Genomic DNA, 57,179 nt, shown 5'->3' with positions numbered 1-57,179 from the left:
TAAAGGCGTAAAGCAGGGGGCAGTCATGAGTACGACCGACGACACCAGCAAGCCCAGCAAGGCGGCCCGCGTCGCCGCCGCGCTCGAGGCCCAGGCTGCCCTGCTCGGCGCCAGCGACGATACCGACTACCGCGCGCCGTTCTGGCTGCCCGGCGCGCACATCCAGACCATCGTGCCGGCGCTTTTCTCGCGCCTGCCCGCGCCCGCCTACCGGCGCGAGCGATGGGACACGCCAGATGGCGACTTCATCGAAGTGGACTGGCTGGACGGCAGGAGCACGGGCGCGGATTCACACGGCGCGCCGCTATTCGTGTTGTTCCACGGCCTGGAAGGCGGCTCGAGCTCGCACTACGCGCGCGCGCTCGCCGCGGCGGCGCACGCGCGCGGCTGGCACGCGGCGATCCCCCACTTTCGCAGTTGCAGCGGCCCGTTGAACCTGCTGCCGCGCTTCTACCATCTCGCCGATTCCGCCGAAGTCGACTGGGTCCTGCGCCGCTTCGCCGCCCGCCACGCCGGGCCGCTCGTCGTCGCGGGCGTGTCGCTCGGCGGCAACGTGCTGCTGCACTGGCTCGCGCAGCGCCGCCAGGACGCCGCGATCGTCTCGGCCGCCGCCGCGATCTCCACGCCGCTCGACGTGCATGCGGGCAGCGAGATGCTGACGCAGGGCTTCGGCATGATCTACACGCGCAGCTTCCTGAAGACGTTGAAGGTCAAGGCGCTCCAGAAACTCGAGCAGTACCCCGGTCTCTTCGACGCACAAGCCGTGCTCGCGAGCCGCACGATGTACGAATTCGACAATGTCGTGACCGCGCCGCTGCACGGTTTTCGCGACACCCACGACTATTACACCCAGGCGACGATCCGCCCGAAGCTCGGCGAGATCGTCGTCCCCACGCTCGTGCTGAACGCGCGCAACGATCCCTTCCTGCCGGGCCGGGTGCTGCCCGCGCGCCACGAGGTGAGCGCCGCCGTAGAGCTCGATCAGCCCGCGCACGGCGGCCACGTCGGCTTCATGACGGGACCGTTCCCGGGCCGCAGCGACTGGCTCGCGCAGCGCGTGTTCTCTTATCTCTCGCCTTTCGTTTCTCATGGATGACATCGTCAAACAGGCGCTCGCGCGCTGGCCCAACGTCCCGCATTGCACGGGCTGGCTGCTGCTCGACGCACGCGGCAACTGGCGCATGCGCGACGAGGCCGCCCAGGCGCAGCATGCCCCCGGCACGGCGATCCGCCACGAAGCGCTGCTCGGCTTCATCAACCGCAATTACGAGCGCGATGAACAGGGCCAGTGGTACTTCCAGAACGGGCCGCAGCGCGTGTATGTCGAACTCGAATACACGCCGTGGATCGTGCGCCTTGCCGCGGGTCACGACGGCAGTGCCGACGCGCTGACGCTCACGGATCAGGGCGGTCAAGCGTTCGAGCCCGTGGCCGCCTACCTAGACGAAGCGGGCAGCGTGATCTTTGCCGATGCGAGCACGCCGCCGCGCGCGGCGCTGCTGCACGATCACGACCTCGACCTCTTCACCGACCACGCCACGCTCGCGGACGACGCCCACAGCGGCACCTTCCACTGGCGCGCCGGCGCCGCGCTGCCGCTGCAGCCGATCAGGCGTGCCGACGTGAGCGCGCGCTTTGCCTTCGTAACGAGCCCGGCACGCGCGGAGCGCGAAGCGCAGGCCACGGAGCGCAGCGGCACGCGGCCTGCATCCAAAGACTGAGCGCCGGCTCAGCCGCGGCCCTCATCCTTCTCGTCCTGGCGCTCCTGCTTGTAGCGCGCCTCGAAGTCGTGCAGGCGCGCTTCGATGGTCGACAGATCGTAGTAGCCGACCGATTTCATGTCGCGCGCCTCCTTGAGCTGACGGATGGCTGAGGGCCAGGCGCCGTCTAGCGCGAGCTTCTCCGCCATCGCGCGATGCTGCGTGAGCGCGTCGCCGAGTCCTGCGCTCGCTTGCGCCAGATACAGCCACCATGCGTCTTGCTGCGGTTCGGCCTCGGTCTGGCTGCGCGCGAGCGCTTGCGCCTCCTTGAAGCGGCGCGCCGCGATCTGCGCCTGCAGTAGCGCGTCGGTGGCCGCGTGGGAATCCGGCCACGCCTTGTGGGCGGCCTCGCCTAGCCGCACGGCGTCGTCGGCGTGGCCCGAGCGCCGCGCGATATCGACGGCGAGCACGTCGAGACTCGGCGAGTTGCGTGTTTTACTGCCGTCCGCGGCCTCGAACTGCGCGAACGCCGCGCGCGAGTTCGCGAGCGACGCCGTGGCATCGTCGTAGCGCTCGAGCAGCATTTGCGCGTAGGCAATGCCGTACCAGTTCGCAGCGACGTTGAGCGCCGTGCGGTCCTCGATTTCCGAGCGCAGACGCGAAACCTCGTCGATGTACTCGTTGCGCGTACGGTCCTGCAGCACGCGCACGCGCGCGCGCACGAAACCGTACTCGGGCGCCTGGCGCGGCTGGCGGTAAGCGGCTCGGCGCGCGCGGTCCTGCATGTCGGCGATGCGCTCGCCAGTGAGCGGGTGCGTGCGCGCGTAGGCGGGCACGCCGGTGTCTTCCATCGAATCGCGTTCGAGCCGCTCGAAAAACGCCACCATGCCCCACGGGTCGTAGCCCGCGCCCGTGAGCAGCTGGAAGCCCACGCGGTCGGCCTCGTGCTCCGCGGCGCGCGAGAAACGCAACTGGCTGTCCACGGCATAGGCCTGGCTGCCGAGGGCGATCCCGGCGCCCAGGTCGCCGCTATGCGCGAGCACGCCGGCGAGAATGCCGAACAGCACGCCCGCCAGCGCCGCGAGCCCGGAGCGCTCGCTCTGCGAAAGCATGCGTGCGATGTGCCGCTGCAAGACGTGACCCATCTCGTGACCGAGCACCGAAGCCAGCTCGGATTCAGTTTGCGTCACGACGATGAGCCCCGAGTTCACACCGATGAAGCCGCCCGGCAGCGAGAACGCATTGATCTGGCCGTCGCGGATCGCGAACAGATCGAAGTCGGGCCGGTAACCGCCGATGAACTGCGCGCTCGCGGCCGCCTCGAGGCGCGCGGCGACCGCATTGAGGTAGTCGCGCACGAGCCAGTCGCCAATGTAGTCGGGGTCGCGGCGAATCTCACGCATGACGCGCTCGCCGATGCGGCGCTCGGCCTGCGGCGTGAGCGCGCCGCCCGAGCCGTCGCCGAGGTCGGGCAGTTGCGGCACCCAGGCGGGAGCGCGCACGCTGGCGTTGCCGCTCGCGGAAGATGCGGCGGATTGGCCCGGTGCCGCCAAGCGGCTCTGCGCCCCGCCATAGGTGCCGAACACGCCTTGCGCGATCGAGGCGGGAATGACGGCGTCTGCCGTGTCGTCGAATGGGCCGCTGACGAGTGCGGGCGCCGTACTGGGCGCATTCAGCGCGGGGCCGGAGGAGGCCGGTGCGGGCTTCGCGGCAGGCTTCGTGGCCGCTGGCGAAGCCGCGCCGAGATTGAGCACGGCGGCATTCGACGCCTGCGCGTACGCTTGCGGGGAAGCCGCGAGCGACGCGCACAACCATGCAGCAAGCAGCCGTTTCAGACGCATTGATGACAGGATCGGGGAAGGCGGAACACCGGCACGGCGGCGCGCCCGGTGCGGACCGCCCCTGCGCTCGCGTGTGCTAACCGGCCAATTGTAGCCCTGCTTACAACCCTTGCGACCAGGTAAGACGCGCAGAAAGCGCTGCTTACCGCACTGTTAAGATAGGTACCCCTCAAGGAAGAACCCACCATGCCTGAACTCACGCATTTTGACGCAGCCGGCGACGCCCACATGGTCGACGTTGGCGGCAAGGCAGAGACGAAGCGCATTGCGCTCGCGAGCGGCACGATCCGCATGTTGCCGGCAACCTTCGCGCTGATCCGCGACGGCCACGCGAAAAAAGGCGACGTGATCGGCGTTGCGCGCATCGCCGCGATCCAGGGGGCAAAGCGCACCTCGGATCTGATTCCGCTGTGCCACCCGCTCGCGATCACGCGCGTGAAGGTGGACTTCGTGCTCGACGAAGCGCTGCCCGGCGTCCACTGCACGGCGCAGGTGGAAACGCTCGGCCGCACGGGCGTGGAGATGGAAGCGCTGACTGCCGTGCAGGTCGGCCTGCTGACCGTCTACGACATGTGCAAGGCGGTGGACCGCGGCATGACGATCACCGATGTGCGCGTGCTGGAGAAGCACGGCGGGAAGTCGGGGGACTGGGTGGCGGAGCGCTGAAACCATGACTCTCGACGAACTGCGCGCGCAGGTTCTGGCGTTCCGCGACGAGCGCGACTGGCAACAGTTTCACACGTTGCGCAACCTGATCGTCTCCACGAGCATCGAGGCGGGCGAGCTGCTAGAGACGGTGCAGTGGAAGACCGACGCGCAGATCGACGCCCTGCTCGCCGATCCCGCGCAACTCACGCACCTCAAGCACGAATGCGCGGATGTGTTCATCTACCTTCTGCTGGTCGCGCATACCGCGGGGATCGATCTGGTCGATGCGGCAGCCGAAAAGCTCACGCTGAACGCGCAGCGCTACCCCGTGGAGAAGGCGAAAGGCAGCGCCGCGAAATACTCCGAGCTTTGATTGCCAAAGGCGCGGCGCAGAACGCGGCGACAAGCCGCCGCTTCATGCGCGCGCCTTGAGGCTTAGTCGTCCGAATCGTCCTCGTCGTCTTCTTCGACCGACTTCGCTGGCGTGCCATATTTCTTCACGAGTTGCGCCTTGAAGTCCGCAAGCGTGGGCTGCTCGTCGAGCAAGCCATAGAGCGAAGCGAGCTGGGTCGGCCAGTCGTGCAGTTCCATCGCGAAAATGCGCAGGCGCTCCACCGTATCGAATGCGCCCGCCGTATCGCCATCCAGCGCCTGCAAAACGGCGTAGCGGCGCAGCACCGTTTCTCCGGGCAGCAGCGCGATGGCGCGCTGGTGCGCGTAAAGCTTGCTCGAAAGGCTCGCGGCATTCATCGGCAACAGCGTCGCCATGCCGTAGTCGCCCCAGGCGCCGAACAGGCGCGAAGGGTCGTCGCCGTAGTCGCGTGCCGGATGCTGCCCGTAATAGAGCACCTCGGCGCGGTTGTAGTCGCGCAGCACCGGGTACAGCGCCGCGACGCCGCCGAACACGATCACCGCATACACGCCGAGCGAGACGCGCGACGGCAGAATACGCAGCGGCTTGGTCTCCAACAGGCCGAAAACGAACATCGCCGGCAGCAGGAAGAACATGTACTGCTGCGGATACTCGACGAGCGCATGCATAACGAGCACGCCGATCAGCATGAAGCCGAATACGCGCTCGGCGGTGTGCGGCGCGCGCAGCCCACGCACGAACCACGCGACGAGCCCGATCACGACGATGGCAAGGCCGACGATGCCGGTCTTCGCGAGCAGGTCGAGGAAAATATCGTGCGCGTTATTGGCGATCTCGACGCCGCCAAGCGAGCGGACCAGCTCGAACTGATGCATCGGAAAATCGCCCCAGCCGACGCCCAGCACCGGATGCGACTTGAACATCGTCCAGCCGTAGCGCCACAGCGCGAGGCGCGGCGCGATCTGGCTCGCGTCCTTCATGCGCTCGGCGGCCGACTGAGCAAGGTCCAGGCCGTAGTGGACGTTGGCCCAGCGCACGAACGCATTCATGCCGAAAAAGATCAGCACGAGCACGACCGGAATGATCCAGGCGCGCACGCCACCGGGCTTGTGGCCCGAACCCGCCGACGCCTGGCCTTGCGCACCGAAGCTGCGCCCCTCGCCTGCTTCGGTACGGCAGCCCGCGAACGCGATCCACAGGCCCGCGACGAAAATCACGCCCATCTGCAGCCACGGCCCGCGCGACACCGTGAGCGCGAGGCCACCGGAATAGATCGCGGTCAGCACGCCCCAGAGCAGAATGTTCAGACGCCGCGTGAGCGCAAGGTACATCGCACCGGCCATCGCAAAGGCGATATACGTGGCCAGGTGATTGGCCTGTGCCATGTTGCCGAACGGCCGGCGATCCACCGTTATGTTGTACGCAACCACGAGCGGCGTGACCTTCGTTTCCAGGTGAAAGAGCTGGATCACCTGGGTGAATACGGCGAAAAGGCCGCCGATCTGCAGCGCGAACGCCCCCCACACGAGCGCCGACTGCATGAGGCGCGCGCGCGTGATGGTGTAGCCCGCGTGCGTCGCCAGCACGGCGGCGAGCAGGTAGCCCGCGCCGAGCCAGTTCATCGAGGGCTCGGCGAGCGGCAACGCGAACGTCTGCACGACCAGCAGCAGGCCGAATAAAAGCGGCACGAGCGCGACCGTGGGCGACGCGAAGCCCTCGCCCGAGCGCGCCGGGCGAACGAGCAACAACGTGGCAGCACCCATCAGCACATAAAGTGTCAGTGCAACGAATTCCGCATAGAACGTGGGAATCGGATAGGTGTGGTTGACGACCGCATAAGGCAGCGTCAACGCGAGGGCCAGCAAGACGAACGTAAGGTAACGCGCAAAATTGGAAGGCATGGTTGGGCGGGGCCGTTCAGCAACCGGGCACTATACAAAACTTTTCCCCCGCTGTGCGGGTGCAGCCGGTTCGACCGCACCCGCACCCACGCGCAACCCCTACGCGCGGCACTCCGGCGGTGCAAGATTGCCCGCCAGCGTTGCGGCGTCCGCCGGCGACGGGCCCGCTCCGGGCGCGCCGAGCGAGGAAGCCGTCTTGCCCGCTGCGAAGCACTCCCACGTGAGCGTGCCGCCCTGCACGCTGCCCTGCGCGAGCGCGACGCGCGCGGTGGGCGCATCGGCGTTGTCCGGCACCGAAGGCACGAGCACGATCGTATTGCTGCCCTCGGGCGCCACGCGCGAGGTGAAGGCGACGGTGATCTGACCGGTCGTATCGTCGACATGCAGCGACTCGATGTTGCGTGTGGCGGGCGGCACCGTGTAGCCCGCGCCGAACGCGTTGCCGCTCGCGGCGTTCTCCGCCACGGCAAGCCGCGCGGAAGCCGCGAGCGAGAGACCCTCCCCTACGCGGCTGCGGGCGAGGTAGTCCTGGTAGGCGGGAATGGCGTAAGCGGCGATCACGCCGACGATCGCGAGCACGATCATCAGTTCGATCAGCGTGAAGCCACGTGCGGTCCAGCGGGAGGCAAGGCTTGCGAGGCGCGAGAGACGGGCGAAACACGCGCAGTGGTTGCCCGGCGGCGGGCTCAAGGGAAATGCAGATACGGTCATCGTCAGGGCTCCTGAAACAAGAAACGCCTGCTCACAGTCGTGAACAGGCGTCTTGATCGTATCGGCGGCCCGGTTTGCCCATCAGTCGGCCAGATGGCCTAGGCGCAATGGCACAGCCATGCGCGCTCAGTGCTCAGTGGGATTGCGGCCCTTGCGCCGCGGCCCGCCGCGCGTTGCGGCGCCTGAGCCAGGTCCCGAGCGCAACGACGAACACCGCCCCGGCCACGCACATGCCGTACTCGGCCGCGGGCGTATCGAGCAGCGGCCAGCGGTCGCCGGCGGGATCGTTGATGATGAGTCCGCCCGCGATCCAGCCGAGCAGCGCCGCGCCGAGCGTGATGATCACCGGGTAGCGGTCGAGCAGCTTGAGCACAAGCTGGCTGCCCCACACGATGAGCGGAATGCTCACCATCAGCCCGAAGATCACGAGCGCAATGCGGTGTTGCGGATCGGCGGATTCGGCGGCGCCCGCAATCGCGACCACGTTGTCGAGGCTCATCACCGCGTCGGCGACGATGATCGTCTTGATCGCGCCCACCAGCTTGTCGGCGGGCTTCACGTTGGCGTGCTCGAGATGACTGGGCGCGAGCAGCCGCACACCAATCCACAGCAGCAGCAGGCCGCCCGTGAACTTGAGGAACGGCACGTTGAGCAGCACGACAGCGAAGGCGATCAGCACCACGCGCAGCGCGATCGCGCCGGCGGTGCCCCACAGAATGCCGCGCATGCGCTGCTGCGCAGGCAGGTCGCGGCAGGCGAGCGCGATCACCACGGCGTTGTCACCACCGAGCAGGATGTCGATGACGATGATCTGGATGACCGCGCCCCAGTGGAGCGTCGCGAAAAACTCGAGCATGGAAACGAAAACTCAGCCGGAATTCAGGATGGGCTCAGATATCGAGCCAAATAAAAAAGCGAGGAGGCCATGACTGGCTCCCTCGCTTTTTGTTCGGAAACCTCGTGAAAGGATTCCGCAAGCATATCAAAAAACGCTGGCCGCCCGCGCATGCATGATGCACAAGCGCCAGTGTATTTCGAATTTACAGCATCGCCTTCAGCAGACGACCCATTTCCGACGGATTGCGCGTGACCTTGATGCCGCACGCGTCCATGATTTCCAGCTTCGCGTCGGCCGTGTCCGCACCGCCCGAGATCAGCGCGCCGGCGTGGCCCATGCGCTTGCCCGGAGGCGCCGTGACGCCCGCGATGAAGCCAACCACCGGCTTCTTCATGTTGTCCTTGATCCACTCGGCGGCATTGGCTTCGTCCGGACCGCCGATTTCGCCGATCATGATCACGGCGTCCGTATCCGGATCGTCGTTGAACATCTTCATGACGTCGATGTGCTTCAGACCGTTGATCGGGTCGCCGCCGATACCGACTGCCGACGATTGGCCGAGGCCGATCGCGGTCAGCTGGGCAACCGCTTCATACGTCAGCGTGCCCGAACGCGACACGACGCCGATGCGGCCCTTGCGGTGGATGTGACCCGGCATGATGCCGATCTTCAGCTCGTCCGGCGTGATCGTGCCGGGGCAGTTCGGGCCGAGGAGCAGCGTCTTGCGGCCTTCGCGGCGCATACGGTCCTTCACTTCGATCATGTCGCGAACCGGAATGCCTTCCGTGATACAGATCGCGAGATCGAGGTCGGCCTCGACGGCTTCCCAGATCGCAGCGGCAGCGCCTGCCGGCGGCACATAAATGACCGAAACGGTCGCGCCGGTAGCATCCTTCGCTTCACGCACGTTCGCGTAGATAGGAATGCCTTCGAAATCTTCGCCGGCCTTCTTCGGGTTCACGCCAGCGACGAACGCTTCGCGGCCGTTCGCGTACTCACGGCAAGCGCGGGTGTGGAACTGACCGGTCTTGCCGGTGATGCCCTGCGTGATGACCTTGGTGTCTTTGTTGATCAGAATCGACATGTATTGACCTCTGTTCGTTTGGCGTTATGCGTCGCGCCAGACCGCTTCTTGCGTTGCGGTGTTCGCGCCGGCATCACGCCATTCGTGTCCGGTGAAAATTACTTGCCTTCGGCAGCTGCGACAACCTTCTGCGCAGCCTCTTCCATGCTGTCTGCCGAGATGATCGGTAGGCCCGAATCGGCCAGCATCTTCTTGCCGAGGTCCTCGTTCGTGCCCTTCATGCGCACGACGAGCGGCACATTCAGGTTCACGGCCTTCGAACCCGCGATCACGCCTTCTGCGATCACGTCGCAGCGCATGATGCCGCCGAAGATGTTCACGAGGATCGCCTTCAGGTCCGGGTTCTTGAGCATGAGCTTGAACGCTTCGGTGACCTTCTCGGTCGTGGCGCCACCGCCCACGTCCAGGAAGTTCGCCGGCTCGCCGCCGAACAGCTTGATGGTGTCCATCGTGGCCATGGCGAGGCCCGCGCCGTTCACGAGACAGCCGATGTTGCCGTCGAGCGAGATGTACGCGAGGTCGAACTTCGACGCTTCGATTTCAGCCGGATCTTCTTCGTCCAGATCGCGGTACGCGACGATTTCCGGGTGACGTGCCAGCGCGTTCGAGTCGAAGTTGAACTTCGCGTCGAGTGCGGTCACGGTGCCGTTGCTCGAGACGTTCAGCGGGTTGATTTCGGCCAGCGACGCGTCGGTTTCCCAGAATGCCTTGTACAGGCCCTTCAGGACTTCACGCGCTTGCGGAATCGAAGCAGCCGGCACGCCGATCTTCGCGGCGAGGTCGTCAGCCTGGGCGTCCAGCAGACCCGTCGACGGCTCGACGATGACCTTGTGGATCAGCTCCGGGTGCTTTTCGGCGACTTCTTCGATGTCCATGCCGCCTTCGCTCGAACCCATCAGCACGATCTTCTGCGACACGCGATCGACGACGAGGCTGACATACAGTTCTTGCTTGATGTCAGCGCCTTCTTCGATCAGCAGACGCTTGACCTTCTGGCCTTCCGGACCGGTCTGGTGCGTAACGAGCTGCATGCCGAGGATCTGGTTCGCGTATTCGCGGACCTGTTCCAGCGACTTCGCAACCTTCACGCCGCCGCCCTTGCCGCGGCCACCTGCGTGGATCTGTGCCTTGACGACCCAAACCGGACCGCCCAGCTCTTCAGCGGCCTTGACCGCGTCATCCACCGAAAACACCGGGATGCCGCGCGGGACGGCGACTCCGAATTTCCGCAGGATTTCCTTACCCTGGTACTCGTGAATCTTCATGCGTGATTCCTTCAGTCTGAGAGTTGGAGTGAACTTCGATTCCGCTGTTGTTATTCATGCGAGACGGCGTCGGCCCTGCCCTCTTGGCCCGGGCTCCGGCTGTCGCGCACGCTGGGGGTTTCAGCGCCGCGCTCTATTGAACGCGGCACATGGCCATACCAGCGCGGATAAAACTGCTTCACCGCCTCCCCGTCGAACCGCAGCGCATGGCAGCGGCCAAGCTGGAAGGGCGGCTTTTCACCGTCGGCCTCAATGCCTCCGGCGGTCTTGCCGTGTTCCGGTCCGGGCGCTTCACCCGGCGAGCCATTCGATGTGTCCCACACTTCTCCAACGAACGCCTGGATCGCTGCGGTCGGCAATACGCCCAACATTTCTGTGAGGTGCGTGCAGCCAACCGTGCCGGCGAGGAGCCGGCCCGCTTCGCGGCGGAAGTTCTGGAGGAGATTGAGCCCGATAAGGGCCCGATAGGCGGGATGAGCGTTCTGGCACTGACCGTCGTAAGGCACCCAGTCGGACGACGCTTCTGCGTCGACGACGTTGAGCTTGCGATCGATCGTAATGCGCAGCCAGAGTTCATGGATCGGCAGACCATTGGGCCGGACACCGGCGGCGAGCGGCACGTCGCGTGGCTTGTGGTCGGTCAGGCACGCGTCGATGTCCCACAGGCCGTCTTCGCGCTCATAGGCAACCGCCCGAATGGCGCGCTGGTGGCGCAACTGGCGGGGCACGGGCGGAGAAAGCGGCATGCTAAAGGTAAGACCGGATTGGAAAACCTCGCGATTTTAACATACCGGGTATTTGAGACAGCCGCGAACACACAGGCCTGGCGTGGACATGTCTGTACGGATTTTTCGAGACGGCCGGCTCAATTGTCGGACCAGTCTTCCTCGATTCCCTTGAGGATCTTCCCGATGATCGACATCGAGAAGCCCCGTGCCGCGAGAAAGCGCGCCTGGCGCGCGCGTTCGGCGGGCGTTTCGGGCAACTGCCCGTACTTCTTCTGCCAGACCGTGCGGGCGCGCGCGAGTTCGGTCTCACGCAGTTGCGTGCTCACCTCTTCGATGAGCGCGTCGCCCACGGCGTGGCGCTTGAGTTCGCTCACGATACGCCCTGCCCCCACGCGCGCCGCGCGCCGGTGCACGACGCTTTCGGCAAAGCGCGCGTCGGAGAGCCAGCCTTCGCGCTCGAGCGAATCGAGCAGCGCTTCGAGTGCGTCGGCGTCTTCGGTGTACGGCACGAGCTTGCGCGAAAGTTCGGCGCGGCTGTATTCGCGGCGCGAAAGATAGCCGAGCGCGCGACCCTTGAGGGAGCGCTCGGGCCGCTGCTTTGCCGTGGATGCTTTTTCGCGCTCGCTCGCGCGTGCGGCACGGGTGACCGAGCTGCGCTCGTATTGATCGGCTTGCGGTGCGCTGGATTCGCGAGCGGTTTCGCCAGGCCCACGGCGCGAGCGCTTGAATGATGTTTCGAACGGCGGCGGCTCTGATGACGCGTTTTCCGCCGATTCATTGGTCCCGCCGAAGAAAGCCTCGAACGGCACTTCGAAGACCGCGCCGCCATCGTCGCTGAGATCGGCGGGCGCGGAATATGGCGCGCCAGAATGCGCAAAGCCGCGATCGCCCGCCTGGGCGTCGCGGCTTGAACGGCTCATGCGTGCGTCGGCAGGCTTCACGGCGGGGCGCCGCTCGGCACCCCGGTCAGCAGGCGAACCCGCACGCGAGTTAGCCTGATCGCCGGACGGCGAGGACGTAGGTGACCCGCCCTTGCGCATCAGCTTGCCTTATCTACGAGAGCCTGAAGAATTTACTCTTCGTCGGCGACTTCGACTTCGCCGGAATTGTCGACGCCGGCCGGCATCGTGCTCACGCCCAGCGATTCGCGGATGCGGTTTTCGATCTCACGAGCGATGTCCGAGTTCTCGCGCAGGAATTCGCGTGCGTTGTCCTTGCCCTGGCCAATGCGCTCGCCGTTATAGCTGTACCACGCACCCGCCTTGTCGACGATCTTGGCCTGCACGCCGAGGTCGACGATTTCGCCCTGACGCGAGATGCCTTCGCCGTACAGAATGTCGAACACGGCTTCGCGGAACGGCGGCGAGACCTTGTTCTTCACAACCTTCACGCGCGTTTCGCTGCCGATGACTTCGTCGTTCTTCTTGATCGAGCCAATGCGGCGAATGTCCAGACGCACCGACGAGTAGAACTTGAGTGCGTTGCCGCCCGTGGTGGTTTCCGGGTTGCCGAACATCACGCCGATCTTCATGCGGATCTGGTTAATGAAGATCACCATGCAGTTCGTCTTCTTGATCGTGCCGGTGAGCTTGCGCAGCGCCTGCGACATCAGACGCGCCTGCAGACCCGGCAGCGAGTCGCCCATTTCACCTTCGATTTCGGCCTTCGGCACGAGCGCCGCGACCGAGTCGATCACGATCATGTCGATCGAGCCCGAGCGCACCAGCGCGTCGGTGATTTCGAGCGCCTGCTCGCCCGTGTCCGGCTGCGAGATGAGCAGTTCAGGCACGTTCACGCCGAGCTTGGCGGCGTATTGCACGTCGAGCGCGTGTTCCGCGTCGATGAACGCCGCCGTGCCGCCGAGCTTCTGCATTTCGGCGATCACCTGCAGCGTGAGCGTGGTCTTGCCCGACGATTCCGGACCGTAGATCTCGACCACGCGGCCGCGCGGCAAACCGCCCACGCCAAGCGCGATGTCGAGGCCGAGCGAACCGGTGGAGACTACCTGGATGTCCTCGACCGCTTCGCCGTCGCCGAGTCGCATGATCGACCCCTTGCCGAACTGCTTTTCGATCTGCGCGAGCGCGGCGGCCAGCGCCTTGCTCTTTTCAGCAGTCAGCCCAGCCGAGCCTTTCTTGCTATCTTCCATGAATCGTCCTTTGCTATGATGAACGGCGTCTCGTGACCATGCGCACGCCTCATTCGGGCTAATGCACACGAACGCAGACACTGTATAAAAAAACAGTGGTTTTGGCAAGCCTTTCTGGCGATCCAGAACCGCGAATTTCGGGAGACCGCCGCGCGTCGCCTGGCCGCGCCTTCAAAGACGCGGCGCGGCGCCGGTGCTACGAGGTCAAAGGGCCTCGAAAGCGACGTTGGCGCAACATGCGAATCCTCATTGCCGAAGACGACAGCATACTCGCGGACGGGCTCGTGAGATCACTCCGCCAATCGGGCTATGCCGTTGATCACGTGCGTAGCGGCGTGGATGCCGATACTGCCTTGTCGATGCAGTCGTTCGACCTCTTGATCCTCGATCTGGGCCTGCCGAAAATGCCGGGCCTCGAAGTGCTGCGCCGTTTGCGCGCGCGCAATTCCAACCTGCCCGTGCTGATCCTCACCGCCGCCGACAGTGTGGACGAGCGCGTGAAAGGCCTCGACCTCGGCGCCGACGACTACATGGCCAAGCCCTTCGCGCTCAACGAGCTCGAAGCGCGCGTGCGTGCGCTCACGCGGCGCGGCGCGGGCGGCGGCCCGACCGTGGTGCGGCATGGCGCACTCTCGTATGACCAGGTGGGGCGCATCGCGCGCATCAATGACCAGGTGCTCGATCTTTCGGCGCGCGAACTGGGCGTACTCGAAGTGCTGCTGCAGCGGCTCGGGCGGCTCGTGTCGAAGGAGCAACTCGTCGATCACCTGTGCGAGTGGGGCGAGGAAGTCAGCAACAACGCCATCGAAGTCTACGTGCACCGGCTGCGCAAGAAGCTGGAAACCGGCGGCGTGCGCATCGTGACGGTGCGCGGACTGGGCTACTGCCTCGAAAAGGAGGCGAAGGAAACGCACGCCGGCGCGAGCCAGCCAGGCACACGCGCCGAGACCGGCACACCCGACGCCACGCCGGCGATGCCCGCCAGCCACTATTTCAAATAGGCGGAGTCGAAGATGGCCGGGCGTCCTCCCATCGCGCGCGCCGTGCCGCCCAAGGGCGCCGCGAGCACAGCCGGCGAAAACACATCGGGCGCGTCCGCATTCACGGCCGACGCCCTCGACGACGACGCGCGCGACGCCCGCTACGCCAACCCGTTCGCCCCGCCCGACGAAGCCGAAGCCGCCGCCGAGGCGCGCCCGCGCTCGCTTTTCGGCGAGATTCTCGACTGGATGCTCGCGCCCTTGCTGCTGCTCTGGCCGATGAGCATCGCGGTCACGTATCTCGTGGCGAAGTCGATCGCCAACGGCCCCTTCGACCGCGCGCTCGAAACCGACGCCTATGTGCTCGCGCGCCAGATCCAGCCCGTCAACGGCGTGGCCGAACTCACACTGCCCGCCTCCACGCGCGACTTCCTGCGCGCCGACAACGTAGACAGCGTGTTCTACCAGGTGCTCGGCAGCCGCGGCGAGCTGATTGGCGGCGATCGCGACATGCCGCTGCCGCACGACGACGACCGCCCGCCGCCCGGTCTCGTCGAGTTCCGCGACGACACGCTGCGTGGCATCGACATCCGCGTCGCCTATACAACAGTGGAGCCGACGCACCTGAGCGCCGGCGACCGGCCGGGTCAACCGGTGCTCGTGCAGGTCGCAGAAACGCTCGACAAGCGCCGCCAACTGGCCAACGACATCATCAAAGGCGTGATCCTGCCTCAGTTCGTGATCCTGCCGCTCGCGATCCTGCTCGTGTGGTTCGGTCTCTCGCGGGGCCTCGCGCCGTTGCACGCGCTGCAGTCGAACATCCGCATGCGCCGCCCCGACGATCTTTCGCCGCTCGAAGCGCGCCGCGCGCCGCCCGAAATCGAGCCGCTCGTCACCTCGTTCAACGACCTGCTCACGCGGCTCGAACAGAACATGGAGCTGCAAAAGCGCTTTATCGCCGACGCCGCCCATCAGATGAAGACGCCGCTCGCGGGTCTGCGCACCCAGGCCGAACTCGCGCTGCGCCAGGACGCGCCTGCCGAAGTGCACCGCTCGCTCGAGCAGATCGCGACAAGCTCCGAGCACGCCGCGCGGCTCGTCACGCAGCTGCTCGCACTCGCGCGCGCGGAAAACCGCATGTCCGGGCAGATCTTCACGCCGGTCGACGTGGCGGACGTGGCGCGCCACGCCGTGCGCGACTGGGTGCAGCCGGCGCTCGCCAAACAGATGGACCTCGGCTACGAAGGCCCCGAAACGGCGTACGGGAGCGAGCAGGACGAGGACGGAGCGGTGGCGCGCGTCGAAGTGGACGGCAACCCGGTGATGCTGCGCGAGATGCTCTCGAACCTCATCGACAACGCGATCCGCTATACGCCTGCGGGCGGGCGCATTACCGTGCGCGTGCGGCCGGAACCCGCGGCGGGCGTGGTCCATCTCGAAGTGGAAGACACGGGTATGGGCATTCCTGCCGCCGAGCGCGAGCGCGTGTTCGAGCGCTTCTACCGCATTCTCGGGCGCGACGGCGAAGGCAGCGGTCTCGGGCTCGCGATCGTGCGCGAGATCGCCACGATGCACGGCGGCACGCTCGCCATCGACGATCACGTCTATCAAGACACGCCGCGACTCGCCGGGACGCTCGTGCGCGTGACGCTGCGGCTGCGCGCGAAAGCTTGAGCGGCATCGCCGCCGCTTGGGCGGCAAAACCACCCGGAAACTGACGGATCACGTCAGAAAAGCGGGATGGGACTTACCCTTATCCGATACGCAATACGCAAACTCAATTTCGCGCGTTAAAAGACATTTGACCATCAATGCGCGAACTTATCGAATAGTTTGCCGAACATAACTGATTAGACCCCACTCCGACACCTCCCTCAGAAACCCACACGCGCGTCAGAAGCCCGTAAGTTTCCATTCCAATAATGCTCCGCAGGACCGCGGGTCTTTAGCGTCGCCTGCCCGACGGACCACACGCATATCAATACTGGAGACATCTATGGCAACCGTTGGCGGACAAGTCTCGCACGCGCCGATGACCCGCGACGAAAAACGCGTGATCTTCGCGTCGTCGCTCGGCACCGTGTTCGAGTGGTACGACTTCTACCTGGCCGGCTCGCTCGCGGCCTTCATCAGCAAGAGCTTCTTTTCCGGCGTCAATCCCACGGCCGGCTTCATCTTCACACTGCTCGGCTTCGCAGCCGGCTTTGCCGTGCGCCCGTTCGGCGCGATCGTGTTCGGGCGCCTCGGCGACCTCGTGGGCCGCAAACACACGTTCCTCGTCACGATCGTCATCATGGGTCTCTCGACCTTCGTGGTCGGTTTCCTGCCCGGCTACGCCGCAATCGGCATTGCGTCGCCGGTGATCTTCATCGCCATGCGTCTGCTGCAGGGTCTCGCGCTCGGCGGCGAGTACGGCGGCGCCGCGACGTATGTCGCTGAACATTCGCCGCCCGGACGTCGCGGTTTCTACACCGCGTGGATCCAGACGACCGCCACGCTTGGCCTCTTCCTCTCGCTGCTCGTGATCCTCGGCGTGCGCACGTTCGTCGGCGAAGAGCAGTTCGCCGCATGGGCCTGGCGCATTCCGTTCGTCGCCTCGATCCTGCTGCTCGCCGTTTCGGTGTGGATCCGTCTGCAACTCGACGAATCGCCGGCGTTCAAGCGCATCAAGGCGGAAGGCAAGGTCTCGAAGGCGCCGATCAAAGAAGCGTTCGGCCAGTGGAAGAACCTCAAGGTCGTGCTGCTCGCCCTCTTCGGCCTCACGGCTGGCCAGGCCGTGGTCTGGTACACGGGCCAGTTCTACGCGCTCTTCTTCCTCACGCAAACGCTGAAGGTGGACGGCGCCAGCGCCAACATCCTGATCGCGCTGGCGCTGCTGATCGGCACGCCGTGCTTCCTGTTCTTCGGCGCGCTTTCGGACAAGATCGGCCGCAAGCCCATCATCATGGCTGGCTGCCTGATCGCGGCGCTCACCTACTTCCCGATCTTCAAGGCAATCACGCACTACGCGAACCCGGCGCTCGAAGCCGCGACGCAGCGCGCGCCGATCGTCGTGATCGCGAATCCGGCCGAATGCTCGTTCCAGTTCAACCCGGTTGGCACCTCGAAGTTCACGAGCTCGTGCGACATCGCCAAGAGCGCGCTCTCGAAGGCTGGCCTGAACTACGAGAACGTGGCCGCTCCGGCTGGCACGCTCGCGCAGATCAAGGTGGGCGACACGACCATCGACACGTTTGACGGCCGGGCGCCGGGCGCCAAGGAAGCCGGTGCGCTGTTCGAGAAGACGCTCGCGGCCACGCTGAAAGCGGCGGGCTATCCGCTCAAGGCCGACCCGGCGCAGCTCAACTGGCCGATGACCGTGGTGATGCTGACGATCCTCGTGATCTTCGTGACCATGGTGTACGGGCCGATCGCGGCGATGCTGGTGGAGATGTTCCCGACACGCATCCGCTACACCTCGATGTCGCTGCCCTATCACATCGGCAATGGCTGGTTCGGCGGCTTCCTGCCGGCGACCGCCTTCGCGATCGTGGCGGCGCGCGGCGATATCTACTCGGGCCTCTGGTATCCGATCATCATCGCGCTGGGCACCTTCGTGATCGGCATGCTGTTCGTGAAGGAAACCAAGGACTCGGATATCTACGCGCAGGATTGAGGCTGTGAACGCCGCCGGGCGGGGCTTCTCGCCCGGCGACTGCCTTCTCTGCAAAAAAGATGACGAAGGGGGTTGACAGCTTCGGGCCGAGTAGCGATAATTCTTTTCTTCGGCGAATTAGCTCAGCCGGTTAGAGCGACGGAATCATAATCCGCAGGTCCGGGGTTCGAATCCCTGATTCGCCACCAGTTGCAAAAGAAAGCCGCTGTCCCACAAGGACAGCGGCTTTTTTCTTTTCTCCGCCCAATCCCCCACCAATCCCCCCATCAAACCGCCGCCACGAGCTGTTGCGCGATCAACGCCGTGATGTGCTGCTTCTCGTGCTCCGCGCGCTCGAGCATCCCCACGCTGCGAAATTCCGTCTCGCCCGGCAAGGACAGCACGCGCAGGGCCTCATCGTGCGCCCAGTTGGCGTTGCGCAAGAGCGGCACGACAGTCACGCCCACACCTTGCCTCACCAGCGCCGCTACGCCTTCCAGTGAACTGAGTTCGAGAAACACGTTGACCTTGTAACGCCGCTTGCGCAAGGCACGGTCGATCAGGATGCCTGTTCGCTGCGTGCTGTCGAAGCGCAGGAACCGTTCGTTGCTCAGCAGTTGCGCTACCGAACCCGATTTCAGGCTCGCAGGCACCAGCGCGACAACAGGCTCGGTGTACAGCGGCGTCCAGCGCACACGCGCCAAGCGCCGCCCCGGCGTATCGACGAGCACGGCGCAATCGATCTCGCCCGCGTCGAGTTGCGCGGCGAGTTCGATCGACCTCGCCGTCACGATGCGGATCTCGAGACTCGGCCGCGCCGTCTTCAGTTTCGCCACGGCCTGAGCGAGCGCGCTCACGGCCGACTCCACCGCGCCGATCGTGACCGGCCCCGTCTGCGCTTCGACTCCCGCCGCCAGCATGCGCATCGCCTCGTACTGCGCGAGCATCGCCTGGGCATGCGGCAGCAGCGCCTTGCCCATGGCGTTGAGCACGACCGTGCGCCCTGCCCGGTCGAACAGCTGCTGGCCGAAGGTTTCCTCGAGCGAGCGCATCTGCATGCTGATCGCCGACTGGGTCAGCGACAGGTGCTCGGCGGCGAGCGCAAACGAGCCGTATCGGGCGATGGCGTCGAACGTGCGCAGCATTCGCAACGTACTCACGGGTTCATGTCCCCCAATTCATCAAAATTTCTGAAGTCGCATTTCAGAAAATATCACTTTTTTTTGATTGTCTGCGCAACCAGAATGATTCCACACGAAAGCCAGTCAGACCAACAACTGGAGGAGACGTCCGGATGGGGTTCTCAATTGAAACGGCCGGTGCAGCCACGCCGGCACACACCCAAAGCGCGGCGCGCCGTATCGACCTGCGTGTGATTGCGGTCGCAACCATCGGCAATGCGCTCGAGTGGTTCGACTTCACTGTGTTCACCTTCTTCGCAGCGGTGATCGCGAAGCAGTTCTTCCCGAGCGAGAATCCCACGGCCGCGCTGCTCGCAACGTGGACCACGTTCGGCGTCGGCTTCCTCACGCGCCCGCTCGGCGGCATCGTGCTCGGCAACTATGCGGACCGGCACGGCCGCAAGGCCGCCCTGCTCATCACGATCTTCGTGATGGCGCTCGGCGTGGCCGTCATCACGCTCGCGCCCACCTACGCGCAGATCGGCCTCGCGGCGCCGATTCTCATGCTCGTCGGGCGCTTTCTGCAGGGCTTTTCGGCGGGCGGCGAAGTGGGCAGCGCGACGGCGTTTCTGGTCGAGCACGCGCCTGTGGAACGCCGTGGCGTGTACGGCAGCTTCCAGATGATCGCGCAGGCCTGCGCCATGCTGCTTGGCGCGGCGGTGAGCGTCGCCATCACGCAGACGCTCACGGCCGAGCAGATCAGCGCGTTTGGCTGGCGCATCCCGTTCGCGATTGGCCTCCTCATCGTGCCCGTAGGGCTGTACGTGCGCTCACGCCTCGACGAGTCGCCGGTGTTCAGCGACGCGCGCCACGCGACGCGCCCGAAACGCTCGCCTTTTCTCGAATCGCTGGTTTCGCACTGGCGTCAGGTGCTCGCGGGCTTCGGCCTGACGATATACGGCACGATCGGCACGTACCTCTTCTACTACTACATGCCGAGCTATGCCACGCGCTCGCTCGGCGTGTCGTTCCAAAGCTCGGTGATCGCTTCGCTGTGCGCCGCGGTTGCGTATATCGTCGGCACGCTCGCTTCGGGCCGCATCTCGGACGCCGTTGGCCGCAAGAAGCCGATGGTGGCCTCGGCGGTGATCAGCCTGATCGTCGCGTATCCGCTCTTCCGGCTCGTGAGCGCCGTGCCCACGCTGCCTGTGCTGATCTTCGTGCAGTGCTGCCTGATGCTTTCGCTCGGCCTCTTTCAGGGCGCGTACTGCGCCTTCGTCTGCGAACTGTTTCCGGCGCGCGTGCGCGCCACGTCGCTCGCCATTGGCTACAACTTTGCGGTGATGATCTTCGGCGGCTTCGCCGGCGCGATCGCCACGCTGCTGATCGGCTGGACCGGCGACAAGCTCTCGGTCGTCTACTACGGCCTCTTCGGCGCAGCCGTTGGCCTCATCACCCTGCTCTTGCTGAAAGACCGCTCGCGCCAGCCTTTGCTATAGGCAGCGCATTCACCATCCATCGCGCAGCCGTCCCGCGTACGGCTCGCACGCATCATCACCGAAACGAAGGGAGTCTCATGACCATCATCGCCGAAATCGCCGCAGCCGAAGCCGAACTGCAGGCCATTCGCCGCGACATCCACGCCCACCCCGAATTGCGCTACGAAGAAGATCGCACGTCCGCGCTCGTCGCCGAACGGCTCGAATCGTGGGGCATCGAGGTCACGCGCGGTCTCGGCAAGACCGGCGTCGTCGGCGTGCTGCGCAACGGCACCGGCACGAAAACCATTGGCCTGCGCGCGGACATGGACGCGCTGCCGATCCAGGAGCTCAACACGTTCGCGCACGCATCGAAGCACGCGGGCAAGATGCACGCGTGCGGGCACGACGGCCACACCGCGATGCTGCTCGGCGCGGCACAGCATCTGTCGCAGCATCGCCATTTCGACGGCACCGTGGTGTTCATTTTCCAGCCCGCCGAGGAAGGCGGCGGCGGCGCGAAGGCCATGCTCGAAGACGGCCTCTTCGAGAAGTTTCCCGTCGATGCGGTGTTCGCCCTGCACAACTGGCCGGGCCTCGCTGCAGGCAGCTTCGGCGCACGCGTGGGCGCGACCCAGGCGTCGAGCAACGAGTTTCGCATCGTCGTGAAGGGAACGGGCGCGCACGCCGCCATTCCGCAAGACGGCATCGACCCTGTACTGACCGCCATGCAGATCGGCACGGGCCTGCAAAGCATCATGACGCGCAACAAGCGCCCGATCGACGCCGCCGTGCTCTCGATCACGCAGATGCAGGCTGGCGAGGCCGTCAACGTGATTCCCGACACGGCGACGCTGGCCGGCACGGTGCGCACGTTCTCGCTCGAGGTACTCGATCTGATCGAGAAGCGCATGCGCGAGTTCTCGGAGGCGACGGCGGCCGCTTACGGTTGCACGGTGGAGTTTTCGTTCCACCGCAACTATCCGCCGACGGTCAACACCGAGGCCGAGACGCACTTCGCGCTCGACGTCATGAAGGAAGTCGTCGGGGCGAACCATGTGGTGCGCAATATCGACCCGACCATGGGCGCGGAGGACTTTTCGTTCTTCCTGCTCGAGCGCCCGGGCTGCTACGCGTATATCGGCAATGGCACCGGCGACCATCGCGCGCATGGCCACGGCCTCGGCCCGTGCATGCTGCACAACACGAGCTACGATTTCAACGACGACGTGCTCACGCTGGGATCGACGTACTGGGTGCGCCTCGTCGAGGCCTTCCTCACGAAATAAGCGCTCATGCCTTCCCTGTTCTCCACCACCTACAGCGAGGCGCGCGCCCGGTTCATGGGCGCCGCCGCCTCACGCGGCCTGGCGCTCGCGAGCCACGTCATCCCTGAAATGGAGGGACGCGAAGGCGAGGCGCTCGCAACCGACGTCGTCCGGCTCGGCCCCGCGAACGCGAAGCGCCTGCTCGTGCTGACGTCCGGCACGCATGGCGTCGAAGGGTTTTGCGGGAGCGCGGCGCAAACGGCCTTGCTCGGCGATGCCGCGCTGCAGGCGCGCCTCACCGCGCTCGGCGTGGCGGTGTTCGTCGTGCATGCGATCAACCCGTATGGCTTCTCGTGGCTCTCGCGCACGAACGAGGACAACGTCGACCTCAATCGCAACAGCATCGATTTCACGCGTGCGGTGCCGTACAACGAGGATTATGAGGCGCTGCACACGCTGCTGGTGCCTGCGCAATGGCCGCCTTCGGACAGCAACGCCGAGGCAATCGCGAGCTACATTGCGAGCCACGGCGAACCGGCCTATCAACGCGCGCTGACAACCGGCCAGTACCATCATGCCGACGGCCTTTTCTATGGCGGCGAGCGGCACGTATGGAGCACCCGCCTGCTGCAGACGCTGCTCGCGCAACACGCGGGCCAGTGCGAGCAGATCGGCTGGATCGACTTTCATACCGGCCTCGGTCCGGCCGGACATGGCGAGAAGATCTGCGTGGGCCGCATCGATGTGGCGGAACTGCAGCGTGCGCGTGCCTGGTGGGGCGCCGACGTGGCAAGCCCGCTCGACGGCTCGACGATCGCGTCGAACGTGGGAGGCCCGATTCTCGACACGCTGCGCACGACCTGCCCGCGCGCGCAGACAACGGCGATCGCGATCGAGTTCGGCACCGTGCCGCTAGTGCCGATGTTGAATATGTTGCGCGCCGATGTGTGGGTGCGCCGCCATCCGGACGCGCCGGAAGCCGCAGGCATTCGCGAGCAGATCCGCGCGGCGTTCTGCTTCGATGACCCGCTCTGGCAAGGGCAGATTCTCGGGCAGTCGCGCGCGGCCATCCTGCAAGGGGTGCTCGGCCTTTCGCGGATGCCTGTCGGCGGGCGTTAACTGCCGCTAACGGCCGCTATATCGTCTTAGCGAGTTTCGAGCGCCACTGCGGCGCTCATCGCACGCGCTTGCGCTCGCGCTTCGTTTCGTACATCGAACGATCGGCGTATTCGATCAGCGCCGTCATCTCGGTGCCGTCTTCGGGCAGGATGGCCACGCCTACGCTCACACCGAGATCGATGCGGTTCCCTTCGAACTCGAATGGCTCGCCCACCGTGTCCACAAGCCGGCGGCTGTATGCCTCCGCATCCCCGCGCCCCGCGATGCCGGGCAAGATCACTGCGAATTCGTCGCCGCCCACGCGCGCGGCCGTGTCCACGCGGCGGCTGTGGCGAGCGATGCGCGTCGCGGTCTCCCGGATCGCCGCGTCGCCGGCGCGATGGCCGTAGCAGTCGTTGATCGGCTTGAGGCCATCCATGTCGAGATTGAGCACGCCGAGTCCGCCCGACGAACGCACGGCGAGATCCACCGACTGACGCAAGCGATCGTAGAAGAGCGCGCGATTAGGCAGCCCTGTGAGCGCGTCGTGCGTTGCACGCAAATAAAGCTCGCTCGTCTCGTGCCGCGCGGCATGGAACATGGCCGCGGCGATGAGCTCGGACATCAGCGAGAGCGTGCGGATGTCCTCGTCGTTGAAAGCATTCACTTCCGCATGCGTGACTTTCAAAACGCCAACGGTCGTCTCGAGGTGCTTGAGCGGCGTGACGATCATCGAGCGCAGGCCGGCGCGGCGGCAGGCTTCGCGATCCACGCGCGGGTCGGTTTCGGCGTCGTCGCAGCGCAGGATCTCGCCCTCGCGCACGCACATGCCCGACAGGCTCGTCTCGCGTGCAAGGCGCAAACCGAGCAGGTTCGCGACGCTGCCCGAAGCCGCGCGGTACACCATGTCCTCGCCTTCGGCGAGTTCGACGACGGCACCGTGCGCACCTGTGAGCTGCTCGGTGCGCTCGGCCACGTAGGCCATCACGCCGCCGAGATCGAGCCCGAGCTTCGCGATGTCCGACTGCGCCTTGATGATTTCCAGCAGGGTTGCGTTGTCCAGTTGCGTGTCTTTCGCTTCGTTGTTCTTCATCGCTTGACCGTTAGCCGTGCCTTTGACTTGCTGACGGCGCTGAAAGCCGAAGCGCCGTTGGATCGTGCTAAAGCATAGCAAACGTTGTTAATTGCGCCAGCGCAAACGTTTCACATCTTCGATTCGCGGCGCCTTGCTGCAATTCGTTGCGGGCGCATCCACTCAGCCTTCGATACGCTCGCGCGTCACGCGCAACAGCGCCGCCATCGCGCGGCTCGCCGCAAGCGCGTCGCGCTGCGCGATCGCGTCGTATACGAGCGTGTGGTCGGGCAGCGCCGCGTTGAACACGTCGGCGCGCTTCGCATTCACGCGCAACTGGCCTTCGAGCGTGCGCTCGATCAGCGTGCCGAGCGGCACCAGCAATTCGTTGCGGCACGCCCCCAGCACCGCAAGGTGAAAGCGCAGGTCCGCGCGCACCCATTCGTCCACATTGCGCGCCTCGGCCATGGCTTCGTGCGCGGCGGCGATCGACGCCAGCGCATCGGCATCGTGCGCGCTCGCGGCCAGCCCGGCCGCGAATGGCTCGATCATTTCGCGCATTTCCTGGAGCTTGAGCGCGAACGCGAGCGGCGGCGCCACGCGCGCGTACCAGTCGAGCACGTCGGCATCGAGCAGGTTCCATGCGGCGCGCTCGCGCACGCGCGTGCCCACTTTCGGCCGCGACTCCACGAGCCCTTTGGACGTGAGCGTGCGCAACGCCTCGCGCAGCACCGTGCGGCTCACGTCGAAGCGCGCCATGAGCTCAGCCTCGCGCGGCAGGACCGCGCCGGGCGCGTGGTCGCCGCGCAGGATCGCGCTGCCGAGTTCGAAGGCCACCGTGCCGTGCAGATCGCGCTGAATGGCTGTTCTCCTGGATATTGGGAATCGACACGAAATAATACTATTAATAGCACTTTAAGGCGAATTTTGCAGTAGCATGTGCTCCGAGACGCGCCGGGCATCCGTCCGTGCCGTGCGCCCTATCTGGAGACACCGCATGAAAATCACCAAGCTCGAAACCTTCGTCGTCCCGCCGCGCTGGCTCTTTCTGAAGATCGAAACGGACGAGGGGATCGTCGGCTGGGGTGAGCCGATCGTCGAAGGCCGCGCGCACACGGTCGCTGCCGCTGTCGATGAACTCGCCGACTATCTGATCGGCAAAGACCCGCTGTTGATCGAGGACCACTGGCAGGTGATGTATCGCGCGGGCTTCTATCGCGGTGGCCCGATCTCGATGAGCGCCATCGCGGGTGTCGATCAGGCGCTCTGGGACATCAAGGGCAAGCATCATGGCGTGCCCGTTCACGCGCTGCTCGGCGGCCAGGTGCGCGACAAGATCAAGGTGTATTCGTGGATTGGCGGCGACCGTCCGAGCGACGTCGCCAACAACGCGCGCGCCGTGGTCGAGCGCGGCTTCAAGGCCGTGAAGATGAACGGCTCTGAAGAGCTGCAGATCATCGACACGTTCGACAAGGTGCAAGGCGTCATCAACAACGTCGCGGCCGTGCGCGAGGCCGTGGGCCCGAACGTCGGCATTGGCGTGGACTTCCATGGCCGCGTGCACAAGCCCATGGCCAAGGTGCTCGCCAAGGAACTCGATCCGTTCAAGCTCATGTTCATCGAAGAGCCGGTGCTCTCCGAAAACGTCGAGGCGCTGCGCGACATCGTCAACCAGACCAGCACGCCGATCGCGCTGGGCGAGCGTCTCTATTCGCGCTGGGATTTCAAGCACATTCTCGCGGGCGGTTACGTCGACATCATCCAGCCCGACGCTTCGCACGCGGGCGGCATTACCGAATGCCGCAAGATCGCCGCCATGGCCGAAGCCTATGACGTCGCGCTCGCGCTGCACTGCCCGCTCGGCCCGATCGCGCTCGCCACCTGTCTGCAGATCGACGCGGTGAGCTACAACGCGTTCATCCAGGAGCAAAGCCTCGGCATTCACTACAACAAGGGCAACGACCTGCTCGACTACATCAGGAATCCCGAAGTCTTCAAGTACGAAGACGGCTTCGTTTCGATTCCGCAAGGCCCGGGTCTTGGCATCGACGTGAACGAGGAGAAGGTGCGCGAGATGGCGAAGACCGGTCACCGCTGGCGCAATCCGGTGTGGCGTCACGAGGATGGCAGCGTCGCCGAATGGTGATGCGAGGATGAACGTCAAATGCGCGGCACGCAACGTAACGTGATGCGCTTAACGCCGCACGTTTCGGCGGCGTAACATTTCGCGCGGCTTTGCGCGCTTGGGCGCGCAGGCTAGTGAATCGCGCGAGCGGCTTATGTCGTTTGCGCACACAGCCAGTTCATGGAAAGCCGCGCCGCTCAAGGCGCGGCCATCATCGCGTGCTTACGCCGCCAGCGAACGCCACTCGCTGGCCTGCTCCTTGCAGATTCCTTTGCAACCCAAACTTGGTATTGCAAAGGTTTCCATGGACGCGTCACTACCCGACTATCTCATTCGCGAACAGGCCGCCGTCGGCGCACTCGTCGCCTTCGGCTTCATGCGCGTGCTCGCTGGCGCCATTGCCTTCATGCGCGGCTGGCGCATAGGCTGGGTGGAGTACGCCGCGATCGGCGCAGCAGCGCTGTGGTGCGCGCCGCAACTGTTCGCGCTGATCGCGAACCCAACGTCTGCGGCCGCGCTCGCGGACCTCGAAGGCAACGCCATAGGCTGCGCCATCGCCCTCTTCTTCGCACCGATCCTCAGTCACCGGCTCGGCTACGAGTAAGTTCCAGCGCAGCCCAATGCGCGACGTTTCAGCCCTGCAACACGTAGCCCGGCACGGTGTGCGCAAGTGCGGCGGCAGTCACCAGTACGCCGATCATCACGATCGCTTCGAGATGGATCACGTTGACGAAGCGTCGCGCCGCCGCTGTCGACGCTGCGCGCCGCAGCTCCGGCATCGCGACGAGCCGGTTGAAGCCGCCCATCGCGAGCGCGAGCACGACGAGCGCAGTCTTGAGCAGCAGCACTCGGCCCCACTCGCTGTTCATGATGGCGTCGAGCGAGCCGCCGCTGCCGCGCAGGGTGTTGAATACGCCAGTCGCGATCACGAAGCCCACCGCGAAGAACGCCACGTTCGAGACCTGGCCCGCCGTGCGGATCAACACGCCGCGCGCCGTCGACGCGCCGAGTGCCGGCAGGACAGCCAGGCCGCCCGCCATGACAATGCCGCTCCACGCGCTGGCGCTCAGCACATGCAACGTATGAAGGCCGAGCGCCGCGGAGGCGAAGCCCGCATCGGCGGCATGCCCAAGCCCCGCGCGCCCCGCGGCGATGGCGACGAGCGCGAGCCACAGCACGCCGTCACGCGCCACGCTCGAGGCCGCGAACGCGCAGCCGAGCAGCACGAGCGCGCCCGCGAAAGCCACGGACCACGCGTGGCCGACATGCGTTTGCGAAAGCACCGTGCCGACCACGCCGAACGCGCTCGGCAACGGCTCGCCGCTGACCGACGCGCTTTCGTAAAGCATCCACATGATGAGCGCCGCGACGAGCACGACCGCCGATGCGCGCAGCGAGCGTTGCGCACGCAGCCATGCAAGGCGCGCGGGCGCGACGGCCGTGCGGCCGTCCTTGTCGAGCCACGCGCCATAGAACGCCGAGCCGAGCGCGAAGGCGTAAGCAATGTTGACAATGGCCGCCATAGCGACCTGCCCGATCCAGAGCCAGTCAGCTTTCATCGGACCTCGCCCTCCCGCGTGTTGCGGGTCGCGCGGACTTCGCGCGAAGTGGATCGGTCGGCTTGATGCAACGCTTGATGCAACGATAGGGAAAGTGCAATTGGAGTCATCGAGACAAGTGGCAAGGAAACAACATGAAAACAGCAACGGCAGGACACCGACGCAGCACATCGCAACGCTACGCACGCCCGCAAGCGTGCCTCGTTCGATAGCCGCCGCACCAATCCGTTCAATGCGGCTTTAGCACCGGTTCGAAGCCGGTTCAACGCGGATTCCATGCGCGAGCATCGAGTCCGCGCTCGCGACGGAATGCGGCTGCCGCATGCGCCCGGCATGAACTCGTACACGAACCCAGCAGCGAGCGGCTCGGCGAGTGTGGCGCGGGTGCGGGACAACCCCGTGTCACCGATCGGCGAACAGGTGCAGAATCATAACCGGCGCCGCCGCGACGATCGGCCGCAAGCAGGTCGCGATGTCGCCACGAAGGTGTCGGAGGGCTCTTGTGGCGCATGCGGCAAATGGTCACTATAAGTTCCCGATGCTAGAATCTGCTGCGTCGCCGCAGCGCGCCCGGTCTTCTGCTTTCATCGCGCGCAGCCTGGAAGCCGGGCCGTTCGAAGCCTGGTCAGGTCCACGATAAAGATGGAGTTACGCGTGTCCCCAAGACGTATCTTCCGACCGCTCATTCCGCTCGTCGCGCCTCTGGCAGCAGCACTTTTGCTCGGGTCGACCAGCGTTCTCAGCGCTGCCTATGCCCAGACGGCGGCCTCGGCCCCGCAGCCCAGCGCCCCCGACACGATTGCCTCGCGCGTGCAAGGCTGCACCGCGTGCCACGGCTCGCACGGGCAGGGTACCGACAACGACTACTTCCCGCGTCTCGCGGGCAAACCGGCCGAGTACCTGTTCAACCAGCTAATGAACTTTCGCGAGGGTCGCCGCAAGTACCCTCCGATGAATTATCTGGTCACCTATCTCTCCGACGACTACCTGCACGAGATCGCGACGTTCTTCTCGCAGCAGCGGCCGCCCTACCCGGCGCCCGCGAAGCCTTCGGTCGGCAGCGACACGCTCGCGCGCGGCCAGCAGATCGTGCTGCACGGCGACCCGGCCAAGCAGGTGCCCGCCTGCGCGGCCTGCCACGGCGCAAAGCTCACCGGCATGGAGCCGGCCATTCCGGGTCTGGTCGGTCTGCATATGGACTACATCAGCGCGCAGATCGGCGCCTGGCGCTCGGGCTCGCGGCATGCGAAGGCGCCCGACTGCATGCATACGATCGCCACACGCCTCACCGACGAGGACGTGAACGCGGTCGCGGCCTGGCTCTCGACGCAGAGCGCGCCGCAGAACCCCGTGCCGGCGCCGGCTGGCTCACTCAAGACGCCGCTTGCCTGCGGCAGCGAACCGCAATAAGGCGCCGGGGGAGACAGCCAATATGAACCGCAAGTCCCTGTTCGCACTTTCCGCCGTCGTCGTGGCCGCTGCGGCGGCCCTCGTGCCCGTGCTCTGGTCGGGCACCCACTATCTGCAAAATGGCGCAGCGCTTGCCGCGACGCCCGTCGATCAGGCCGATCTCATCAAGAAGGGCGAGTATCTCGCGCGCGCCGGCGACTGTATCGCCTGCCACACCGTGCGCGGCGGCCAGATGTTCGCGGGCGGCCTGCCGATGGCTACGCCCTTCGGCACGCTCTACACGCCCAACATCACGCCCGACGACCAGTACGGCATCGGCAAGTGGAGCGCCGACGACTTCTATCGCGCCATGCACACGGGCCGCTCGAAAGACGGCAGCCTGCTCTACCCGGCGTTCCCGTTCGCGAGCTACACCAAAGTCACGCGCGCCGACGCCGACGCGATCTTCGCGTATCTGCGCTCGGTCCCGCCGGTCAACGTGCCTAGCCGTCCGCACGAGCTCAAGTTCCCGTTCAACAACCGCAACCTGCTGATCGGCTGGCGCACGCTGTTCTTCCGCGAAGGCGAATACAAGCCCGACCCGACCAAGTCGGTCGAATGGAACCGTGGCGCGTATCTCGTCGAAGGCCTCGGCCACTGCGGCATGTGCCACACGTCCATCAACGCGGTGGGCGGCCCGGTCAATTCGGCGGCCTTCGCGGGCGGCCTGATCCCGCTGCAGAACTGGTACGCGCCGTCGCTCACGGGCAGTGAAGGCGGCCTCGGCGACTGGGACATCAAGGACATCGCGAGCCTGCTGAAGACCGGCGTTTCCCAGCGCGGCGCCGTGTTCGGCCCGATGGCGGACGTGATCCACAACAGCCTGCAATACCTCTCGGACGACGATATCCATGCGATGGCCTCGTATCTGAAGACCATCCCGCAGAAGAAGGAAGCGCCCGAAACGATGCAGATGGAGACTTCGGAAGCGTTCGGTGGCGAACTCTTGCAGCAAGGTCAGAAGATCTACCATGACCAGTGTGCAAAGTGCCACGCGGAGAATGGTCTCGGCATGCCGCCGAACTTCCCGCCGCTGGCGAACAATCAGTCGATCCAGATGCATTCGGCCGTGAATCCGATCCGCATGGTGCTCAACGGCGGCTATCCGCCGAGCACGGGGGGCAACCCGCGCCCGTACGGCATGCCGCCGTTCGCGCAGTCGCTCTCGAACCAGGAGGTGGCGGCCGTGGTGACCTTCATCCGCATGTCCTGGGGCAACAAGGGCACGCCGGTCTCCCCGCAGCAGGTTGCCGACCTGCGGTCGTCTCCGCTCGACTGACGCACTGTCGATCAGAGTTAGCGCTTCAGCGCTTACTCTGGTCCCATGCAGAGCAGCCCACCGCCGTAAGGGCTTCAGCCCTTACGGCGGTCCCACGCAAGTGGTTACTGTTATAGTGGCGGTTGCCTGATAAGGGCGCAGTCCGCGAAAGCGCGGGCTGCGCCCTTCGCTATTTGGCGCCGGGCCGTGTGGTGAAAACGGTTCCGTGGCCCGTCAGGCCGGGTTTTGAACGCTGCGCTCGAGCACGGCGCCGTACGGGGTGGAACCCTGTTCCAACGGTGCGCGTTGCGCTCAAGAAGAACAAGGAGTGGTCGTCATGCACGCCGGTGAGCGCCTGAACAGCATTACTCACCTCGTGGGCGCGATGTTGTCGGTAGCGGGGCTCGTCTCGCTCGTGACGCTCGCGGCGCTGGATCACGACGCGTATAAGGTCGTGAGCTTTGCGGTATACGGGGCGATGTTGTGCGCGCTGTACACGATCTCGACGCTGTATCACGGCGTGCGCGGCATTCGTCTGAAGGCGGTGCTGCAAAAGTGCGACCACGCGGCGATCTATCTGCTCATCGCGGGAAGCTATACTCCGTTCACGCTTGTGACGCTGCGCGGGCCTTGGGGCTGGTCGCTCTTCGGCGTGAGCTGGGGGCTCGCGGCGCTTGGCATCGTGCAGGAACTCACGCTCGGGCGGCGCACGAGAGTGCTTTCGATGGTGCTCTACGTGGTGATGGGCTGGCTCGCGGTGGTGGCGGTTCGGCCGCTCGTCGAGGCTTTGCCGGCCGCGGGCACGGCGTGGTTGCTGGCCGGCGGCGTCATATACAGCGTCGGCATTTATTTTTTCGTCAATGACGAGCGCATCCGGCACGGACATGGAATCTGGCATCTGTTCGTGCTCGCCGGGAGCGTCTGTCAATTCGTGAGCGTCGCGCGCTACGTCGCGTGACGCGTCAATGCGAAGGCATCGCACGGCCGCCGCAGTGTCCGCGGCCGCACGATGCAACTTAACGCCAGACGACGTGTCTTCTTAGACCCGTCCGTTCCATGAAGAAAAAACGCGGCGCGCGCACTGGCGCGCCGTCCGAACAACGCGAAGAAGCGGCAACGCCTGGCGCATGTGAACCCGGCAACACCGCTTTGGCTGCGCAGCGCGCCCTCGGGCCGCGAAGCGACGCCCGCGCTACTGCAATACAACAGGTGTTTATGTCTTTCGATTCTCTCGGCTTGTCCGAACCGCTGGTCCGCGCAGTCAACGAACTTGGGTACAGCACGCCCACGCCGATCCAGGCGCAAGCGATTCCCGCCGTGCTCGGCGGCGGCGATCTGCTCGCCGGCGCGCAAACCGGCACCGGCAAGACCGCCGGCTTCACGCTGCCGATCCTGCAACGCTTGACGGACATGCCGCCGGCTGCGAACGGAAAGCGCGTGGTGCGCGCGCTGATCCTTACGCCCACGCGTGAGCTGGCTGCGCAGGTCGAAGAGAGCGTGCGCGCCTACGGCAAGTATCTGAAGCTCAAGTCCACGGTGATGTTCGGCGGCGTGGGCATCAATCCGCAAATCGACGCCCTGAAGCGCGGCGTGGATATCGTGGTCGCGACGCCGGGGCGTCTGCTCGATCACATGCAGCAAAAGACGATCGACCTTTCGCAGCTCGAGATTCTTGTGCTCGACGAAGCCGACCGCATGCTCGACATGGGCTTCATCCACGACATCAAGCGCGTGCTCGCGAAGCTCCCGCCCAAGCGCCAGAACCTGCTCTTCTCGGCCACCTTCGCCGACGAGATCAAGGCGCTCGCCGACAGCCTGCTCGACTCGCCCGCGCTCATCGAAGTCGCGCGCCGCAACACCACGGCCGAAACCGTGGCGCAGAAGATCTATCCCGTCGACCGCGACCGCAAGCGCGACCTGCTCACCCACCTGATCCGCCAGCACAACTGGTTTCAGGTGCTCGTGTTCACGCGCACCAAGCACGGCGCGAACCGCCTCGCCGAGCAGCTCACGAAGGACGGCATCAGCGCGCTCGCGATTCACGGCAACAAGAGCCAGTCGGCACGCACGCGCGCTTTGAGCGAGTTCAAGGACGGCACGCTCCAGGTGCTCGTCGCCACGGACATCGCCGCGCGCGGCATCGATATCGACCAGCTTCCGCACGTCGTCAACTACGATCTGCCGAACGTGCCCGAGGACTACGTGCACCGCATCGGCCGCACGGGCCGCGCGGGCGCGACGGGCGAAGCCGTGTCGCTCGTGTGCGTGGACGAGCATCAGTTGCTCAAGGACATCGAAAAGCTGATCAAGCGTGCAGTGCCCCAAGAGGTCATTCCGGGCTTCGAGCCGGACCCGAACGCAAAGCCTGAGCCGATCCAGCGCCGCAGCCAGCCGCAAGGCCGCTCGCCGCGCCAGGGGCAAGGCCAGGGCCGCGGTGCGTCGAATGGCGCAAATGCCGCGAACGGCGGACGGCCCGCGCAGGCGCGCGAATCGCGTGAGCCGCGCGGTGGTAATCGCGAAGGCGGCCGCGAAGGCAACCGTGAAGGCAACCGTGACGGTGGCCGTGAAAACAACCGCGCGCATGCAGCCAACGGCGGCGGCAACAACGGCCAGCGCCCAGCCAAGCCGGCATCGAATGGCGGCGGCGTGCGCACCGCCAAGCCCGTGAAACAGCAAGGCGCGAATCACGGCGCACAAGGCGCGCGCGGCGAGCATACGCGTCGCGAAAGCCAGCGCGGCGTTTCGCACGAAAGCGCGCTGGGCCGCCCGCAACAACGCAAGCCGCAGGGCAACCCGGGCGCGCTGCTCGGTGGCCGCCCCGGCGGCAATTCGCGCCGCGACGGCAACGGCCAGCGCGATCGCTGATCTTCGCGTCCAGCAACGAAAAAGCCCGCTCTAGCAGCGGGCTTTTTGCTTTCACGCGCGAACGTCTTAGCGGAAGAAGACGTGTTCCGTGATCTTCGCGAGCGGATAGTGCACGCCCGGCCGGATCTTCGCGGGCAGATTGAGCGGCTTGAGCAGCATCTTCACGCACATGTCGGCGGAAAGATTGTGGCGCACCAGCTTGTTCACGCGCGCGGTGAGTTCGCGGCTATAGGCTTCGTCGCGCACGCGGTCGGGGTAGCGGCCCGCGTACACGTGGCGCAGCGCGATCGCGGAATCCTCGTTCCTGATTTCCATCACGCGGCGCATGAGCGCGCCGAGCACGGCGAGACGCCCGTGCCCGTCTATCTGGTTGTACTTCTTGAAATACCTGAAAAAGTGCTTGTAGTGGCGCACTTCGTCGCTGCGAATGTTGTCGGTGATTTCCTTGAGCACGGGCTCGTCCGAATACTCGCCAATCGCACGGTAGAGCGTGGCGGTGCCGGTTTCGACCACGCAGCGCGCGACCATTTCGAGCGCGCGCGTTTTCTCGAACTCCTCGAACGAACAGGTCTTCGAATACTCTTCGATGAAGGTTGCATACGCCGCGTCCCAATCGAACTCGGGCCACACGTACTGGATGTACGTCTTGAGCGCACGCCCATGTTGAAGCTCCTCGGGCTCCCATTCGCGGTTGAGCCACTCGGAGACTTCCGGGTCGCCTTTGAAGAACACGTTCAGGTTACTGGTGTAAAGGTCGGAACCGCTTTCGATGAAAGACGAGGCGGCGAGGAGCAGCATCAGGTCTTCGTTGGCGGCGGCACGTTGACGGTCGATACGTGTGAGATCGATGTCTTCGATGCGCCAGGGCATCTCATGGCGAGGCTCGTTTTCGTTACGCATTGTGTCCTACTCCCGAAGCGGTATCTTCGCTCACGACGCGCAGCGCGAAGCCGGAAGCCCCGAGGCCCGGCGGGCGGCGCCAGTCACGCGCGGCGAACATTACCGGCCATCCCTAATTCAATCTTAGCCGTAGTTTCGCGTAGCTGCAGTCACACAGCACAGACCGGGCCCGACCCTCACAGTTCCGGGAATGGACGACTTCTCCTCATTACGTCATGTGACGCGCATTGGCCGCGACTGACCGGGACTGGCCGCGGCGCAAACGGAATACCCACTGGAAATACCGGCCCGCGATGCATGGCGGATCGAGGCGGATTCGCCCGCGGCGTGCCGCGGTGCAGTACGAACTTCAAGTGATTTCGCGAATCAGGACGGCTCGTGCCACCGCTGCAAGCGGGTTCGAATGTCAAAGGGAATATTTTTGGGGCGTGGTTTGTACAACGCAGCGGCGTTGACTACACTCCAGTTCCCCGAGGTAGATCCCGGGCTGGATGCCGTTTGGGCCGCGCACAGGCTGCCCGGGCGGCCGGTCCCTCCGGCCAGACGATTCTCCCCGGTCGCAGGCTTTCGCTCACACCACCGCATTCCTGTCGCTGCGCCGCCCTGCGGGCTGCAACCGGCGACCTCTGATGCGGCAACACGGAGAGAACGATGCTGAGTCCGCATGAATTCGCCACCCTGCTGCTAGTACAGGACGCCCCCAACCAGCTCGACATGGAACGAGAAGAACTGGACGCCTTGCTCGAACGACAGCTCGTCCAACTGGAGCGCCTTGCATCCGGCCTTCAGCAATGGCGACTAACCGAAATCGGCGACTCTGCGTTGCGCGCCATCAAACGGTGTTCGTAGCCTGATCCGGCGGGCCCGGTGCCCGCCCAGCCACAGGCTCCATTGCCCTCTATCGATTTGCGCGGACGTATGGATCGTCCGCCAGCCCGGCTTGTCGGGCACGTCCCCGATGCAGGCGCACGGCAGTAGACGTACGCGCCTGCAGTGCATGGTCACGCGGACCCGCGCGCTTCATGCCCGCGTGACCATTTTTTTGCGCCTTGGCACGCCCTCCCGCACGGCGCGCGTTGTTTCGCGCGACGCGTGCTTCCATGCACGCGCGAACGCACACGCCCTGCCACGCCTCTATCCGCCTACCCCGCTCGCAGCGTGGGGTCTACCGCCGAGCGCCAGCTCAGCGCCTGCGCGCGCTGCGTATTGAGGAAGTTCACCCACTCGCCCCGCGCCTGAGCGTCGCCGCTCTTGCCGAGCGTGGTGTATTGCTGCGCGAGTTGAGCCTGGAAGCCGCAAAACTGCTCTTGGGGCAGCCTGCCGCGCCGATTGGCGACCCAGGCGTCGAACATGGCCGCGTAGACGCCCGGCGCATACGCGCCGAAATCGACCGCCTGGCCGCCGCACATCTGCTGCAAGGCGGCCAGCGACGGCGCGCGCCCGCCGCCTTCCGGGCCCGGCGGCGCGCCCACGCACCCCGCGAGCAGCACGGCCGCACCGATCATTGCAATTGCACGCATGATTGCCTCGTTATCGTTTTCGACGGGTTGGAACGACTGCATTCCGACTCGGCTATTCTCGCACCGCGCCGTGCACCGCGAGTGCGCTGCGTCCAAAAAGCAAAAGCACGTATGATTGGGGGTTTCCACCTTCCCGCCTGCCTGGCTCGGGCGCGCGCATCGGCCCTGGCCGCGCGTTACCCGGCCTCTCGTTTCACGCATGATCGACCATCTCATCTGCGACTGTGACGGCGTGCTCGTCGACAGCGAAGTCATTGCCGACCGCGTTCTCTTCGACACGCTCAGCAGCACCTTTCCCGGCATCGATTTTCACGCCGCCGTGAACGCGGCTTTCGGCCAGCAGACCTCGCGCTTTCTCGCCGATGTGGCCGCCCGCTTCGACCTCACGATGCCCGAGGACTTTCTCGAGACGATCGAACATCGCTGCGAAGCGGCCATTGCCGAGTCGGTGTGCCCGATCAACGGCGTGCGCGACGCCTTGCGCCAGGTGACGCTACCCGCCGCCGTCGTGTCGAACAGCCGGCTCACGCGCGTGCACGCTTCGGTGCGGCGCGCCGGGCTCGACACGATCTTCGGCGAGCGCATCTTCAGCGCCGAGCAGGTCGCGCGGCCCAAGCCTTATCCGGATGTGTACCTGCACGCGGCGAAGCAGCTCGGCGTGGAGCCGGCGCGCTGCGTCGTCGTCGAGGACAGCATTTCGGGTTTGAACGCCGCGCGCGCGGCGGGCATGAAGACGATCGCGTTCGTCGGCGCGAGCCACATTCCTTCGGGCTACACCGACGTGCTGCGCGAGATGGGCATCACGCGCATCATGGCGCACATGGAAGAATTGCCGGCGCTCGTCGAGGCGGGCGTGCGCGGCGAATTCGGCGACGTGCAGTCTTGAGGCGGCGCGTGCGCAGACCGCACGAGCCTTAAAGAAAGCGAGACTCGGCGCCTGTCGGCGCCGCGTTTCTCATCTCGCTACTTCAGCGACCCTTAGGCCGGTTCGGCGCAGCGCTCGCGCGCCACAGCGATCGATTCACGGAACGCCACCAGCTCGGCAATCGTGAGCATCGGCAGGTTGTGCAGCTTCGCGAAGTCGTCGACCTGCTTGCCGCGCGCCATCGTGCCGTCGGGGTTCATCAGCTCACACAGCACGCCGGCTGGCGCGAGGCCCGCGAGCACCGCCAGATCGACGGTGCCTTCGGTATGGCCGCGACGCGCCAGCACGCCGCCGCGCTGCGCGCGCAGCGGGAAGACGTGGCCGGGACGCACGATATCGTCAGGCTTCGCGTTTGGAGCGATCGCAGCGCGGATCGTCGTCACGCGGTCGGCGGCCGAAACGCCCGTGCTGACGCCGTCGCGCGCTTCGATCGAGACCGTGAATGCGGTGCGGTTGCGGCTTTCGTTGTGGGCCACCATCGGCGGCAGTTCGAGCGCGCGCACTTTCTCGTCGGAGAGGCACAGGCAGACAATGCCGCTGCATTCGCGGATGAAAAGCGCCATCGTTTCGGGCGTCAGGCGTTCGGCGGCGACGATCAGGTCGGCTTCGTCCTCGCGGTCGTGGTCGTCTTGCAGCACGACCGGGCGGCCTTCGCGCATGGCTTGCAACGCGGCGGCAATGCGCGGCGGCACCGGCTCGGAATCGATGAACGGGAGATCGGCGGCGGCGTCGAGCGGCGCGCCTTGGGATGCAGCGAGAGTAGTACTGGACATGTGAAACGCTCCTCGCGAGAGTTAGGCGAAAAACGTTTCAGGGCATTGCAAACAGACAGGAATCCCCGGCACGCGTCATTCGGCAGGCACGCGCCACGCCCCAAAAAATGGGGACGCACGCGCATCGGCCGAAACACCGCGGCGGATGGGCAAACATGACCATCTGCACATCTTCTTCCATCCGGACTATGACCGTCGGCTCTGGCTTCACACCAGATCTGCTGACCCTGCGCATCACATCATGAAGCTCGCGCAGGCGCTCGCGGGCTCGTCGGCGTTGCCTTTCGGCGCGGCCGGCATACCGCCGGTGGGGAATTTCGCCCCGCCCTGAAGACGCACTGATTACCGGATTAACCGGCGGGCAAAGGATACAACAAGCTGCAAAACCGTGCAGCGCGAAAAAGCACGACTAGACAATGTGCTCGAAACGCGTTTTGTGCGACGCCGCATCGCCGCCAGCCGGCGCGGCGGGCACGTCCCAGCGCGGCGGCGTCTCGGCGTTGAGCGTCACGCGAAACACGCGCGCCTCGGTGTCGCCCGGGTTGCGCAGGCTGTGCGGCTGGTCGGCGTCGAAAAGAATCGCGTCGCCGGTGGCGAGCAGCTGGCGCCGATCGTGCACGCTCACTTCGAGCGTGCCCTCGCTCACCACGAGGTTCACCGTCGTGCCGGGCGGGCGGCGCACGCCGGGCTCGGTGTGCAGCGGCGCAATGCGCAACTCGTGAAACTCGGCTGCGGCGGGCTCCCCTTCCGGATAGAGCGCGCGCGCCGAATAGCGGCCGTCGGCGGACACGACGCGCGACGCGCGCTCGGCAGGCAAATGCTCGAAGCCGTTCACCGCATGCCGCCGCAGGAACGCCGAGACCGAAACCTTGAGCGCCGCCGCCACCTTGCAGAGCACCTTGATCGACGGCACGCTGCGCGCCGACTCGACCTGCGCGAGCATCGCCCGCGAGACACCCGAGGCGCGGGCGAGCGCATCGAGCGATAGCTGGCGTTCGGCACGCAGGCGGGCGAGGTTCACGCCGACGAGATGCTCGAGCGCCTCGTAAGATCCTTCGGTGTGCGCAATATTGGGCTGTGCTTCGCGCACGAGCGCGAGGGGTGAATGCATGGCTGCCTCCAGGCGCGCCGCGTCATTGCGGCGCAAGAGCATGAATGGAGGCAAGACTAGCATCACGATTTGCCGCGCCCAACGAAGTTATCTTCACACTGTTATCAGCATTGCAGAGCGCCAATCCGGGATTGCTTTCGCGCCCTGCGCATAAGGCGCATTACCTTTGCGCATTGCCCTCGCGAGCGCTCACGTATTTTGCTGCTGAGGCACACTCGCATGGCGCACCGGCGCGTTGCGCGTATCGAGCCGCGCCGCCGCCCATGTCAGCACGAGCGCCGCCACCGAAACGGCCGCGGCCACCCACGGCAGCGAGTCGAGCGCCACGCCGTGCGCGATGGCGAGACCGCCCATCCATGCGCCCATTGCGTTACCGACGTTGAATGCGCCGATGTTCAGCGTAGAAGCGAGATTCGGCGCCGCCGCAGCCTTCGCGACCACGCGCATCTGCAAGGGCGGCACGGTCGCGAACGCAGCGATGCCCCACACGAACACCGTGATCGCGGCAGGCCACATGGCGTGGCTCGTCTTCGTGAAGACGGCCATGACCACGGCGAGCATCACGAGAATGCCCATGAGCGAAGGCATCAGCGCGCGGTCAGCGAGCTTGCCGCCGAGCGTGTTGCCCAGCGTGAGCCCCACGCCGAACAGCACGAGCATCAGCGTCACGCCGCGCGGCGAGAAGCCGCCGACCTGTTCGAGAATCGGCGCGATGTAGGTGAACACGACGAACACGCCGCCAAAGCCCAGCACCGTCATGCCGAGCGCGAGCCACACCTGCGGGTCGCGCAGCACGCGCACTTCGTGGCCGAGACCCGCGGGGCCGCTGTCGTGATGGTTGGGAACCAGGGCGGTCACGCCGATCAGCGAAATCACGCCAAAGCCGCTCACGATCCAGAACGCCACGCGCCAGCCGAACTGCTGTCCAATGGCCGTGCCGAACGGCACGCCCAGCACGGTGGCAAGCGTGAGCCCGGTGAACATCAGCGCGATGGCGCTCGCCCGCTTTTCCTGCGGCACGAGCGAAGCCGCCACCACGGCGCCGATGCCGAAGAACGAGCCGTGCGCAAACGAAGCGACCACGCGCGCGACCATCAGCAGCGAGTAGTTCGACGCGACGGCGCACATCACGTTGCCGACGATGAACACGCCCATCAGCAGTTGCAGCGCGAGCTTGCGAGGCATGCGGCTCGTGAGCGCGGCGAGCAGCGGCGCACCGGCGGCCACGCCGAGTGCATAGCCGGTCACGAGCAGGCCCGCGGCGGGAATCGTCACGTGCAGATCGCGCGCGACGTCGGGCAACAGGCCCATGATGAGGAACTCGGTGGTGCCGATGGCAAAGGCGCTGATGGCCAGCGCGAGCAAGGGGATAGGCATCGAAATCTCCAAAAATCAGCCGGAATTCAAATTGGCTTCAGGGCAAATCAGGCAACGGCTAGACCGCCGCGTCAGCGGGCATCGACGTCACGAACTCGACGACCACGCCCGGCGCGAGCGCCACGAAAAGCTGCACTTCCGCGCTCGCGGGCACCTCGGCCACCTGGTAAGGCACGCGGTGCGCGGCAAGCCGCTCGACGAGCGCGCGCCACTCAGCAGCGGACGCCAAACGAAACGCCACGTGATCGATGCGCGGCGCCACGAGCGCAGACGACTCGCCGGCCAAGCTCGCGGGCACGGTCGCATCGACCAGATGGATGACCGCGCGGCCGTTCGCGTAGAGCCAGTGACCGTTCACGCGAAACGGCGGACGCGGGCCGTCGTCGAGGCCGACGATGTCGCGAAAGAAGCGGCATGTGCCTTCGAGGTCGGGCGTGACGAGGGTGACGTGATCGAGTTGCATGGCGTGCGGGCCGGGGCGGTTGTCCTGAAAACACGCGCATTGTCGCGGCTACGCTCAAATTTGATAATTGGCGTAGCATTTGAATCATTTTCAATCGCTTTCTAATAATCGCGCGATGGACAATCTCGGTGACGTGCGCCTTTTCGTGGAAGCCGCCCGCCTCGGCAGCCTTTCCGCGGCCGGGCGCAAGCTCGGCCTCACGCCCGCAGCGGCCAGCGCCCGGCTCGCGCGGCTCGAAGCGGAGCTGCATGCGCGGCTGTTCGACCGCACCACCCGCCAGCTGCGCCTCACCGACGAAGGCCGTATCTACCTCACCTGCAGCGAGCACGCGCTGCGCTCGCTCGACGACGCCAAGGCGGCCTTGCAGGAGGGCCAGAACGCGGTGCGCGGCAAGGTGCGCATTTCGGCGACCTCGGATTTCGGCCGCAACCTGCTGATGACCTGGCTCGACGAATTCCGCGCCCTGTACCCCGACGTGCGTTTCGCGCTGATGCTGACCGACTCGCTCTCGAACCTTGTGCTCGAAGACATCGACCTCGCGATTCGTTTCGGCACGCCGCAGGACAGCTCGCTCGTCGCGCGCTGGCTCGCGCCGAACCGCCGCGTGCTGTGCGCCTCGCCCGCCTACCTCGCGCGCTGCGGCGAGCCGAGTGAGCCGAACGATCTGGCCCGTTTCGACTGCATCGTGATCGGCTCGGCGGCGGGGCCGGTGAACGAATGGCGCTTCACGCGCGGCGACGAAACGCAAACCTACACGGTGCCGCTCGACGGCGCGCTCGAATCCACCGATGGCGAAGTGGCGCGCCAGTGGGCGCTGTGCGGCTACGGACTGGCGGTAAAGTCGATCTGGGATGTCGCCGACGACCTGCGCGCCGGGCGGCTCAAGACGGTGATGCCCGAGTGGCGCTACCCCGACGCGCCGCTGCACGCGCTCTATCACCGCAACCGTTTTCTCGCGCCGCGCGTGCGGGTGTTGCTCGACTTCCTCACCGAGCGTTTCGCGCAGACTTCGGGCGAACTGGAGGCGCTGGTGCCCTGCACCGATCCAGCCGTTGCGACGCAAAGCCGAAGGCGCAAACGGATATAATGTTGGATTGCGCAGAAAGCGATCCGCAGCCGCAACCGCATGGGCCAATCGTTGGCCAATGCGCGTCGGCAAAATGAAGTGAAAAGCAAAGCGGAACGTCCGAAGAATGGCAAAACGCGCATTGCCAGAAACAGGGTGCCAACGCCGGTCTCGTAGCCGGTCTCCCGCACCCCGATTCAGCCCCATAAAACACCGTAGTCCTGACGTGCAGACCGTGCCTCCCGCACGTGCATCAAGCGGACGACGCCCCCAGGTCAACCACTGCGAACGGCGAAACCCGATGACCAAGAAAGTTTATGTAAAGACCTTTGGCTGCCAGATGAACGAGTACGACTCCGACAAGATGGTCGACGTACTCGGCGCCGCCGAAGGTCTCGTGAAGACCGACACCCCCGAAGACGCGGACGTCATTCTCTTCAACACCTGCTCGGTGCGCGAAAAGGCGCAGGAGAAGGTGTTTTCCGACCTCGGCCGCGTGCGCGAGCTGAAGGAAGCGAACCCGAACCTGCTGATCGGCGTGGGCGGCTGCGTGGCGAGCCAGGAAGGCGCGGCGATCGTCGCGCGCGCCCCGTATGTGGACCTCGTGTTCGGCCCGCAAACGCTGCACCGCCTGCCGCAGATGATCGACGCGCGCCGCGCCTCGGGCCGCGCGCAGGTGGACATCTCCTTCCCCGAAATCGAGAAGTTCGACCATCTGCCGCCCGCACGTGTGGAAGGCCCGAGCGCGTTCGTCTCGATCATGGAAGGCTGCTCGAAATACTGCAGCTACTGCGTCGTGCCGTACACGCGCGGTGAAGAAGTCTCGCGACCGCTCGACGACGTGCTCACTGAAATCGCCGGTCTCGCCGACCAGGGCGTGCGTGAAGTCACGCTGCTCGGCCAGAACGTGAACGCGTATCGAGGTGCGCTGACCAATGGCGCGCAAGACGTGGCCGACTTCGCCACGCTCATCGAATACGTCGCGGACATCCCGGGCATCGAGCGCATCCGCTACACGACTTCGCACCCGAAGGAATTCACGCAGCGCCTGATCGACACCTACGCGAAGGTGCCCAAGCTCGTGAGCCACCTGCATCTGCCGGTGCAGCACGGCTCGGACCGCGTGCTCATGGCGATGAAGCGCGGCTACACCGTACTCGAGTACAAGTCGATCATCCGCAAGCTGCGCGCGATCCGCCCGGACCTGTCGCTCTCCACGGACTTTATCGTCGGCTTCCCCGGCGAGACCGAAGAGGACTTCCAGAAGATGATGGCGCTCGTCGAGGAGATGAGCTACGACACGAGCTTCTCGTTCATCTACAGCCCGCGCCCGGGCACGCCCGCCGCGAATCTCGAAGACGACACGCCGCGCGAGGTAAAGCTCAAGCGCCTGCAGCACCTGCAGGCCACGATCGAAGAGAACGTCGCGCGCATCAGCCAGTCGATGGTTGGCCGAGTCGAGCGCATTCTCGTGGAAGGCCCTTCGCGCAAGGACCCGAGCGAACTGTCGGGCCGCACGCAAAACAACCGCGTGGTGAACTTCCCGGCGCCGCTCGCTTCGCACGCGCGCCTGATCGGCCAGATGATCGACGTGAAGATCAACCACGCGTACCCGCACTCGCTGCGCGGCGAACTCGTGCTCGCGCACGAAGAAGCCTCGACGCTCGCGCATTAATCGTGCATTAATCGGCTCGACGCACCCAGCCAGGAATTCAGGAGTTCAGAGACACCTTGAAGCCCAATCAGCAGCATCTGGAATTCACCGCGCCGCGCGACGACAACGCGCGGCTTGCCAACCTCTGCGGCCCGCTCGACGAAAACCTGCGGCAGATCGAGCAAGCGCTCGACGTGACGCTCGCACGGCGCGGCCATCGCATCAGCATTCGCGGGCGCGGCGCCAGGCTGGCGCTCACGGCGCTCGAAAACTTCTACAACCGGGCGCGCGATCCGCTTTCCGTCGACGACATTCAGCTCGCGCTCGTCGAAGCACGACACCCGGCGAGCTTCGGCGGCAACTCGGCCAACGATCCGCGCGGCAATGGCAACGGCGGCGTGCGCGGCAATGCTGGTGGTGGCAACGGCAACAATGACGCCACCGAGATCGACCCGCGTTTTCGCGGCGACCCGGATCATCCGTTCGACGAGCCCGCGCGCGAAGGCGTCGATGTCGAAGAACTGGGCCCGAAGCTCTACACGCGCCGCGCCGACCTGCGTGGCCGCACGCCCGCGCAGCGCGAGTACCTCAAGCAGATCATCTCGCACGACGTGACGTTCGGCATCGGGCCCGCGGGCACCGGCAAGACCTATCTCGCCGTGGCCTGCGCCGTGGACGCGCTGGAGCGCGATCAGGTCAAGCGCATCGTGCTCACGCGTCCGGCCGTGGAAGCGGGCGAGCGTCTCGGCTTCCTTCCGGGCGATCTCTCGCAGAAGGTCGATCCGTATCTGCGCCCGTTGTACGACGCGCTTTACGATCTGCTCGGCTTCGACAAGACCGCGAAAATGTTCGAGCGCCAGATGATCGAAATCGCGCCGCTCGCTTACATGCGCGGACGCACGCTCAATCACGCGTTCATCATTCTCGACGAGGCGCAGAACACCACGCCCGAGCAGATGAAGATGTTCCTCACGCGTATCGGCTTCGGCTCGAAGGCGGTCGTGACCGGCGACACCACGCAGATCGACTTGCCGCGCGGCCACAAGAGCGGCCTGATCGAAGCCCAGCATGTGCTCAAGGACGTGCGCGGCATCGCCGTCACGCACTTCACGAGTGCGGACGTCGTGCGCCACCCGCTCGTCGCGCGTATCGTCGAGGCTTATGACGCGCATTCGAAAAAGGACGAAGGCGTGGGCGACGCGCGCTAACGCCGCCGCCTGCGTCGTATCACTGCTTTAGCCCCATGCCCCGCGCACCGAAACTCAAACTGACCGTACAGTTCCCCGCCGCGAAGGCGTTCCCCGAGCACAAGGCCGCGCTGCCGCGCGCCACCGTGGCGGCGTGGCTCAAGGCCGCGCTCTTCGCGGACGCGGAGCTGGCCGTGCGCTTCGTCGACGCCGAAGAAGGGCGCACGCTCAACCGCACGTATCGCGGCAAGGACTACGCGACCAACGTGCTCACCTTCGCGTATGCGGAGAGCGAAGACGATCCGGTCACGGGCGATCTGATCCTGTGCTGCCCCGTGGTGGAGAAGGAAGCCGCCGAGCAGGGCAAGCCGCTCGCCGCGCACTACGCGCACCTGCTCGTGCACGGCGCGCTGCACGCGCAGGGCTACGATCACGAAGACGAGGCCGAAGCCGAAGAGATGGAAGGCATCGAGACCGAGGTGCTCAGTTCGCTAGGCTTTCCTGATCCGTACAAGTAAGTCCCCGCCATGAACGACAAGCGCACGCCCGAATTCGCCGAACCCTCAGCCCTGCCCGAGGCGGGCGATGCGAGTGTGCCCTGCCCCGGCTACCCGCCGACGCTTGGCGAGTCGCGACTTTTGAGCGAAGACGAGCTGCGCACCTCGCTCGACTGCACACTGAAGTCGAAAGGCTGGGACGGCGCAAGCGACATCTGGCTCTTCGGCTATGGCTCGCTGATCTGGAACCCAGGCCTGCCCACCGTCGAGAACGTGCGTTCGCGCGTGCACGGCTACCATCGCGGGCTTTACCTGTGGTCGCGCGTGAACCGCGGCACGCCCGAGCAACCGGGCCTCGTGCTCGCACTCGACCGCGGCGGCTCGTGCGCGGGCGTCGCGTTCCGTCTCGCCGCCGAAGGCGTGATGCCGCACCTCGAAGCGCTCTGGCGCCGCGAAATGCCGATGGGCTCGTACCGCCCGGCCTGGCTGCCCTGCGTGCTCGCCGACGGCCGCCGCGTCGACGCGCTCGCCTTCGTCATGCGGCGCGATGTGGCGTCCTACACCGGCAAGCTTTCCGAAGCGACGGTCCGCACCGTGTTCGGCTGCGCGTCGGGCCGCTATGGCACGACGCTCGATTACGTGCGCCGCACCGTGGACGCGCTGCGCGAGAGCGGCATGCGCGACCGCGCGCTGGAGCGGCTGCTCGCGCGCTGCGCGTAAGCCTCGCGTCACGGCTCGGGTCTTTTTGTTTCAGCGGGCGGCCGCACCGCATCTGCGTTAGGATTGATCTGCCGGTGTGTACCGAACGTGTGCCGCGTGTGTGCCATTACACGGTCGCGCCACAGGCATGTTGTATCCTTAACCCTCCGCAACAGCGCGCCCTGCCCTCAAGCGGCAAAGGGCGCACCACCATGAACGACTCCTATCCCAGTCGACGCCAGACCGACAAACCGCAGGAAAAGCGCTCCCTACTCGAGCGGCTGACCGACTTCATCTCGCCCGAGCCCGACTCGCGCGCCGAGCTTCTCGAAATCCTCCAGGACGCGCACGCGCGCAACCTGATCGACGCCGATTCGCTTTCGATGATCGAAGGCGTGTTCCAGGTGTCCGAGCTTTGCGCGCGCGACATCATGATCCCGCGCGCCCAGATGGACGCGATCAACATCGCCGACAGTCCTGACGAATTCATTCCGTTCGTGCTCGAGAAAGCGCACTCGCGCTACCCCGTGTACGACGGCAATCGCGACAACGTGATCGGCGTGCTGCTCGCGAAAGATCTGCTGCGCTACTACGCCGAAGAAGAGTTCGACGTGCGCGGCATGCTGCGCCCGGCCGTGTTTATTCCCGAGTCCAAGCGCCTGAATGTGCTGCTGCACGACTTTCGCCAGAACCGCAACCACATCGCCATCGTCGTGGACGAATACGGCGGCGTGGCCGGTCTCATCACGATCGAGGACGTGCTGGAGCAGATCGTCGGCGACATCGAAGACGAGTACGACTTCGACGAGGAAAGCGGCAACATCATCGCCTCGCCCGACGGGCGCTTCCGCGTGCGCGCGCTCACCGAAATCGAACAGTTCAACGAGGCGTTCGGCACCCATTATTCGGACGAGGAAGTCGATACGATCGGCGGGTTCGTCACGAACCACTTTGGGCACGTGCCGCATCGCGGGGAGAAGGTCCGCATCGACGACCTGATCTTCGAGGTGCTGCGCGCCGACGCGCGCCAGGTCCACATGCTGCTCGTGCGCCGCGACCCGATGGCAGGACAGCGCGAAGCCGCGCTGCAGCCGCCGGGCACCTGAGCTCGCGCGAGCGCGCCTCGTATGCGCCGATGACGCCAGCCTTTGGGCTGGCGTTTTTGCTTCGAGCGCGCGGATGTCCCGATCCGTCCCCAGCAGAGCTTCCCGGGAACGACGCACGAAAGTGCTATCGTTGCGCTCGTCGCGCAATCCGCGCTCGCGCCTTTCATCGCGCATTTCATCGCATTCCACAGCACCGCATGGCCGAACCGATCGATACCCGCACGCGCACCGAGACGCGCGCGACGGAAACCACCAGCGCCACCAACGGCGCCGCGCGCCGCGCGCTGCCCTTCTGGCACTATCTCGCGGCCGCCGCGCTGGGCGCACTCAACACGCTGTCGTTCGCGCCCACGCCGCACGGCGGCTGGCTCGCCATTGCGATCTTCGCGCTGTTCTACTGCTGGCTCACGCGCACGACCGGCTGGAAGAGCGCGCTCTTCACCGGCTGGGCATTCGGCTTCGGCAACTTCGTGAGCGGCGTGTGGTGGCTCTACGTGAGCATGCACTTCTACGGCGGCATGCCCGCCGTGCTCGCGGGCGCGGCGCTCGTGCTGTTCTCGCTCTATCTCGGTGTGTATCCGGCGCTCGCCGCGCTCATCTGGTCGTTCTGCGCCGGACATGCGAAAAATGGTCGCAGCGGCGAGTTGCCGTTTTCGCCGACGTGGCACGGCGCTTTCGCGTTCGCAAGCGCGTGGGCGCTCGGCGAGTGGGCGCGCGGCTACGTGTTCACCGGCTTTCCCTGGCTTTCGAGCGGCTACGCGCAGGTGGACGGCCCGCTCGCCGGTTTCGCGCCGATCGTCGGCGTGTATGGCGTGGGCTGGGTGCTCGCGCTCGTCGCGGCGCTCATCGCTCAGGCGGTCTTGCGCGTGCGCGACGTGAATCGCCAGCCCGCAGCGCCCTCGCGCAGCGCAGTCGCGACGCCGGCGCTGCTCGCTGCGGCCGTGATCGCAGCCGGCCTGCTGCTCTCGCTCGTCTCGTGGACGCAACCGTCCGGCACACCGCTCAACGTGCGTCTCTTGCAAGGCAACGTCAAGCAGGACATGAAGTTCTCCGAGGCCGGCTTTACCGACGCGCTCAACGAGTTCCAGAAGCTCATCACCGAAAAGCCCGCCGATCTCGTCGTCACGCCCGAAACCGCCGTGCCGGTGCTGGTGCAGGAGATTCCCCAGAAGTTCGGCCGCGATATCCGCGCCTTCGCCGACGGCACGAACACGGCCATCCTGTTCGGCGCAGTGGGCGGCACGATCACGCCCGACGGACGCGTGACCGACTACACCAATAGCCTGTTCGGCATCACCCCGGGCCAGAACGGCCTGTATCGCTACGACAAGCATCACCTCGTGCCCTTCGGCGAGTTCGTGCCCTGGGGCTTTCGCTGGTTCGTCAATCTCATGAACATCCCGCTCGGCGACTTCGCGCGCGGGGCGCCCGTGCAGCCGCCATTCCGCGTGCACGGTGAACTCGTGGCCGTGAACATTTGCTACGAGGACATCTTCGGCGAGGAAATCGCGCGCATTGTGCGCGAGAGCCCCACCTCGCCGGGCATCCTCATCAACTCGACGAACCTCGCGTGGTTCGGCGACACCATCGCGCTCGACCAGCATCTGCAGATCGCACGCATGCGCTCGCTCGAAACCGGCCGGCCGATGCTGCGCGCGACCAACACGGGCGCGACCGCCGCCATCGACGCGAAAGGCCGCGTGATCGCGCGTCTGCCAACGTTCACGGCGGGCTCGCTCGACGTGAAGGTGGAAGGCACGAGCGGCTTCACGCCCTACGTGACGAGCGGCAACAACACCGTGATCGCCATTTCGCTGCTGCTGCTCGCGCTCGGCTTCGCGTTCGGACCGGCCTTCAAGGGCGCGAAGACGCGCAAGCCGGCGGACGAAAAATAAGGCGCGCGCAAGGCACACGCAACATCGCGCCAACGACGCAACCACACCGCTGCCGGCCGCCGGAACCCCGTCCAGGTCTCAAGGCTCCGGCAATCCGGTAAAATTCAACGTTTTAGCACCTGGCCGCCTCCGGCCCGGGCCACGCAAGGGGAAGGGGCAAGGCGGAGAATCGCCGCCCCGCCGGCGCGCTCGCTTAAGGCGGGCCCGCTGCATTCCGCTCCCGAAAGCCCGAAAGACACTGCAGGCACACATGCTCACGTTTCAGCAAATCATCCTGACGCTCCAGTCTTACTGGGACAAGCAGGGCTGCGCACTGCTCCAGCCGATCGACATGGAAGTCGGCGCCGGCACCTCGCACGTCCACACCTTCCTGCGCGCAATCGGCCCCGAGCCGTGGCGCGCGGCCTACGTGCAGCCCTCGCGCCGCCCGAAGGACGGCCGCTACGGCGAGAACCCGAACCGCCTGCAGCACTACTACCAGTACCAGGTGGTGCTCAAGCCCGCGCCGGAGAACATTCTCGACCTGTACCTCGGCTCGCTCGAGGCGCTCGGCTTCGACCTGAAGCAGAACGACGTGCGCTTCGTCGAAGACGACTGGGAGAACCCCACGCTCGGCGCCTGGGGCCTTGGCTGGGAAGTGTGGCTCAACGGCATGGAAGTCACGCAGTTCACCTACTTCCAGCAGGTGGGCGGCATCGACTGCAAGCCGGTGCTCGGCGAAATCACCTACGGTCTCGAGCGTCTCGCCATGTATCTGCAGAAGGTCGAGAACGTCTACGACCTCGTCTGGACCGAGTGGGAAGAGCAAGGCCCGAACGGCCCGGAACTGCGCCGCCTCACGTATGGCGACGTCTATCACCAGAACGAAGTCGAGCAATCGACCTACAACTTCGAACACGCGAACGTCGACCTGCTGTTCACGTTCTTCAACGCGTACGAAAGCGAAGCGAAGCGCATGATCGATCTGCAGCTCGCGCTGCCCGCCTACGAACTCGTGCTCAAGGCCGGCCACACGTTCAACCTGCTCGACGCGCGCGGCGCGATCTCCGTGACGGAGCGTGCAGCGTACATCGGCCGCATTCGCGCGCTGTCGCGCAGCGTGGCGCAGTCGTACTACGAGTCGCGCGAGAAGCTCGGCTTCCCGATGCTCGGCAACCCCGTGCACGGCGTGCCTGGCCTCACCACCGACGAACAGGACGCCGCGATGCCCGCCTGGGCGCCGCCGCTGAAGGTCGAACGCAAGTTCGACGAGGCATGACCGGATCTCCAGAACAATGACGCAAGCTCATCACGCCACTCTCCTCGTCGAACTGCTGACCGAGGAGCTGCCGCCCAAGGCCCTCGCGCGCCTGGGCGACGCGTTCGCCGAAGGCATCGCGCAGCGCCTCGCTGCGCGCGACCTGATCGAAGGCGATCTCTCGTTCGAACGTTACGCCACGCCGCGCCGCCTCGCGGTCACGATCAAGAACGTGCGCAGCGTCGCGCCCGAAAAGCAGGTGCGCGAAAAAGTGCTGCCCGTTTCGGTCGCGCTCGACGCGAGCGGCCAGCCCACCGCGCCGCTCGCGAAGAAGCTCGCGGCGCTCGGCTTCCCCGATTTCCCGGTTAGCGACCTTGAACGCGCAAGCGACGGCAAGAACGAAGCGTTCTTCCTGCGCTACTCCGCGCCTGGCGCCACGCTCGCCGACGGCCTGCAAGCCGTGCTCGACGAAGCGCTCGGCAAGCTGCCGATCCCGAAGGTCATGACCTACCAGCGCCCGGACGGCAGCAACGTGCAGTTCGTGCGCCCCGTGCACCGCCTCACGGTGCTGCACGGCGACCAGATCGTGCCGGTCACGGCATTCGGCGTCGACGCCGACGACACCACGCGCGGCCACCGCTTCCTCTCCGAAGGCCTGATCGCCATTCAGCACGCCGACGAGTACGCGCACACGCTCCAGCACAAGGGCTTCGTGATCGCGAGCTACGCCGACCGCCGCGAGTCGATTCGCGCGCAACTCATCGAACAGGCCGGCAGCGACAAGGTCGTGATGCCCGAGTCGCTGCTCGACGAAGTGAATTCGCTCGTCGAATGGCCGGTTGTGTACGCATGCAAGTTCGAGGACGAGTTCCTGCAAGTGCCGCAGGAATGCCTGATCCTCACGATGCAGACGAACCAGAAGTACTTCGCGCTCACCGACGACCAGGGCCGCCTGCGCTCGCGCTTCCTGATCGTCTCGAATATCGCAACACAAACGCCCGACGAGATCGTCGAAGGCAACGAACGCGTAGTGCGCCCGCGTCTGGCCGACGCGAAGTTCTTCTTCGAGCAGGACAAGAAGAAGCCGCTGGCCGACCGTGTGCCGCTGCTCGCGAACGTGGTGTATCACAACAAGCTCGGCTCGACGCTGCAGCGCGTGGAGCGCCTCGAAGCGATCGCCGGCCAGATCGCCTTGATGTGCAGCGCCAATATCGCGCTCGCGGAACGCGGCGCGCGACTCGCGAAAGCCGACCTGCTGACCGACATGGTGGGCGAGTTCCCCGAGCTGCAAGGCACGATGGGCACCTACTACGCGCGCCACGACGGCGAACCCGAAGAAGTGGCGATTGCGTGCTCCGAGCACTACCAGCCGCGCTTCTCGGGCGACGCCCTGCCCGCTACCACCACGGGCACGATCGTCGCGCTCGCGGACAAGCTGGAAACGCTCGTCGGCATCTGGGGCATTGGCCTCGCGCCCACGGGAGAGAAAGACCCGTTCGCGCTGCGCCGCCACGCGCTGGGCGTGCTGCGCATTCTCGTCGAGAAGCAACTGCCGCTCGACCTGGTTGAGCTGTTGCGCGCCACGTACGCGCAATTCGCCGGCATCGAGGCGGTGACGGAATCGACCCAGGCCATCTACGAGTTCTGCATGGACCGCCTGCGCGGCATGCTGCGCGAACGCGGCTTTGCGGCGACCGAAGTGGACGCCGTGCTCGCACTGAACCCCACGCGCTTTGACGACATCGTCTCGCGTCTGGACGCGGTGCGCGAATTCGCAGCGCTCGCGGAAGCGGCCTCGCTCGCGGCGGCCAACAAGCGCATCTCCAACATCCTCAAGAAGTCCGAGGGTGCGGAAGACGCCGGCGTGCAAGTCGCCCTTTTCGTCGAAGCCGCCGAAAAGGCGCTCTACGCGCAGCTCGAACAGGTCGCGCCGCGCGTGGAAACGCAACTCGCCGCACGCGAATACACGGGCGCACTCACCGCGCTCGCGGCGCTGCGCGAAACCGTGGACACGTTCTTCAACGACGTGATGGTCAACGCCGAAGACCCGGCGCTGCGTGCGAACCGCCTCGCGCTGCTCAAGGCGCTGCATCGCCAGATGAACAGCGTCGCGGACATCTCGCGACTCGCTGCATAAGCGGAAAAAAGCGGAACTGAGCAAGACGCCATGCCGAACAGCACCACCAGAAAACTCGTGATCCTCGACCGCGACGGCGTGATCAACGTCGACTCCGACGCGTTCATCAAGTCGCCGGACGAATGGATCGCGATTCCCGGCAGCCTCGAAGCGATCGCGCGCCTGAACCAGGCGGGCTATCGCGTCGCGGTGGCGTCGAACCAGTCGGGCATTGGGCGCGGACTGTTCGACATGGCCGCGCTCAACGCCATGCACGCGAAGATGCACCGCCAGGCCGCGGCCGTGGGCGGGCGCATCGACGCCGTGTTCTTCTGCCCGCACACGGCCCAGGACCATTGCGAGTGCCGCAAGCCGCTGCCGGGCATGCTCAAGATGATCGCAGAGCGCTTCGAGATCGAGCCCGCCGATACTCCGGTGGTGGGCGACTCGCTGCGCGACCTGCAAGCGGGCGCGGCGCTCGGCTTTCGGACCCACCTCGTGCGCTCGGGCAAAGGCGAGAAAACGCTCGCCGCCGGCGGCTTGCCTGAAGGCACGATGATCCACGACGACCTGCGCGCTTTCGCGCTCGATTTTCTCGCGAACGCCACTGCGTGAAGGCGCAGACAGTTCCCGCGTACATTAACCCGGCTCGACCGATGCGCTTTCTCCGCTCCCTGCTGCTGTTCATCTACTTCATCGTCTACACGATGCCGTACGCAACGGCGTGCTTTATCGCGTTCCCGTTCCTGAACGCAACGCGACGCTACTGGATGGCCGTGGGCTGGTGCCGCTCCACGCTGTTCGTCGCGCGCCACCTCAATGGCATTCGCTACCGTATCGAAGGCATGGAGAACCTGCCCAACGGGCCGGCCGTGCTGCTCTCGAAGCACCAGTCCGCATGGGAAACGCTGGCGTTCCCTGCGCTCATGCCGCGACCGCTGTGCTATGTGTTCAAGCGCGAGCTGCTGTTCGTGCCGTTCTTCGGCTGGGCGCTCGGCATGCTGAAGATGGTTCACATCAACCGCAAGGAAGGCAAGAACGCCTTCACCTCGGTGATACGCCAGGGCAAGCAGCGCATGGCCGAAGGCGCCTGGGTGATCATGTTCCCTGAAGGCACGCGCATACCGGTGGGCAAGCAGGGCAAGTACAAGACCGGCGGCCCTCGCTTTGCCATTGAAACGGGCGCGCCCGTGGTGCCGATCGCGCACAACGCGGGCCACGTCTGGCCGCGAAACTCGTTCATTAAATATCCGGGTATAGTCACGGTGTCGATCGGCAAGCCGATCGAGACGACCGGACTCACGCCCGACGAAGTGAACACGCGCGTGGAACAGTGGATCGAAGCGGAAATGCGACGCATCGATCCTGAGGCGTATCGCGAAACGGATGGCGCAGCGGCGAAAGCAGCGGGGATTTGAGGCGTCAGCGCTTGAAGCGCTGGCTCGCGTTGCACGGAGGGTTGGCGCGCGAGTGTTGGCGCTGCTCGCCGCACGGCTGAGCGCGCCGCACAACACTGCGCCGGAAGCCCTACGCAAGCGCCCCGCGAAAAGCGGCAAACGCCCACGCCGCGCACGCCCATCCGCACCAGGCCTGACGATGCAGAAGTCCCCCACGCCGCGCCCAAACGCGGCACTCGACAACCGGCAGCTCGACTTGCCGCTCTTTGCTGAACCGGCGCCTGTTGTGGCGCCTGATGCGTCCTCTCCCTTACACACACCGCAGCCCGCTCCTTTGCTATCGCCTGAAAAGCCCGGCAAGGCGCCGCTCGCGCCCGATGGCACGCGCCTGCGTACTGTCGCCCTTGGCGCGCGCACGCTGCATTACCGGCTCAAGCGCTCTTCGCGTAAATCGATTGGGTTCGTGATCGATGGGACGGGGCTTAGCATCACTGCGCCCAGATGGGTCACGATTGCCGATATTGAGACCGCTATCGCTGAGAAGCAGCGGTGGATTTTTGCGAAGCTCGCGGAGTGGCAAACGCGCACCGAGCAGCGCGCGCTGCCGCGTGTGGAATGGCGCGATGGGGCTGAACTGCCGTTTCTTGGCAAGCCGATTACGGTGAGGCTTGGGGCTTCTGTGCTCGCGTTTGATGAAGCGAGCCGTGTTCTTGCGTTGCCGTTGCCGCCGCATGCTGAAGCGCAGCAGATCAAGGATCGCGTGACTGGGTGGCTTCAGGGTGAAGCGACACGGGTTTTTGGTGAGCGACTTGAGGTTTATGCGGAGAGGCTTGGGGTTACGTTTCGGTCTTATGCGCTTTCTTCCGCGGCTACGCGGTGGGGAAGCTGTTCAAGCGAAGGCAGGATTCGCTTGAACTGGCGGTTGATTCATTTTCCGCTTTCGGTGGTGGACTATGTGGTCGCACATGAGCTCGCGCATTTGCGCGAGATGAATCATAGTCCCAGGTTCTGGCAGACGGTGGAGTCGATTTTTCCGGAGTTTCGGGAGGCCAGGAAGCAGTTGAAGCAGCATCCTCCGGAGATGATGCCGGAGGTGTGACGGGGAATGAACGTTGTTGGCCTCGACCGGTAGGCCTCGCTTGTCGCCCACGCAGCCCGATAAATCGCCGCCGACCAGACCATTCGGCGCACTTATCTCTGTTTCAACTTTGGGTGTCCTCGCAGCGAACGTAGGATTCAATCCCTCCGCTCAAACGCCATCTGCGGGGTTAAGCTAAGTTGGACGTTCCAATATTCACGCGACCAGGGGCTGGTTTGGTTATTGTCGCAATAACACGTTGGCCTTAAAACACCCTGGCCGATACATAGGACCTCCGCCGTTGTTCAGGTTGGATAGCGACCTTGAATCTAAGCGCCGATGTGCCGGCGGCACCTATTGACTCGACGCAAAGGCGCGTTTCAGAGCAGGGATGATTACTTCATCGAAGGCTTGCGCATTCGGGTGAATCCCATCGCCAAGCCTGTGATATTCAGTGCGCAGATTCCCGTCGGCAAACGAAGGTCCACTACTGTGCACTTCGGAGCAGCGCGACAGAATTCGAAAATTCGATCGCCAATAGTATTAATACGTGAATTCCAACCGGGGCGGGCCTTTGTAACCTTCTCGTCAACGGGGAATGCACCCATCACGGCGAGAGAAGCATATGCTGTAATCGAGTGAATTAGTTCCCGGTAGTTCTCAATGACAATCGTGTCATGGGATCCATCAAGAAACATATCGTTGACGTCCCCCTTTCATGCCGCCGCTGTTGCCGCAACGAGAACTTGTCGACGATGGTTGGGCCGTACGCAGCCCATCAATCAAAACATTTACCTCAGGTTGCAAACTCGAGGACGAGCGCTGAATTTACGACGGCATAAAATTAAAATATTAATAATTCTCAGCATTTCTTGCGATGTATCCAATCAATTCAATTAATGACATTTTTTATATGTTCACTCACAAATAGTGATCAAAAATTCGGACAACTCTGATACCCCGAACGAATTCGAAGACGGTACGCTGCAAAATTCTTTCTGAACTCTCGGCGCACTCATCACGACAGCGTCAAGTTTCAGATGGAGTTGACTCAACACATTTGGAATTATGAAAATCACTATCGTTGGCACCGGTTACGTTGGTCTAGTCACAGGTGCGTGTCTCGCCGAACTGGGCAACCACGTGCTATGCCTCGACGTCGATAAATTCAAGATAGACCTGTTGAACAACGGTGGGGTCCCCATTTACGAGCCCGGCCTTCGCGAAATCATCGCGAGAAATCGGGAAGCGGGTCGCCTTCAGTTTTCAACTGAAATTGAACAAGCTGTCGCCCATGGTGACATACAATTTATCGCCGTTGGCACCCCACCCGACGAAGACGGATCCGCGGATCTCCAATACGTCCTCGCTGCCGCGCGCAACATCGGCCGGCACATGAGCCGTTTCACGGTCGTCGTCGACAAATCTACTGTCCCGGTGGGTACCGCCGACAGGGTTCGCGAAACGATCGCTGAAGAGCTTGCCCGCCGCGGTGCCGACATCCAGTTCGCAGTCGTCTCCAATCCCGAGTTCCTCAAGGAAGGCGCCGCAGTTGAGGACTTCATGCGCCCCGATCGGATCGTTATCGGTCACGATCCCGACGTTCAAGGCCTGCGCGCAAAGAGTCTCATGGAGCAGCTTTACGCGCCCTTCAACCGAAATCATCAGCGCACGCTGTACATGGACGTGCGCGCCGCCGAGTTCACGAAATACGCAGCCAATGCCATGCTGGCCACGCGCATTTCGTTCATGAACGAACTTGCGAATCTCGCGGACCGCGTGGGCGTGGATATCGAGCAGGTCCGGCGCGGAATAGGTTCCGATCCGCGCATCGGATACAGCTTCCTCTATGCCGGTTGCGGATATGGTGGCTCGTGTTTTCCGAAAGATGTACAGGCGCTGGTCCGTACGGCAAGCGAATATCACATGAACCTGCAAGTGCTCACGGCGGTCGAGCAGGTCAACAACCGTCAGAAAGCCGTCCTGTTCGACAAGATCGAACGCTACTATGATGGGCAGCTTTCCGGTAAGCGCTTTGCTGTATGGGGCTTGGCATTCAAACCCGATACCGACGACATGCGCGCAGCGACAAGCCGGGTCCTGATAGCGGAACTTATCCGATCCGGCGCCTCAATCAACGCGTACGACCCCGTTGCACTCGACGAGGCACGCAAACGCCTCGCGGAAGACCTCGGTCCGGACGGATTCGAACGCGTTCGATTCGTGAAGGAACGCGACGCAGCGCTGCAAGGCGCAGACGCACTTATCATCGTGACCGAATGGAAGGCGTTTCGCAGCCCGGATTTCGAGCAAATCAAATCGTCGCTCAAGCATCCGGTGATCTTTGATGGAAGGAACCTGTACGACCCGGTGGCGATGCGTAACAACGGCTGGACGTACTTCACAATTGGCCGGGATCTGGCGAAAGTGTCGGCGTGAACAATGCGTAATAGTCTCTCGTCTCATCTTCGACTATCGCGGTGCACGGCGAAACACGCCTCTGCCCTTGCGTCCGGCCTTTTTCTCATGCTTGCGTCGCACGGCGCGAGCTGGGCGCAAGCAAGCAGGCAATCCCAAGTCGCTCTGCCACCCACTTCGGCACAAGGCGACCCATCTTCCAATCGAACGAATGGCGGGGATCGGGGCGGCGACAAATCATCACAACCCTTCGACGCGTTGCTGGGTGCACCTCGAGGTTACGCCATCTTGAGCACCGACAACCCGGAGGTATTGTATGGGGCACCCATGACCGAAGCACTTGAGGGTACTCGTCCCCAAATTGCTGCCTTCAGTGCGATGGATGCGCAAACGGCTCCGAGCGAAGCGTCGCGGTTTCCCACTGCCAATGGCGCAGGTGCAGCGCGAATTTTCTCAGCCCGCGCAAAACGCACGCTCAGTCCCGGCAAGCGCCCTCATGGCGAAATGGGTAACGCGCCGTCCCAGCCTGATTTCGGCCAATCTGGGATTGCTGCGACGGCGGATCCAGCGGCCCAGGTCTATCCGTCGCCTTGGTGATCCTTTGCGCGTGATTGT

51 protein-coding genes, 1 tRNA gene and 1 riboswitch are annotated in these 57,179 nt (G+C 65.0%); of the genes, 33 read left to right on the top strand and 19 right to left on the bottom strand.

Translation table 11 applies throughout. The features are described 5' to 3' along the window. The first annotated feature begins 25 nt into the window (after positions 1-25). Both U5A57_RS21805 and U5A57_RS21800 read left to right on the top strand, forming a co-directional pair. Entirely contained in the window at positions 26-1,096 is a 1,071-nt protein-coding gene (locus tag U5A57_RS21805) for a YheT family hydrolase (protein ID WP_321913740.1), read from the top strand. Further along, positions 1,089-1,721: a DUF2946 family protein gene (locus tag U5A57_RS21800; RefSeq protein ID WP_321913739.1), complete on the top strand. Its 633-nt coding sequence runs from the start codon at positions 1,089-1,091 to the stop codon at positions 1,719-1,721. The genes U5A57_RS21805 and U5A57_RS21800 overlap by 8 nt, the downstream gene beginning before the upstream one ends. Before the next feature lie 8 nt (positions 1,722-1,729). On the opposite strand, the gene U5A57_RS21795 is transcribed toward U5A57_RS21800, so the two are convergent. Then, entirely contained in the window at positions 1,730-3,541 is a 1,812-nt protein-coding gene (locus tag U5A57_RS21795) for a M48 family metalloprotease (RefSeq protein WP_321913738.1), read from the bottom strand. 186 nt (positions 3,542-3,727) lie between these two features. Between U5A57_RS21795 and moaC the strand changes: the two genes are divergently transcribed. After that, positions 3,728-4,207: a cyclic pyranopterin monophosphate synthase MoaC gene (moaC, locus tag U5A57_RS21790; protein WP_321913737.1), complete on the top strand. Its 480-nt coding sequence runs from the start codon at positions 3,728-3,730 to the stop codon at positions 4,205-4,207. Positions 4,208-4,211: 4 nt separating this feature from the next. Further along, positions 4,212-4,562, top strand: coding sequence for a nucleotide pyrophosphohydrolase (locus U5A57_RS21785; protein WP_321913736.1), 351 nt, complete (start codon positions 4,212-4,214; stop codon positions 4,560-4,562). A 62-nt stretch (positions 4,563-4,624) separates the two neighbouring features. Here U5A57_RS21785 and U5A57_RS21780 read toward each other — a convergent pair whose 3' ends face one another. From U5A57_RS21780 to recA, 8 genes are all read right to left on the bottom strand, one after another. Beyond that, the gene (locus U5A57_RS21780; protein ID WP_321913735.1) at positions 4,625-6,463 is read right to left on the bottom strand and encodes a PglL family O-oligosaccharyltransferase; all 1,839 of its coding nucleotides are present in this window, start codon (positions 6,461-6,463) and stop codon (positions 4,625-4,627) included. Between the two features lie 99 nt (positions 6,464-6,562). After that, positions 6,563-7,174, bottom strand: a complete 612-nt coding sequence (locus U5A57_RS21775; protein ID WP_321913734.1) for a pilin — start codon at positions 7,172-7,174, stop codon at positions 6,563-6,565. 133 nt (positions 7,175-7,307) lie between these two features. Continuing rightward, positions 7,308-8,030 (bottom strand): TerC family protein, encoded by a 723-nt coding sequence (locus tag U5A57_RS21770; RefSeq protein ID WP_321913733.1) that lies wholly within the window; start codon positions 8,028-8,030, stop codon positions 7,308-7,310. Positions 8,031-8,214: 184 nt separating this feature from the next. Continuing rightward, positions 8,215-9,096: a succinate--CoA ligase subunit alpha gene (gene sucD, locus U5A57_RS21765; protein ID WP_069262862.1), complete on the bottom strand. Its 882-nt coding sequence runs from the start codon at positions 9,094-9,096 to the stop codon at positions 8,215-8,217. Between the two features lie 98 nt (positions 9,097-9,194). Further along, positions 9,195-10,361: an ADP-forming succinate--CoA ligase subunit beta gene (sucC, locus tag U5A57_RS21760; protein WP_321913732.1), complete on the bottom strand. Its 1,167-nt coding sequence runs from the start codon at positions 10,359-10,361 to the stop codon at positions 9,195-9,197. Between the two features lie 50 nt (positions 10,362-10,411). Continuing rightward, positions 10,412-11,107 (bottom strand): DUF2889 domain-containing protein, encoded by a 696-nt coding sequence (locus U5A57_RS21755; protein ID WP_321913731.1) that lies wholly within the window; start codon positions 11,105-11,107, stop codon positions 10,412-10,414. Positions 11,108-11,226: 119 nt separating this feature from the next. After that, complete coding sequence (gene recX, locus U5A57_RS21750; protein WP_321913730.1) at positions 11,227-12,009, bottom strand: recombination regulator RecX; 783 nt, start codon at positions 12,007-12,009, stop codon at positions 11,227-11,229. Between the two features lie 152 nt (positions 12,010-12,161). Continuing rightward, positions 12,162-13,238: a recombinase RecA gene (recA, locus tag U5A57_RS21745; RefSeq protein WP_321913729.1), complete on the bottom strand. Its 1,077-nt coding sequence runs from the start codon at positions 13,236-13,238 to the stop codon at positions 12,162-12,164. Positions 13,239-13,474: 236 nt separating this feature from the next. Between recA and U5A57_RS21740 the strand changes: the two genes are divergently transcribed. The 4 genes from U5A57_RS21740 (at position 13,475) to U5A57_RS21725 (ending at position 18,061) form a co-directional block, all read left to right on the top strand. Then, a complete protein-coding gene (locus tag U5A57_RS21740; RefSeq protein WP_321913728.1) occupies positions 13,475-14,239 on the top strand; it encodes a response regulator transcription factor in 765 nt (254 codons plus the stop codon). 12 nt (positions 14,240-14,251) lie between these two features. Beyond that, the gene (locus U5A57_RS21735; protein WP_321913727.1) at positions 14,252-15,892 is read left to right on the top strand and encodes a sensor histidine kinase; all 1,641 of its coding nucleotides are present in this window, start codon (positions 14,252-14,254) and stop codon (positions 15,890-15,892) included. Positions 15,893-16,214: 322 nt separating this feature from the next. After that, positions 16,215-17,873 carry an MFS transporter gene (locus tag U5A57_RS21730; protein ID WP_321913726.1) on the top strand — a complete coding sequence of 553 codons (1,659 nt, stop codon included), beginning with the start codon at positions 16,215-16,217 and terminating at the stop codon, positions 17,871-17,873. A gap of 111 nt (positions 17,874-17,984) precedes the next feature. Next, positions 17,985-18,061, top strand: a tRNA-Met gene (locus tag U5A57_RS21725). A gap of 78 nt (positions 18,062-18,139) precedes the next feature. Here the strand turns inward: U5A57_RS21725 and U5A57_RS21720 are convergent. Next, complete coding sequence (locus tag U5A57_RS21720; RefSeq protein ID WP_321913725.1) at positions 18,140-19,012, bottom strand: LysR family transcriptional regulator; 873 nt, start codon at positions 19,010-19,012, stop codon at positions 18,140-18,142. A 134-nt stretch (positions 19,013-19,146) separates the two neighbouring features. Here U5A57_RS21720 and U5A57_RS21715 point away from each other — a divergent pair, with 134 nt between their 5' ends. From U5A57_RS21715 to U5A57_RS21705, 3 genes are all read left to right on the top strand, one after another. Beyond that, positions 19,147-20,472, top strand: coding sequence for an MFS transporter (locus tag U5A57_RS21715; protein WP_321913724.1), 1,326 nt, complete (start codon positions 19,147-19,149; stop codon positions 20,470-20,472). Positions 20,473-20,549: 77 nt separating this feature from the next. Then, positions 20,550-21,740, top strand: a complete 1,191-nt coding sequence (locus U5A57_RS21710) for a M20 aminoacylase family protein (RefSeq protein WP_321913723.1) — start codon at positions 20,550-20,552, stop codon at positions 21,738-21,740. Between the two features lie 6 nt (positions 21,741-21,746). Continuing rightward, a complete protein-coding gene (locus tag U5A57_RS21705; protein WP_321913722.1) occupies positions 21,747-22,838 on the top strand; it encodes a M14 family metallopeptidase in 1,092 nt (363 codons plus the stop codon). 55 nt (positions 22,839-22,893) lie between these two features. Here the strand turns inward: U5A57_RS21705 and U5A57_RS21700 are convergent, their stop codons facing one another. Continuing rightward, complete coding sequence (locus tag U5A57_RS21700) at positions 22,894-23,910, bottom strand: sensor domain-containing diguanylate cyclase (RefSeq protein ID WP_321913721.1); 1,017 nt, start codon at positions 23,908-23,910, stop codon at positions 22,894-22,896. A gap of 162 nt (positions 23,911-24,072) precedes the next feature. Next, positions 24,073-24,786 (bottom strand): FadR/GntR family transcriptional regulator, encoded by a 714-nt coding sequence (locus U5A57_RS21695; protein ID WP_321913828.1) that lies wholly within the window; start codon positions 24,784-24,786, stop codon positions 24,073-24,075. 100 nt (positions 24,787-24,886) lie between these two features. Between U5A57_RS21695 and dgoD the strand changes: the two genes are divergently transcribed. Both dgoD and U5A57_RS21685 read left to right on the top strand, forming a co-directional pair. Beyond that, positions 24,887-26,035 (top strand): galactonate dehydratase, encoded by a 1,149-nt coding sequence (gene dgoD / locus U5A57_RS21690; RefSeq protein WP_158758581.1) that lies wholly within the window; start codon positions 24,887-24,889, stop codon positions 26,033-26,035. 283 nt (positions 26,036-26,318) lie between these two features. After that, positions 26,319-26,618 (top strand): hypothetical protein, encoded by a 300-nt coding sequence (locus U5A57_RS21685; RefSeq protein WP_321913720.1) that lies wholly within the window; start codon positions 26,319-26,321, stop codon positions 26,616-26,618. A gap of 28 nt (positions 26,619-26,646) precedes the next feature. Here the strand turns inward: U5A57_RS21685 and U5A57_RS21680 are convergent, their stop codons facing one another. Next, positions 26,647-27,573 carry a copper resistance D family protein gene (locus U5A57_RS21680; RefSeq protein ID WP_321913719.1) on the bottom strand — a complete coding sequence of 309 codons (927 nt, stop codon included), beginning with the start codon at positions 27,571-27,573 and terminating at the stop codon, positions 26,647-26,649. A gap of 642 nt (positions 27,574-28,215) precedes the next feature. On the opposite strand from U5A57_RS21680, the gene U5A57_RS21675 reads away from it, so the two are divergent. From U5A57_RS21675 to U5A57_RS21660, 4 genes are all read left to right on the top strand, one after another. Beyond that, positions 28,216-28,983, top strand: a complete 768-nt coding sequence (locus U5A57_RS21675; protein ID WP_321913718.1) for a c-type cytochrome — start codon at positions 28,216-28,218, stop codon at positions 28,981-28,983. Between the two features lie 22 nt (positions 28,984-29,005). Continuing rightward, the gene (locus U5A57_RS21670; RefSeq protein WP_321913717.1) at positions 29,006-30,301 is read left to right on the top strand and encodes a cytochrome c; all 1,296 of its coding nucleotides are present in this window, start codon (positions 29,006-29,008) and stop codon (positions 30,299-30,301) included. Positions 30,302-30,617: 316 nt separating this feature from the next. Then, positions 30,618-31,238 carry a PAQR family membrane homeostasis protein TrhA gene (gene trhA / locus U5A57_RS21665; RefSeq protein WP_321913716.1) on the top strand — a complete coding sequence of 207 codons (621 nt, stop codon included), beginning with the start codon at positions 30,618-30,620 and terminating at the stop codon, positions 31,236-31,238. 257 nt (positions 31,239-31,495) lie between these two features. Further along, positions 31,496-33,145, top strand: a complete 1,650-nt coding sequence (locus U5A57_RS21660; protein WP_321913715.1) for a DEAD/DEAH box helicase — start codon at positions 31,496-31,498, stop codon at positions 33,143-33,145. A gap of 66 nt (positions 33,146-33,211) precedes the next feature. Here the strand turns inward: U5A57_RS21660 and U5A57_RS21655 are convergent, their stop codons facing one another. After that, the gene (locus U5A57_RS21655; protein ID WP_415765317.1) at positions 33,212-34,045 is read right to left on the bottom strand and encodes a ferritin-like domain-containing protein; all 834 of its coding nucleotides are present in this window, start codon (positions 34,043-34,045) and stop codon (positions 33,212-33,214) included. Between the two features lie 651 nt (positions 34,046-34,696). Here U5A57_RS21655 and U5A57_RS21650 point away from each other — a divergent pair. Further along, positions 34,697-34,894, top strand: a complete 198-nt coding sequence (locus U5A57_RS21650) for a hypothetical protein (protein ID WP_028205977.1) — start codon at positions 34,697-34,699, stop codon at positions 34,892-34,894. Between the two features lie 293 nt (positions 34,895-35,187). Here U5A57_RS21650 and U5A57_RS21645 read toward each other — a convergent pair whose 3' ends face one another. Continuing rightward, a complete protein-coding gene (locus U5A57_RS21645; protein WP_321913714.1) occupies positions 35,188-35,565 on the bottom strand; it encodes a hypothetical protein in 378 nt (125 codons plus the stop codon). A 199-nt stretch (positions 35,566-35,764) separates the two neighbouring features. On the opposite strand from U5A57_RS21645, the gene U5A57_RS21640 reads away from it, so the two are divergent. Continuing rightward, positions 35,765-36,451, top strand: a complete 687-nt coding sequence (locus U5A57_RS21640) for an HAD family hydrolase (protein ID WP_321913713.1) — start codon at positions 35,765-35,767, stop codon at positions 36,449-36,451. A gap of 92 nt (positions 36,452-36,543) precedes the next feature. Here the strand turns inward: U5A57_RS21640 and ribB are convergent, their stop codons facing one another. The 4 genes from ribB to U5A57_RS21620 form a co-directional block, all read right to left on the bottom strand. Next, a complete protein-coding gene (gene ribB / locus U5A57_RS21635) occupies positions 36,544-37,263 on the bottom strand; it encodes a 3,4-dihydroxy-2-butanone-4-phosphate synthase (RefSeq protein ID WP_321913712.1) in 720 nt (239 codons plus the stop codon). A gap of 165 nt (positions 37,264-37,428) precedes the next feature. Further along, a riboswitch (FMN riboswitch) is annotated at positions 37,429-37,602 on the bottom strand. A 70-nt stretch (positions 37,603-37,672) separates the two neighbouring features. Continuing rightward, the gene (locus U5A57_RS21630) at positions 37,673-38,374 is read right to left on the bottom strand and encodes an XRE family transcriptional regulator (RefSeq protein ID WP_321913711.1); all 702 of its coding nucleotides are present in this window, start codon (positions 38,372-38,374) and stop codon (positions 37,673-37,675) included. A 189-nt stretch (positions 38,375-38,563) separates the two neighbouring features. Further along, positions 38,564-39,751 carry an MFS transporter gene (locus U5A57_RS21625; protein WP_321913710.1) on the bottom strand — a complete coding sequence of 396 codons (1,188 nt, stop codon included), beginning with the start codon at positions 39,749-39,751 and terminating at the stop codon, positions 38,564-38,566. Positions 39,752-39,809: 58 nt separating this feature from the next. Then, positions 39,810-40,214 (bottom strand): VOC family protein, encoded by a 405-nt coding sequence (locus U5A57_RS21620; RefSeq protein WP_321913709.1) that lies wholly within the window; start codon positions 40,212-40,214, stop codon positions 39,810-39,812. 115 nt (positions 40,215-40,329) lie between these two features. Between U5A57_RS21620 and U5A57_RS21615 the strand changes: the two genes are divergently transcribed. From U5A57_RS21615 to U5A57_RS21550, 14 genes are all read left to right on the top strand, one after another. Beyond that, the gene (locus U5A57_RS21615) at positions 40,330-41,301 is read left to right on the top strand and encodes a LysR family transcriptional regulator (protein WP_321913826.1); all 972 of its coding nucleotides are present in this window, start codon (positions 40,330-40,332) and stop codon (positions 41,299-41,301) included. Between the two features lie 280 nt (positions 41,302-41,581). Next, complete coding sequence (gene miaB / locus U5A57_RS21610) at positions 41,582-42,955, top strand: tRNA (N6-isopentenyl adenosine(37)-C2)-methylthiotransferase MiaB (protein WP_321913708.1); 1,374 nt, start codon at positions 41,582-41,584, stop codon at positions 42,953-42,955. 56 nt (positions 42,956-43,011) lie between these two features. Then, positions 43,012-44,142, top strand: coding sequence for a PhoH family protein (locus tag U5A57_RS21605; protein ID WP_321913707.1), 1,131 nt, complete (start codon positions 43,012-43,014; stop codon positions 44,140-44,142). Between the two features lie 35 nt (positions 44,143-44,177). Beyond that, positions 44,178-44,639: an rRNA maturation RNase YbeY gene (gene ybeY, locus U5A57_RS21600; protein WP_321913706.1), complete on the top strand. Its 462-nt coding sequence runs from the start codon at positions 44,178-44,180 to the stop codon at positions 44,637-44,639. A 9-nt stretch (positions 44,640-44,648) separates the two neighbouring features. Continuing rightward, on the top strand, positions 44,649-45,338 hold the full coding sequence (locus U5A57_RS21595) for a gamma-glutamylcyclotransferase (RefSeq protein ID WP_321913705.1): 690 nt from the start codon (positions 44,649-44,651) through the stop codon (positions 45,336-45,338). A gap of 191 nt (positions 45,339-45,529) precedes the next feature. Continuing rightward, positions 45,530-46,423, top strand: a complete 894-nt coding sequence (locus U5A57_RS21590) for an HlyC/CorC family transporter (protein WP_321913704.1) — start codon at positions 45,530-45,532, stop codon at positions 46,421-46,423. A gap of 197 nt (positions 46,424-46,620) precedes the next feature. Next, positions 46,621-48,318: an apolipoprotein N-acyltransferase gene (gene lnt / locus U5A57_RS21585; protein WP_321913703.1), complete on the top strand. Its 1,698-nt coding sequence runs from the start codon at positions 46,621-46,623 to the stop codon at positions 48,316-48,318. Positions 48,319-48,568: 250 nt separating this feature from the next. Further along, the gene (gene glyQ / locus U5A57_RS21580; protein ID WP_321913702.1) at positions 48,569-49,576 is read left to right on the top strand and encodes a glycine--tRNA ligase subunit alpha; all 1,008 of its coding nucleotides are present in this window, start codon (positions 48,569-48,571) and stop codon (positions 49,574-49,576) included. A gap of 16 nt (positions 49,577-49,592) precedes the next feature. Beyond that, positions 49,593-51,692: a glycine--tRNA ligase subunit beta gene (glyS, locus tag U5A57_RS21575; RefSeq protein ID WP_321913701.1), complete on the top strand. Its 2,100-nt coding sequence runs from the start codon at positions 49,593-49,595 to the stop codon at positions 51,690-51,692. A gap of 30 nt (positions 51,693-51,722) precedes the next feature. Next, positions 51,723-52,286, top strand: coding sequence for a D-glycero-beta-D-manno-heptose 1,7-bisphosphate 7-phosphatase (gene gmhB / locus U5A57_RS21570; protein WP_321913700.1), 564 nt, complete (start codon positions 51,723-51,725; stop codon positions 52,284-52,286). A gap of 41 nt (positions 52,287-52,327) precedes the next feature. Then, positions 52,328-53,089: a lysophospholipid acyltransferase family protein gene (locus U5A57_RS21565; RefSeq protein ID WP_321913699.1), complete on the top strand. Its 762-nt coding sequence runs from the start codon at positions 52,328-52,330 to the stop codon at positions 53,087-53,089. Between the two features lie 178 nt (positions 53,090-53,267). Continuing rightward, positions 53,268-54,167: a SprT family zinc-dependent metalloprotease gene (locus tag U5A57_RS21560; RefSeq protein ID WP_321913698.1), complete on the top strand. Its 900-nt coding sequence runs from the start codon at positions 53,268-53,270 to the stop codon at positions 54,165-54,167. Between the two features lie 1,047 nt (positions 54,168-55,214). Next, positions 55,215-56,585, top strand: a complete 1,371-nt coding sequence (locus U5A57_RS21555; protein WP_321913697.1) for a UDP-glucose/GDP-mannose dehydrogenase family protein — start codon at positions 55,215-55,217, stop codon at positions 56,583-56,585. A gap of 267 nt (positions 56,586-56,852) precedes the next feature. Next, positions 56,853-57,161 carry a hypothetical protein gene (locus U5A57_RS21550; RefSeq protein WP_321913696.1) on the top strand — a complete coding sequence of 103 codons (309 nt, stop codon included), beginning with the start codon at positions 56,853-56,855 and terminating at the stop codon, positions 57,159-57,161. Positions 57,162-57,179 lie beyond the last annotated feature (18 nt).

The sequence above is a fragment of the Paraburkholderia sp. J11-2 genome (assembly GCF_905220185.1).
Taxonomy (GTDB): domain Bacteria; phylum Pseudomonadota; class Gammaproteobacteria; order Burkholderiales; family Burkholderiaceae; genus Paraburkholderia.
The sequence above is the reverse complement of the archived record's forward strand: the minus strand, read 5'-3'. Positions and strand labels throughout refer to the sequence as shown.

Bases quoted from the DNA above. Each gene is read 5' to 3' on its own strand.
- U5A57_RS21755 (WP_321913731.1), bottom strand. From the start codon at position 11,107: ATGCCGCTTTCTCCGCCCGTGCCCCGCCAGTTGCGCCACCAGCGCGCC.
- ribB (WP_321913712.1), bottom strand. From the start codon at position 37,263: ATGTCCAGTACTACTCTCGCTGCATCCCAAGGCGCGCCGCTCGACGCC.
- dgoD (WP_158758581.1), top strand. From the start codon at position 24,887: ATGAAAATCACCAAGCTCGAAACCTTCGTCGTCCCGCCGCGCTGGCTC.
- U5A57_RS21560 (WP_321913698.1), top strand. From the start codon at position 53,268: ATGCAGAAGTCCCCCACGCCGCGCCCAAACGCGGCACTCGACAACCGG.
- sucD (WP_069262862.1), bottom strand. From the start codon at position 9,096: ATGTCGATTCTGATCAACAAAGACACCAAGGTCATCACGCAGGGCATC.
- U5A57_RS21780 (WP_321913735.1), bottom strand. From the start codon at position 6,463: ATGCCTTCCAATTTTGCGCGTTACCTTACGTTCGTCTTGCTGGCCCTC.
- sucC (WP_321913732.1), bottom strand. From the start codon at position 10,361: ATGAAGATTCACGAGTACCAGGGTAAGGAAATCCTGCGGAAATTCGGA.
- trhA (WP_321913716.1), top strand. From the start codon at position 30,618: ATGCACGCCGGTGAGCGCCTGAACAGCATTACTCACCTCGTGGGCGCG.
- U5A57_RS21620 (WP_321913709.1), bottom strand. From the start codon at position 40,214: ATGCAACTCGATCACGTCACCCTCGTCACGCCCGACCTCGAAGGCACA.
- U5A57_RS21680 (WP_321913719.1), bottom strand. From the start codon at position 27,573: ATGAAAGCTGACTGGCTCTGGATCGGGCAGGTCGCTATGGCGGCCATT.
- U5A57_RS21595 (WP_321913705.1), top strand. From the start codon at position 44,649: ATGAACGACAAGCGCACGCCCGAATTCGCCGAACCCTCAGCCCTGCCC.
- U5A57_RS21740 (WP_321913728.1), top strand. From the start codon at position 13,475: ATGCGAATCCTCATTGCCGAAGACGACAGCATACTCGCGGACGGGCTC.
- U5A57_RS21660 (WP_321913715.1), top strand. From the start codon at position 31,496: ATGTCTTTCGATTCTCTCGGCTTGTCCGAACCGCTGGTCCGCGCAGTC.
- U5A57_RS21615 (WP_321913826.1), top strand. From the start codon at position 40,330: ATGGACAATCTCGGTGACGTGCGCCTTTTCGTGGAAGCCGCCCGCCTC.
- glyS (WP_321913701.1), top strand. From the start codon at position 49,593: ATGACGCAAGCTCATCACGCCACTCTCCTCGTCGAACTGCTGACCGAG.
- recX (WP_321913730.1), bottom strand. From the start codon at position 12,009: ATGAGCCGTTCAAGCCGCGACGCCCAGGCGGGCGATCGCGGCTTTGCG.
- U5A57_RS21735 (WP_321913727.1), top strand. From the start codon at position 14,252: ATGGCCGGGCGTCCTCCCATCGCGCGCGCCGTGCCGCCCAAGGGCGCC.
- U5A57_RS21710 (WP_321913723.1), top strand. From the start codon at position 20,550: ATGACCATCATCGCCGAAATCGCCGCAGCCGAAGCCGAACTGCAGGCC.
- lnt (WP_321913703.1), top strand. From the start codon at position 46,621: ATGGCCGAACCGATCGATACCCGCACGCGCACCGAGACGCGCGCGACG.
- U5A57_RS21775 (WP_321913734.1), bottom strand. From the start codon at position 7,174: ATGACCGTATCTGCATTTCCCTTGAGCCCGCCGCCGGGCAACCACTGC.
- U5A57_RS21670 (WP_321913717.1), top strand. From the start codon at position 29,006: ATGAACCGCAAGTCCCTGTTCGCACTTTCCGCCGTCGTCGTGGCCGCT.
- U5A57_RS21805 (WP_321913740.1), top strand. From the start codon at position 26: ATGAGTACGACCGACGACACCAGCAAGCCCAGCAAGGCGGCCCGCGTC.
- U5A57_RS21770 (WP_321913733.1), bottom strand. From the start codon at position 8,030: ATGCTCGAGTTTTTCGCGACGCTCCACTGGGGCGCGGTCATCCAGATC.
- U5A57_RS21785 (WP_321913736.1), top strand. From the start codon at position 4,212: ATGACTCTCGACGAACTGCGCGCGCAGGTTCTGGCGTTCCGCGACGAG.
- U5A57_RS21630 (WP_321913711.1), bottom strand. From the start codon at position 38,374: ATGCATTCACCCCTCGCGCTCGTGCGCGAAGCACAGCCCAATATTGCG.
- ybeY (WP_321913706.1), top strand. From the start codon at position 44,178: ATGCCCCGCGCACCGAAACTCAAACTGACCGTACAGTTCCCCGCCGCG.
- U5A57_RS21700 (WP_321913721.1), bottom strand. From the start codon at position 23,910: ATGAAGAACAACGAAGCGAAAGACACGCAACTGGACAACGCAACCCTG.
- U5A57_RS21645 (WP_321913714.1), bottom strand. From the start codon at position 35,565: ATGCGTGCAATTGCAATGATCGGTGCGGCCGTGCTGCTCGCGGGGTGC.
- U5A57_RS21715 (WP_321913724.1), top strand. From the start codon at position 19,147: ATGGGGTTCTCAATTGAAACGGCCGGTGCAGCCACGCCGGCACACACC.
- U5A57_RS21565 (WP_321913699.1), top strand. From the start codon at position 52,328: ATGCGCTTTCTCCGCTCCCTGCTGCTGTTCATCTACTTCATCGTCTAC.
- U5A57_RS21675 (WP_321913718.1), top strand. From the start codon at position 28,216: ATGGAGTTACGCGTGTCCCCAAGACGTATCTTCCGACCGCTCATTCCG.
- U5A57_RS21795 (WP_321913738.1), bottom strand. From the start codon at position 3,541: ATGCGTCTGAAACGGCTGCTTGCTGCATGGTTGTGCGCGTCGCTCGCG.
- U5A57_RS21800 (WP_321913739.1), top strand. From the start codon at position 1,089: ATGGATGACATCGTCAAACAGGCGCTCGCGCGCTGGCCCAACGTCCCG.
- U5A57_RS21555 (WP_321913697.1), top strand. From the start codon at position 55,215: ATGAAAATCACTATCGTTGGCACCGGTTACGTTGGTCTAGTCACAGGT.
- U5A57_RS21640 (WP_321913713.1), top strand. From the start codon at position 35,765: ATGATCGACCATCTCATCTGCGACTGTGACGGCGTGCTCGTCGACAGC.
- U5A57_RS21730 (WP_321913726.1), top strand. From the start codon at position 16,215: ATGGCAACCGTTGGCGGACAAGTCTCGCACGCGCCGATGACCCGCGAC.
- U5A57_RS21655 (WP_415765317.1), bottom strand. From the start codon at position 34,045: ATGCGTAACGAAAACGAGCCTCGCCATGAGATGCCCTGGCGCATCGAA.
- gmhB (WP_321913700.1), top strand. From the start codon at position 51,723: ATGCCGAACAGCACCACCAGAAAACTCGTGATCCTCGACCGCGACGGC.
- U5A57_RS21685 (WP_321913720.1), top strand. From the start codon at position 26,319: ATGGACGCGTCACTACCCGACTATCTCATTCGCGAACAGGCCGCCGTC.
- miaB (WP_321913708.1), top strand. From the start codon at position 41,582: ATGACCAAGAAAGTTTATGTAAAGACCTTTGGCTGCCAGATGAACGAG.
- U5A57_RS21705 (WP_321913722.1), top strand. From the start codon at position 21,747: ATGCCTTCCCTGTTCTCCACCACCTACAGCGAGGCGCGCGCCCGGTTC.
- recA (WP_321913729.1), bottom strand. From the start codon at position 13,238: ATGGAAGATAGCAAGAAAGGCTCGGCTGGGCTGACTGCTGAAAAGAGC.
- U5A57_RS21590 (WP_321913704.1), top strand. From the start codon at position 45,530: ATGAACGACTCCTATCCCAGTCGACGCCAGACCGACAAACCGCAGGAA.
- U5A57_RS21625 (WP_321913710.1), bottom strand. From the start codon at position 39,751: ATGCCTATCCCCTTGCTCGCGCTGGCCATCAGCGCCTTTGCCATCGGC.
- moaC (WP_321913737.1), top strand. From the start codon at position 3,728: ATGCCTGAACTCACGCATTTTGACGCAGCCGGCGACGCCCACATGGTC.
- U5A57_RS21650 (WP_028205977.1), top strand. From the start codon at position 34,697: ATGCTGAGTCCGCATGAATTCGCCACCCTGCTGCTAGTACAGGACGCC.
- glyQ (WP_321913702.1), top strand. From the start codon at position 48,569: ATGCTCACGTTTCAGCAAATCATCCTGACGCTCCAGTCTTACTGGGAC.